Annotated in this window: 55 protein-coding genes and 2 pseudogenes; 24 read left to right on the top strand and 33 right to left on the bottom strand. The window is 41.3% G+C overall.

All coding sequences use genetic code 11. From position 1 onward, the window contains the following. Positions 1 to 697 precede the first annotated feature (697 nt). From AB6E85_RS23370 to AB6E85_RS23345, 6 genes and pseudogenes are all read right to left on the bottom strand, one after another. Positions 698 to 955: a NirD/YgiW/YdeI family stress tolerance protein gene (locus AB6E85_RS23370; RefSeq protein WP_372144413.1), complete on the bottom strand. Its 258-nt coding sequence runs from the start codon at positions 953 to 955 to the stop codon at positions 698 to 700. A 13-nt stretch (positions 956 to 968) separates the two neighbouring features. Further along, a complete protein-coding gene (locus AB6E85_RS23365; RefSeq protein WP_372144411.1) occupies positions 969 to 1,166 on the bottom strand; it encodes a hypothetical protein in 198 nt (65 codons plus the stop codon). Positions 1,167 to 1,258: 92 nt separating this feature from the next. After that, positions 1,259 to 2,062 (bottom strand): EAL domain-containing protein, encoded by an 804-nt coding sequence (locus AB6E85_RS23360; RefSeq protein WP_372144409.1) that lies wholly within the window; start codon positions 2,060 to 2,062, stop codon positions 1,259 to 1,261. Positions 2,063 to 2,582: 520 nt separating this feature from the next. Continuing rightward, positions 2,583 to 3,632 (bottom strand): helix-turn-helix domain-containing protein, encoded by a 1,050-nt coding sequence (locus AB6E85_RS23355; RefSeq protein WP_372144408.1) that lies wholly within the window; start codon positions 3,630 to 3,632, stop codon positions 2,583 to 2,585. A gap of 460 nt (positions 3,633 to 4,092) precedes the next feature. Continuing rightward, positions 4,093 to 5,019 (bottom strand): helix-turn-helix domain-containing protein, encoded by a 927-nt coding sequence (locus AB6E85_RS23350; protein WP_372144407.1) that lies wholly within the window; start codon positions 5,017 to 5,019, stop codon positions 4,093 to 4,095. Between the two features lie 315 nt (positions 5,020 to 5,334). Further along, a pseudogene (locus AB6E85_RS23345) lies at positions 5,335 to 6,499 on the bottom strand (IS3 family transposase). Positions 6,500 to 6,855: 356 nt separating this feature from the next. On the opposite strand from AB6E85_RS23345, the gene AB6E85_RS23340 reads away from it, so the two are divergent. The 3 genes from AB6E85_RS23340 (at position 6,856) to AB6E85_RS23330 (ending at position 8,795) form a co-directional block, all read left to right on the top strand. Then, positions 6,856 to 7,239, top strand: coding sequence for a YgiW/YdeI family stress tolerance OB fold protein (locus AB6E85_RS23340; protein ID WP_372144406.1), 384 nt, complete (start codon positions 6,856 to 6,858; stop codon positions 7,237 to 7,239). 220 nt (positions 7,240 to 7,459) lie between these two features. After that, entirely contained in the window at positions 7,460 to 8,083 is a 624-nt protein-coding gene (locus AB6E85_RS23335) for an AcfA family outer membrane beta-barrel protein (RefSeq protein WP_372144405.1), read from the top strand. A 73-nt stretch (positions 8,084 to 8,156) separates the two neighbouring features. Further along, a complete protein-coding gene (locus AB6E85_RS23330; protein WP_372144404.1) occupies positions 8,157 to 8,795 on the top strand; it encodes a hypothetical protein in 639 nt (212 codons plus the stop codon). Positions 8,796 to 9,028: 233 nt separating this feature from the next. Here AB6E85_RS23330 and AB6E85_RS23325 read toward each other — a convergent pair whose 3' ends face one another. Both AB6E85_RS23325 and AB6E85_RS23320 read right to left on the bottom strand, forming a co-directional pair. After that, a complete protein-coding gene (locus tag AB6E85_RS23325; RefSeq protein ID WP_372144403.1) occupies positions 9,029 to 9,340 on the bottom strand; it encodes a hypothetical protein in 312 nt (103 codons plus the stop codon). 29 nt (positions 9,341 to 9,369) lie between these two features. Further along, positions 9,370 to 9,717 (bottom strand): LPD25 domain-containing protein, encoded by a 348-nt coding sequence (locus tag AB6E85_RS23320; protein ID WP_372144402.1) that lies wholly within the window; start codon positions 9,715 to 9,717, stop codon positions 9,370 to 9,372. Between the two features lie 165 nt (positions 9,718 to 9,882). Here AB6E85_RS23320 and AB6E85_RS23315 point away from each other — a divergent pair, with 165 nt between their 5' ends. Together AB6E85_RS23315 and AB6E85_RS23310 are read left to right on the top strand one after the other, a co-directional pair. Further along, positions 9,883 to 10,380 (top strand): tyrosine-type recombinase/integrase, encoded by a 498-nt coding sequence (locus AB6E85_RS23315; protein WP_372144401.1) that lies wholly within the window; start codon positions 9,883 to 9,885, stop codon positions 10,378 to 10,380. Then, positions 10,377 to 10,580 (top strand): hypothetical protein, encoded by a 204-nt coding sequence (locus AB6E85_RS23310; protein WP_372144400.1) that lies wholly within the window; start codon positions 10,377 to 10,379, stop codon positions 10,578 to 10,580. Before AB6E85_RS23315 ends, AB6E85_RS23310 begins: the two co-directional genes overlap by 4 nt. Before the next feature lie 211 nt (positions 10,581 to 10,791). Here AB6E85_RS23310 and AB6E85_RS23305 read toward each other — a convergent pair whose 3' ends face one another. Further along, entirely contained in the window at positions 10,792 to 11,487 is a 696-nt protein-coding gene (locus tag AB6E85_RS23305; RefSeq protein WP_372144399.1) for a hypothetical protein, read from the bottom strand. Positions 11,488 to 11,628: 141 nt separating this feature from the next. Here AB6E85_RS23305 and AB6E85_RS23300 point away from each other — a divergent pair, with 141 nt between their 5' ends. Together AB6E85_RS23300 and AB6E85_RS23295 are read left to right on the top strand one after the other, a co-directional pair. Next, positions 11,629 to 13,005 (top strand): hypothetical protein, encoded by a 1,377-nt coding sequence (locus AB6E85_RS23300; protein WP_372144398.1) that lies wholly within the window; start codon positions 11,629 to 11,631, stop codon positions 13,003 to 13,005. 528 nt (positions 13,006 to 13,533) lie between these two features. Next, a complete protein-coding gene (locus AB6E85_RS23295; protein ID WP_372144397.1) occupies positions 13,534 to 13,794 on the top strand; it encodes a helix-turn-helix transcriptional regulator in 261 nt (86 codons plus the stop codon). A 44-nt stretch (positions 13,795 to 13,838) separates the two neighbouring features. On the opposite strand, the gene AB6E85_RS23290 is transcribed toward AB6E85_RS23295, so the two are convergent. From AB6E85_RS23290 to radC (AB6E85_RS23270), 5 genes are all read right to left on the bottom strand, one after another. After that, entirely contained in the window at positions 13,839 to 14,126 is a 288-nt protein-coding gene (locus AB6E85_RS23290) for a hypothetical protein (RefSeq protein ID WP_017089272.1), read from the bottom strand. A gap of 380 nt (positions 14,127 to 14,506) precedes the next feature. Beyond that, positions 14,507 to 15,280, bottom strand: a complete 774-nt coding sequence (locus AB6E85_RS23285) for a hypothetical protein (RefSeq protein ID WP_372144396.1) — start codon at positions 15,278 to 15,280, stop codon at positions 14,507 to 14,509. An 82-nt stretch (positions 15,281 to 15,362) separates the two neighbouring features. Then, positions 15,363 to 15,809 (bottom strand): DUF2787 domain-containing protein, encoded by a 447-nt coding sequence (locus AB6E85_RS23280; RefSeq protein ID WP_372144395.1) that lies wholly within the window; start codon positions 15,807 to 15,809, stop codon positions 15,363 to 15,365. 154 nt (positions 15,810 to 15,963) lie between these two features. Continuing rightward, positions 15,964 to 16,344, bottom strand: coding sequence for a DUF2787 family protein (locus AB6E85_RS23275; protein ID WP_372144394.1), 381 nt, complete (start codon positions 16,342 to 16,344; stop codon positions 15,964 to 15,966). Then, a complete protein-coding gene (gene radC, locus AB6E85_RS23270) occupies positions 16,341 to 16,805 on the bottom strand; it encodes a DNA repair protein RadC (protein ID WP_372144393.1) in 465 nt (154 codons plus the stop codon). Before radC (AB6E85_RS23270) ends, AB6E85_RS23275 begins: the two co-directional genes overlap by 4 nt. A 75-nt stretch (positions 16,806 to 16,880) precedes the next feature. Between radC (AB6E85_RS23270) and AB6E85_RS23265 the strand changes: the two genes are divergently transcribed. Together AB6E85_RS23265 and AB6E85_RS23260 are read left to right on the top strand one after the other, a co-directional pair. Then, positions 16,881 to 17,354, top strand: a complete 474-nt coding sequence (locus tag AB6E85_RS23265; protein ID WP_372144392.1) for a hypothetical protein — start codon at positions 16,881 to 16,883, stop codon at positions 17,352 to 17,354. A 45-nt stretch (positions 17,355 to 17,399) separates the two neighbouring features. After that, complete coding sequence (locus AB6E85_RS23260; protein ID WP_372144391.1) at positions 17,400 to 17,843, top strand: DNA N-6-adenine-methyltransferase; 444 nt, start codon at positions 17,400 to 17,402, stop codon at positions 17,841 to 17,843. 1,635 nt (positions 17,844 to 19,478) lie between these two features. Here the strand turns inward: AB6E85_RS23260 and AB6E85_RS23255 are convergent. Beyond that, complete coding sequence (locus AB6E85_RS23255) at positions 19,479 to 20,237, bottom strand: hypothetical protein (protein ID WP_146492527.1); 759 nt, start codon at positions 20,235 to 20,237, stop codon at positions 19,479 to 19,481. Between the two features lie 56 nt (positions 20,238 to 20,293). On the opposite strand from AB6E85_RS23255, the gene AB6E85_RS23250 reads away from it, so the two are divergent. Then, positions 20,294 to 20,431 (top strand): hypothetical protein, encoded by a 138-nt coding sequence (locus tag AB6E85_RS23250; protein ID WP_372144390.1) that lies wholly within the window; start codon positions 20,294 to 20,296, stop codon positions 20,429 to 20,431. A gap of 101 nt (positions 20,432 to 20,532) precedes the next feature. Here AB6E85_RS23250 and AB6E85_RS23245 read toward each other — a convergent pair whose 3' ends face one another. Continuing rightward, positions 20,533 to 21,255, bottom strand: a complete 723-nt coding sequence (locus AB6E85_RS23245) for a YafY family protein (protein ID WP_146492526.1) — start codon at positions 21,253 to 21,255, stop codon at positions 20,533 to 20,535. A gap of 427 nt (positions 21,256 to 21,682) precedes the next feature. Beyond that, positions 21,683 to 23,149, bottom strand: a complete 1,467-nt coding sequence (locus tag AB6E85_RS23240) for an ATP-dependent RecD-like DNA helicase (RefSeq protein ID WP_372144389.1) — start codon at positions 23,147 to 23,149, stop codon at positions 21,683 to 21,685. 127 nt (positions 23,150 to 23,276) lie between these two features. Between AB6E85_RS23240 and AB6E85_RS23235 the strand changes: the two genes are divergently transcribed. Continuing rightward, entirely contained in the window at positions 23,277 to 23,486 is a 210-nt protein-coding gene (locus tag AB6E85_RS23235) for an AlpA family phage regulatory protein (RefSeq protein WP_108193389.1), read from the top strand. Between the two features lie 8 nt (positions 23,487 to 23,494). Then, positions 23,495 to 23,692, top strand: coding sequence for a helix-turn-helix transcriptional regulator (locus tag AB6E85_RS23230; protein WP_372144388.1), 198 nt, complete (start codon positions 23,495 to 23,497; stop codon positions 23,690 to 23,692). 40 nt (positions 23,693 to 23,732) lie between these two features. Here AB6E85_RS23230 and AB6E85_RS23225 read toward each other — a convergent pair whose 3' ends face one another. From AB6E85_RS23225 to radC (AB6E85_RS23215), 3 genes are read right to left on the bottom strand one after another with little or no spacing between them, the layout of a single operon-like run. Next, entirely contained in the window at positions 23,733 to 24,179 is a 447-nt protein-coding gene (locus AB6E85_RS23225; RefSeq protein ID WP_372144387.1) for a DUF2787 domain-containing protein, read from the bottom strand. Between the two features lie 50 nt (positions 24,180 to 24,229). After that, positions 24,230 to 24,676, bottom strand: coding sequence for a DUF2787 family protein (locus tag AB6E85_RS23220; RefSeq protein ID WP_372144386.1), 447 nt, complete (start codon positions 24,674 to 24,676; stop codon positions 24,230 to 24,232). Next, positions 24,673 to 25,146: a DNA repair protein RadC gene (gene radC, locus AB6E85_RS23215; protein ID WP_372144385.1), complete on the bottom strand. Its 474-nt coding sequence runs from the start codon at positions 25,144 to 25,146 to the stop codon at positions 24,673 to 24,675. Before radC (AB6E85_RS23215) ends, AB6E85_RS23220 begins: the two co-directional genes overlap by 4 nt. Before the next feature lie 160 nt (positions 25,147 to 25,306). Here radC (AB6E85_RS23215) and AB6E85_RS23210 point away from each other — a divergent pair, with 160 nt between their 5' ends. Together AB6E85_RS23210 and AB6E85_RS23205 are read left to right on the top strand one after the other, a co-directional pair. After that, positions 25,307 to 25,501 (top strand): helix-turn-helix transcriptional regulator, encoded by a 195-nt coding sequence (locus tag AB6E85_RS23210; RefSeq protein WP_372144384.1) that lies wholly within the window; start codon positions 25,307 to 25,309, stop codon positions 25,499 to 25,501. Further along, a complete protein-coding gene (locus AB6E85_RS23205) occupies positions 25,494 to 26,741 on the top strand; it encodes a DNA N-6-adenine-methyltransferase (protein WP_372144383.1) in 1,248 nt (415 codons plus the stop codon). The genes AB6E85_RS23210 and AB6E85_RS23205 overlap by 8 nt, the downstream gene beginning before the upstream one ends. A gap of 146 nt (positions 26,742 to 26,887) precedes the next feature. Here the strand turns inward: AB6E85_RS23205 and tnpB are convergent, their stop codons facing one another. Next, entirely contained in the window at positions 26,888 to 27,037 is a 150-nt protein-coding gene (gene tnpB, locus AB6E85_RS23200) for an IS66 family insertion sequence element accessory protein TnpB (protein WP_146492519.1), read from the bottom strand. A gap of 558 nt (positions 27,038 to 27,595) precedes the next feature. Here tnpB and AB6E85_RS23195 point away from each other — a divergent pair. The 8 genes from AB6E85_RS23195 to AB6E85_RS23160 all read left to right on the top strand — a co-directional run bounded on the left by AB6E85_RS23195 (position 27,596) and on the right by AB6E85_RS23160 (position 38,594). Then, entirely contained in the window at positions 27,596 to 27,775 is a 180-nt protein-coding gene (locus tag AB6E85_RS23195; RefSeq protein ID WP_372144382.1) for a helix-turn-helix domain-containing protein, read from the top strand. Continuing rightward, complete coding sequence (locus tag AB6E85_RS23190; protein ID WP_170963068.1) at positions 27,776 to 28,681, top strand: restriction endonuclease; 906 nt, start codon at positions 27,776 to 27,778, stop codon at positions 28,679 to 28,681. Between the two features lie 99 nt (positions 28,682 to 28,780). Beyond that, a complete protein-coding gene (hsdR, locus tag AB6E85_RS23185; RefSeq protein ID WP_372144381.1) occupies positions 28,781 to 32,320 on the top strand; it encodes a type I restriction-modification system endonuclease in 3,540 nt (1,179 codons plus the stop codon). A gap of 468 nt (positions 32,321 to 32,788) precedes the next feature. Next, positions 32,789 to 34,387, top strand: a complete 1,599-nt coding sequence (locus AB6E85_RS23180; protein WP_372144380.1) for an N-6 DNA methylase — start codon at positions 32,789 to 32,791, stop codon at positions 34,385 to 34,387. Next, entirely contained in the window at positions 34,384 to 35,769 is a 1,386-nt protein-coding gene (locus tag AB6E85_RS23175; RefSeq protein WP_372144379.1) for a restriction endonuclease subunit S, read from the top strand. The genes AB6E85_RS23180 and AB6E85_RS23175 overlap by 4 nt, the downstream gene beginning before the upstream one ends. Next, a complete protein-coding gene (locus AB6E85_RS23170; protein ID WP_372144378.1) occupies positions 35,759 to 37,057 on the top strand; it encodes an AAA family ATPase in 1,299 nt (432 codons plus the stop codon). The genes AB6E85_RS23175 and AB6E85_RS23170 overlap by 11 nt, the downstream gene beginning before the upstream one ends. A gap of 1 nt (position 37,058) precedes the next feature. Next, on the top strand, positions 37,059 to 37,829 hold the full coding sequence (locus AB6E85_RS23165) for a retron system putative HNH endonuclease (protein WP_372144377.1): 771 nt from the start codon (positions 37,059 to 37,061) through the stop codon (positions 37,827 to 37,829). A 9-nt stretch (positions 37,830 to 37,838) separates the two neighbouring features. Beyond that, complete coding sequence (locus tag AB6E85_RS23160) at positions 37,839 to 38,594, top strand: HNH endonuclease (protein WP_372144376.1); 756 nt, start codon at positions 37,839 to 37,841, stop codon at positions 38,592 to 38,594. A gap of 439 nt (positions 38,595 to 39,033) precedes the next feature. On the opposite strand, the gene AB6E85_RS23155 is transcribed toward AB6E85_RS23160, so the two are convergent. From AB6E85_RS23155 to AB6E85_RS23100, 12 genes and pseudogenes are all read right to left on the bottom strand, one after another. Beyond that, positions 39,034 to 39,447, bottom strand: a complete 414-nt coding sequence (locus tag AB6E85_RS23155) for an LEM-3-like GIY-YIG domain-containing protein (protein ID WP_372144375.1) — start codon at positions 39,445 to 39,447, stop codon at positions 39,034 to 39,036. Between the two features lie 224 nt (positions 39,448 to 39,671). Further along, complete coding sequence (locus AB6E85_RS23150; RefSeq protein ID WP_372144374.1) at positions 39,672 to 40,946, bottom strand: tyrosine-type recombinase/integrase; 1,275 nt, start codon at positions 40,944 to 40,946, stop codon at positions 39,672 to 39,674. A gap of 186 nt (positions 40,947 to 41,132) precedes the next feature. Then, positions 41,133 to 41,249, bottom strand: a pseudogene (locus AB6E85_RS23145) (ribosome biogenesis GTPase YlqF); the annotation flags it as partial. Positions 41,250 to 41,420: 171 nt separating this feature from the next. Next, positions 41,421 to 42,110, bottom strand: coding sequence for a helix-turn-helix transcriptional regulator (locus AB6E85_RS23140; RefSeq protein WP_059018371.1), 690 nt, complete (start codon positions 42,108 to 42,110; stop codon positions 41,421 to 41,423). Between the two features lie 95 nt (positions 42,111 to 42,205). Further along, a complete protein-coding gene (locus tag AB6E85_RS23135) occupies positions 42,206 to 43,087 on the bottom strand; it encodes a hypothetical protein (protein ID WP_372144373.1) in 882 nt (293 codons plus the stop codon). Beyond that, positions 43,077 to 45,569, bottom strand: a complete 2,493-nt coding sequence (locus AB6E85_RS23130; RefSeq protein WP_372144372.1) for a fimbria/pilus outer membrane usher protein — start codon at positions 45,567 to 45,569, stop codon at positions 43,077 to 43,079. Before AB6E85_RS23130 ends, AB6E85_RS23135 begins: the two co-directional genes overlap by 11 nt. Continuing rightward, positions 45,553 to 46,239: a molecular chaperone gene (locus AB6E85_RS23125; protein ID WP_372144371.1), complete on the bottom strand. Its 687-nt coding sequence runs from the start codon at positions 46,237 to 46,239 to the stop codon at positions 45,553 to 45,555. The genes AB6E85_RS23130 and AB6E85_RS23125 overlap by 17 nt, the downstream gene beginning before the upstream one ends. A 2-nt stretch (positions 46,240 to 46,241) precedes the next feature. After that, on the bottom strand, positions 46,242 to 46,967 hold the full coding sequence (locus AB6E85_RS23120; RefSeq protein ID WP_050644155.1) for a molecular chaperone: 726 nt from the start codon (positions 46,965 to 46,967) through the stop codon (positions 46,242 to 46,244). Between the two features lie 107 nt (positions 46,968 to 47,074). Beyond that, complete coding sequence (locus AB6E85_RS23115; protein ID WP_017080976.1) at positions 47,075 to 47,572, bottom strand: hypothetical protein; 498 nt, start codon at positions 47,570 to 47,572, stop codon at positions 47,075 to 47,077. A 77-nt stretch (positions 47,573 to 47,649) separates the two neighbouring features. Next, on the bottom strand, positions 47,650 to 48,174 hold the full coding sequence (locus AB6E85_RS23110) for a hypothetical protein (RefSeq protein ID WP_372144370.1): 525 nt from the start codon (positions 48,172 to 48,174) through the stop codon (positions 47,650 to 47,652). Between the two features lie 789 nt (positions 48,175 to 48,963). After that, positions 48,964 to 49,968 carry a low-specificity L-threonine aldolase gene (ltaE, locus tag AB6E85_RS23105; protein WP_372144369.1) on the bottom strand — a complete coding sequence of 335 codons (1,005 nt, stop codon included), beginning with the start codon at positions 49,966 to 49,968 and terminating at the stop codon, positions 48,964 to 48,966. Between the two features lie 39 nt (positions 49,969 to 50,007). Beyond that, entirely contained in the window at positions 50,008 to 50,523 is a 516-nt protein-coding gene (locus AB6E85_RS23100) for an NUDIX hydrolase (RefSeq protein WP_372144368.1), read from the bottom strand. A gap of 288 nt (positions 50,524 to 50,811) precedes the next feature. Between AB6E85_RS23100 and AB6E85_RS23095 the strand changes: the two genes are divergently transcribed. After that, positions 50,812 to 52,467 (top strand): ATPase RavA domain-containing protein, encoded by a 1,656-nt coding sequence (locus AB6E85_RS23095; protein WP_048613478.1) that lies wholly within the window; start codon positions 50,812 to 50,814, stop codon positions 52,465 to 52,467. 11 nt (positions 52,468 to 52,478) lie between these two features. Continuing rightward, the gene (viaA, locus tag AB6E85_RS23090; RefSeq protein WP_017070584.1) at positions 52,479 to 53,924 is read left to right on the top strand and encodes an ATPase RavA stimulator ViaA; all 1,446 of its coding nucleotides are present in this window, start codon (positions 52,479 to 52,481) and stop codon (positions 53,922 to 53,924) included. Positions 53,925 to 54,176: the final 252 nt, after the last annotated feature.

Raw genomic sequence — 54,176 nt, 5'->3', positions numbered from 1 at the left:
TTATGGTGGAGACTTTACCACCTAATTTGGTGTCCGGGATCATTAGACCACTACATTATGTTTAAGGTTATGATTTTTAAGAGGGCTGACTATTAGTACAAAGTGTCTAAACTTACATACAACAGTGACGGCATAGGTAAATAGGCAAACTTTACCAAGTCTAATTAAGGCCGTTTGTTCATTAGCTAGGTGATATTTGATAGACAAATGGTAATTCTGACAGAGGTTTTCAGTATTCTGATGATTCGATTGAAACTGACTTAATGGTTTAAGGAATACTCTCATTACGTGTGTTAAAGTGTTTCATCGACTCTAATTTTTATTTAACGGATTTCCTTCAGTGGTCTCCTGACTATACTTTCTTAAGTAAGTATTCAAAGGCAGAATCAGTAAAGGTAATAATAAGTTAAAGCCAATGAAAAAATAAAGGATCAGTGTGATAAAGCTAACAGATAGTTGACGTAAGACAATTACCTGTTTTACTTGATATTGATTTTACAGACAAATCTTCTAATTTTTAAGGAGTTGTAACTATGTTGACCTCTCGTATCTACAAGGGGTAGCTATGATAAATACGTTTGTGGCGTGAAACTTTAGTAAGTAAGACGTGATTAATTTACCTCTCCGATACCTTTATTCAGGGTAGGGGATCTTCTTTATTTTATCTACATCTATTCTTAGGTCTAACCAGTCAAAGTTAACCTTTCCATATATTATGTTCTATTTTTATTTGAATTCTTCCTGTTTTGTCTTTGAAGCTATAGAGGTTATTATTTGGGGACTCAATTGAAGCAATTATGCTACCAGTTAGCTCAGCATTATGGTCATCTTTTACAGAACTAACATTATCTATACTCTTTATTGTATGGGGTTCATTGAAACTTGAGAACGCCCCTGTAGGTATGAGAGTTATAACCCTTACTAAAATCAATAGGTGACTTTTTAATTTGACCATCGAGTTGTTTTTGTCACTGAGCACGATTCTCTAACTCACAAATGAAATCAAATTTCATGACTTCAATATTTGTTTTGTTAGGTTTTTCATGGATTTCAATAGCTTTATCTTCACAATTTTCTATAGATGAAAAAGACTCATTTACATCGACTGATGCAATAAATGACTCTCCGTTAAGAACTATGCTTAAAATAATTGTTAAACTATACATATAAATCACTATTTGAAATTAATTCGAGCCAACACGTTTAATTTAAATCTGGTAATTCTACATGATGGCCATAAATAATTAACCATTTATGGCTAGCTTGCCATGTTGAAATCATATCCGTTGCAAATTTCTTTTACTGAAACTGGATGAGAAAAATAGTAGCCTTGAAAGTACTTACAACCTAGACTCTTAAAAGTATCTAGTTGAGCTTTATTTTCAATTCCCTCTATAATCAAGGCTTTGCCTTCGTTCTCACACATAGAAACTATTACCTCGACTATTGACCTTAAGTATAAATCATCTATTCCCTCTGAGAGGAATCTATCTAATTTTAACCCTGTAAGATTAAAGTTATGTAAACACTCTAGGTTAGAGTAACCCTTACCAAAGTCGTCCAAATAAACACCAAACCCAATATTTTGAATAAAATCGATGCTTTTAGATACCTCAACTATATCTGCCGGAATACTCTCTGTAATTTCAATTATAATAGCATTACTATTAATGTTTGAGGCGCGACATTTTTTATAGAATAATGAAAAAACATTCAGATCGAGTAGCATGCTCATTGGAACATTAATAGAGAAAAATAGCTCTTTTTTATAATGTGCGTCAATGATTGGCTTGGCCCTTATGATGTGGGACATTATCATAGAGTGAAGTCTACTTATTTGGTTGTTTTTATTTGCACAATCAATGATTAGCTCAGGGCTTACATGACCAAGAACATCACTCTCCCAGCGTAATAGTGATTCCATAGCTACAACACTTCTATCGTTACCATTAACAATAGGCTGGAACTTAATATTAAAGAAATTATTAGCCTGACAGGATTCAAACAAAAGAAGTTCGTCTAATATTTCGTTTATAAGTATGCGTTCAGTTAAAGTATCCATCAATTATCCTTCTTGAAAATTATTGATAACTAATTGTTGCACAGATTCTTATTTGACTTTTACCATATCACGCCAAAAAAATTTTTGGTTTCTGACCTAAACTATCTAGATTTTTAGCGTAGCGAATAGGAGAAACAATGTGAGTAGATACAGTCAAAGTCGACACTTACTTTGGAGGTTTAGGGGCTTGAAAAATAAGGAGATTGAAGTCGTTAAAACAAACGTCTAGATATACCATGTGTAGTTGTCACTAAAATCTCTGATAAGTTATTAAACAGTTACGCCATAATAATACCTCTGGAATGTAAAAAGTGAGCACTCTAGACTGAGTGCATTTTCATAATGAAACTCTAAGGAGGAGGGGTGAACAGACTAGGATGAGGTTTTGTATGATGACATGCTTAGCTGATGAATAATAAAGTTAACACTCTATTTTTATGGGGTGTTTAAGTTAAAACTATCTTTCTAAGATTTTAGTTTTAAATTTTATTAGTAGATTATATTTCTCAACAGGCCAAATCTAGGTATGGATATTAAAACTTAATAATCCCCCGAATTCATTTTCAATTGGATTTACCTTTGGTAAAGTAGATTGGTAATTTTTTGGACTGACACCACTGACTCTTTTAAATGCACGAGAAAAATGAGAGATGTTCGTGTAACCTAATTGGCTAGAAATATAAGTTATACTATGACCATCTTCAATTAACTCACATGCAATAGACACTATTAGTTTTTCTTTTATATTTCGGTAGGTCATATTCTCTTTGTGTAATTTCCTTTGAAAAGACCGGATAGATAAGTTGAACAACTTAGCTGCTTCTTCGAGTGACAGATCCTGTTCTTTAATATATGGTTTAATTAACTCGCGAACGTTGTCGCTGAAGTTAGTAGACCAATTTAATAAGTTAGGCTTAGGGGTTATATCTTTAAGTGAAAGGCGAATCGGTAGCTGTAATATATCATTGGGGATCAATACGGCGGTTGACTCTTGGTCGACAAAAATCTGGCATTGTTCTGAAACGACGGATTGAACTAAGTTACTGTCCTGTCCTTGTAAACGAACTTTGGTTGGCTTCCACGATGACTGTGATAAAATTCTGATTAGTTCAATAATATAAGTTATTACAAATATTTCTTCATATTGAAAGTTGAGGCTTTGACTCTCGGAGGTGCCTCTTGAAAACCAGCTCATCTCGTATTCTTGGACGAAGTTAACATTGCTACCAGGAGAGTCTAGTGAAAAAATAGTATTAACATGTTTTAGAGAGTCTCCAATGGTCTTAAACTCGAAAAACTCATGTAAAATGTTGGGGATTATCTTGTTTTTAAAAGCCAAACTTAGTACTTCATTGAATTGAGGAGTGGTCAGCTGTGATGATGCTTTAAAGATTAAAAGTTTAACAGTTTCTTGTGGGACATAATTGCTTTTAGATTCAATTAAGTTTGGAGGAAGGAAAGATTCTTCAATTAATTGGTGCGTGTCGAGACCATAATCACTAAAAAGTTGTATAAGTATTTTTGCATAATTAGTTTTAATTACAGGTGTTGGATAGGTAACTTTGGTCATATAGTAACCCTTGTTAAACGTGAATTATTTATGTTCATTCTTTTATAAGGTGTCCTTTTTTAATATCGGTGTACATTATCGAAATAAGCAGCTTCTCCTTATATTATCAACCTTATTAGTTGGGGTTATTTATCATTTTACGACACGTGTTACAAAAAATTGATTATGGAATATTTGAGGTAAATTAATTATGTGGGTAGGCTGATTGGGAGGAGAGTAAGATAGATATATTGTATGATTGGATTGATAACTGGTAATTGCCTGCCCAGGCAATTACCAGTTATGTAAATAATTATATCTATCTTGGTATGAGTGTTTGATAGCTATCTCTATATGAATCAAGGCTTTATATGTATATTTTTTACATGCGCTATACTTAATTAATACTATAAGTAGATAATCGTAGATTTTGGTAAACGAGTAACAAACCCAAGAAGAACAACGTAATACCTAACCGCTTTTAATCACTCGAATGCAGGTGTTGGTGATTGACGGTAAAAGGTGGAGTTTCAGTGGTTTGTTCTGAAGGCGAATGACCTGTTACGCGTTTGAAAGCTCGACTGAAATGTGACAAGTCGGAGTAGTCTAAAAGTGAAGCGATCTCAGTTGCTGAGTGAAGCCCTTCGGATAGAAGATGGTTAGCAAATTTTATGTGAAGATAATCTCTAATCTCTCTAAAACTTGTACCTTCTTGGGTTAATCGTCTTTGTAGTGTACGTGGTGCGATGCCTATAATTTCTGATATGTAGTTTATTTCAAGCTTTATTGTACCAACATATGCTTCCAAACCTAGGATTAAAGATGTGGAAAAGGGGCTTGCGGGATCTATACTTTGACATCTTACGATACTTAACCTGTTGGAGGAGAGGGAACAAAGGTTAATATTCCTTTTTGCATCAATATCTAAAATTCTTATCGAAGTGTTGTTATTGTTATAAACAGTATTACTGACAATATAACTTGTTACAATCTCAGAATATATACATTCAGGAAAGCTAAACGTTGTAGCTTGAGGCTTCCAGGGTTTACCCATTACGTATTCTACGAACGAAATGAAAGAGAAAATAGTTATGAGTTCAAAACTTATATCTAAATTATCATTAGCTTTCGGCGAACGATTGTTCTCTAAAACATAATCAAGTCGGTTAGAGTTATTTTTTATATAAAAGTTAGTTAAGTGAGGGTGATTTAGTAGTCCTAGCTTTAAAGATCGTAAAGCGTGCTCAAGTGTTATGTCTGTATCTGCTACGTATTGTAACCAATATCGACTGATTTCTTGCCCACAATCTTTAAGATATGATACGTAGTCACGTTTGTTAACTTCAAGAGATATTGATTTGAACAAGCTTAGAGTCGCGTTTTCGGGTATAAATTCTGCTTGGTACACTAGTTTTTTTTCTTTAGTGGGAGGTGCTTACTACCGTATTTTATCCAACTTGAACTATTGTTCAATTGAGTTGATGCAATAGATAAGAGTGTATCGATAGTTTCAATCCGTACTAAAGGGACTACTTTGTCGGAGGTTAATAAGGTAGTTTGAGCCATATTATTTCACTCTTTATCGTTTGGCGATTGTTGCAACCGTATGTATATTAGTTTTCTTGGTATTCGCCCTGTTCTGGCCAACCAAAGCTAGGTATGGAATAATCATACGCTGAATTGTAGTTCAGTTGTTATTTTGGTGTGATAATTTAGACGTGTTTCAATTGTGACCTGCTCCAGCCAGACAGGACAGCGCATTAAGCGACATATTTTTTTCAAAGTTAACTGGGCTTAGAGACCCAAGAACACTGGCCTTCTTGTTCGATTGTAATCAACTTCGATGTACTCAAAAAGTGCTTGGCGTATCTTTTCTCGCATCATTATCGGCTCGTATCGGACGGCTTCTATTTTCATTGAGTGGAAAAAGCTTTCAACACAAGCGTTATCCCAACAATTTCTTTTTCTGCTCATACTTTGTTTGAGATTTTGGGCGGCAATTAAGTCTCGGTAGTCTTTTGAAGAATACTGGCTACCTCTATCGCTATTGATAATCACTCCTTCTGACATACCTCTGCGAAATAATGCCATTGATAGCGCATCGTAGACCAGAGTCGCCGTCACTCTAGTGTTCATTGACTAACCAACGACTTGCCGCGAGTACAGGTCGATAATAACGGCAAATACATCCAACCTTAGCTTGTTGCTAGATAGGTAATATCTCCAGCCCATTTTTGATTCGGGGCTGTCGCATTAAAGTCTTGCTCAAGCAAGTTTGGGGCACAGAAAATTTATGCTTACTATCTGTCGTACGCTTAAAATTACGGGCGGCTTTCGCGACTAAACTCTGGTGCTTCATACTCGCAGCAATGGTTTTCGCATCGTGCTTATTCCCGTTCTCTTCAAGTTCTTTTTGAATACGCCTTGCACCATCGCGCTCCTTTTTATCAATAAAGATTTCTCGAACCTTGCTATCAAGCTGCTTTCGGTGCTCGTTGCGTTGAGTGACTTTATGGCGATGATAATCCAGTAATAAAACCCACTTCGAGAAACCCCAAACACCTTAGCTATACGGACAATACTATATTGCATCAGGCGTTCGAGCATAAACTCATAACAATCTACTTTAGACTTTTCGCGAAGTAGGTGGCGGCCTTTTTTACGAGATCTAGCTCTTCAGCTTGTTCAGCCAGTAATCGTTTGAGTTTGGCATTTTCTCTGGCGCTGATCTTCACGTCTTTCTTAACGGCTTTACGCCACCCATAGATTTGAGATTCATATAACGATAGTTGTCGTGAAGCACCAGCGACACCGACTTTCTCAGCCAATTTAAGTGCTTCGGCTTTAAATTCGGGAGCATGTTTGATTCGTGTTTTCTTAGTTGTCATTGTCCACCTCGTTAGTGATTGTACTCACTTAACTCAGTATCCAAAACTGATGTGCAGTGTCGGGAAAATAGACATTGAGCTACGTAGTTCGATACTTAAGATTGAGAATCGCCATGATGGTCACGATCTTGATAATGCTGGTTACGGTTGTGAGTTAGTAATTGTGGACAGAATTTGTAAGCGTATGGGATGGCACGGTAGTCATGATAATAATGACTATGTATTTACCGTTAGAGTGGTCTTTTGCTAACTCCGCTAAGCAAGTTATTAATATTAAGTTTCATTCTTTTCTTCATGATTACTTCACGGCTGTTTCGTTATCATGCAGTTGGCAGGAGAACTACTTTCAACTTTAGATGATGAATGACGGGGATTATTTTGAGAAAAATCATACTGCCGATGAGCTAGGTGGTTTTCAAGCATCTTTAACGACGGCTATCGTTAATAGTAAAGGGGGCTTTGAAGGACGAAGCTCAAAGCATGTCGCACGAGAGGTAATAAGTGCTCTCAATGCAAGTGATGAGGCTCAATTTAAATTGAGGGGGCATATAATATCCTCTGTTGGCCATGATGATTATATTTTTCGTGTTTCAACAGGGGATATCACAATGGAAATCGATGATGACTTATGGCGTGGTGAGGTTGTTACTCCAGAAACTAAAGTCCTAATTAGAGGAGAGGTCGACAAGAATTGGTCGGAAGTAACTATTGATGCAGATAGTTTTCAGGCTATGTATTAGTAAGGTGAATTTGTTATTGTAAGTAATTGGCTAGTTAAATGACTTTTTGTCTACCGTACTATTTGGAGTTATTGGTCAACGTAACTCTCTCTTTAATTACCTAATAAACCATTTTAGTTACCTATAAAATAAACTTCACGGGTAACTCTTCACACTTTCTTCACGATTAGCTTGTTAAGCTAAATAACTTAAATTTATTGAATAATAAGGAGTTAAATCGATGAGAAAAATGTTGGGACTTGTTGCACTTTTTACTGCTCCAGTTTTTTCTGGCCCTTACCTTGGCCTTGAGTATGGACTAACCTATTCTGACCATGATTTCGAACCGGTAATAAATGGTAAACAATTAAATCCAGAGTCTGACGGAGCGGTTTTAGGTGGTTTTATAGGTTACAAATTTGAAAATTCTTGGGCAGTGGAGTTGGGGTATTCCCAATTCGAACTCGATGATTCATATAGTATTGAAACTCAAGATGCTAGCTATGAATACGAAAAAGATTGGGATGCTGATATTGAAGCTAAACAGTTTACCTTAATACCAATGTATTTCCATGATTTGAATGAAAAATGGTCCATGAAAGGTGGTATTGGTCTGAGTTATACAAAATATGAATACGGTTCGTCATATAAAGCAGAGCAAGAAGAACACATTTCTGGTATTGAACAGGTGACGGATTATCAGAAAGGGCCGACAGGTTCAAGTCACGAACTCGGCGGTATTGCAAGTATTGGTATAGATTATACCCTTATGTCTAATTTAACCTTTGGCGCAAGCGCTAAGTACCAAATTGATAACTATGCAAACACTGCGACATTTAATCTAATGACTGCCTACTACTTCTAATTTCGAGTTTACTTTCGTTTATACAATATTATAAATGTATTTTATACTTAAATGCATTATGGATGGGTGAATAATGAAAAAATTAATTGGTACCGCTCTAATATCCTTAGCTCTACTTGGTTGTTCAGATGATTCAGATGATAATAGTTCTACTGAGTTGTCAGACCAATTTAAAGGTATCTATGTCAATGAATCTACTAATAGTGTTAGTTCAGCAGTTATAGCAAATGATGATCAGGGGGATTTTCTTTTAATCGATTTTGTATCTAACATTGTCTTTGTTCCTTTATCATTTTCACAAACCCCCAACTCGATTGATTATAGTCAATATAAAGAAGGTGCTCTTGGTAGTTGGATTATTCAAACCGGTAGTTACGGAGTTGATTTTTCTGGAAATACCGCCAACAGTGAACAGTTAGGTGTAATCCTAAGCAAATCTACCTCAGAGTCGTTAGTTAACATCGCTCCAGATTGGAATGTGGTGGGTAGTCGTTTTACTTTTACATCTTCTAATTCAATAACTTACAGTGGATATCTTGAGTTTGATTCTGGTGGCTATTGGGAGCTTAATGATGACTTACCATTTACGGATAGTTCAGGACAGATGGTTGCTTCAAATGCTGAAATCATTGTATTTATAAAATCAGGGAAAACATACTCTGTTATTTATGATAAGCAACTTAACTCAGTAATTGCTATAGATGTCATTTAACAAAAAAAGAAAGTAGCTGTCGGGCTACTTTCTATTATTCCTATTCCGTAATAGCCCATTCACCGAATGAAACATGATGAGCTTTCCGCTTACTTCCTAAGAAAACTTTCCTCACTTGCCAACCGTGGCGAATGTAATCAAGATCAGATAAGAAGTAACCATCTCCCGACCAATGGGCTGTCTATGTTCTAAGCTCTGATTTTTATCATGTAGAAATTGAGTATCTGAATGATTCAAACAAGCCTTCTCAGTTCAGGAAACTGATTGCGAGTATGCTTTGACCAAGCTAGGATAATAGCTCTCAAGGTTTTGGTCTGGTGATAACTAGCATAAGAGTCGCTGTTGTCAGAATCGTATTCAGTAAGGGGTGCAATAATCACTGCTTTCGTCCAATCAGGAACAACTAGGTCGTCTTGAAATTCCTGTTCTTTTTGACGGTGAAGCTCGAAGGCTTTTTGCTGCTCTATTCGTTTAAACTCCTCTTGCTTTTGTTCTTCAGCCTCAGCGTTTGCTGTGGTTTCTTTTGCTTTATGCCGTGCAATCAATATTTGTTGTTCGTCAAAGTGGTACTGCTTTAACTGTTCAACGATTTTCTGGTAGTGATTAGCTGGTGGTCGTTTTTCCAGTTGACTTTGTATTGCTCTCTTTCGTCATATTCGATTATAGATAGGCAATGCTCAGCAAAGCCTTGGTCGTTACCACCACAACCTAAATCCAGACGGCACTCATAGATATCTTGATTAGAGAAATGGACACGCACATAAGTCTTATCGTAACCACCTACTGGATTGGTCAATGTAATAGACAGGGCTAGAGTTTCAAACTCAGAAAATGGATATTGGTGCTCTTTTTGAAAGGAACGTGATTCAGAAGCAGTTACTTTTACAAATACAGGGATGATGTTCTTTACTAGAGATTCCATTTTATTCTCCTTAGAATAAATTAGATTGGATATTCCCTAGAGTGATATAGATGTGAAGTTGTGTTTAATCAATTGGTTGGGTTTGTTTGTTGAGTCCGCCTACCTGTAGCAGAAAGTGGTGAAATTGAAACGGTTAAGCGTTTATGCATTATTATTAATGAAGTTATGCGCCTTGGAGTAGCAGCTGGCATTATTGAGTTTAATCCTTTATCTGAGATCACTAAACTCTATCCAACCCAAAAAGTTCAACACAATCCAGCCTTACTACCTGAAGAGTTACCAGCTCTTGTGAAAACCATACGAGAAAGCAATTCAAAGATCATAACCAAAAATCTGATTTTATGGCAGCTCCATACAATGGTGCGGCCGGGAGAGGCTGCCAGAGCCCGTTGGTCAGAACTCGATAGGGACAACTTAGTGTGGATTGTGCCATCAGAAACAATGAAGATGGAACGAGAGCATGTAGTACCTTTCACATCTCAAATGCTGACAATTTTGGATCTTATGGAGCCGCTATCTGGTCATGTTGAGTTTTTGTTTCCAGTTGATAGAAACCCTAGACACCATAGCAATACGCAAACAGCTAATATGGCATTAAAGTGTATGGGATTTGAAGGTAAACAACCGCTCATGAACTTAGATCTCTTGCTAGTACAACCTTGAATGCTCAAGGTTTCGACTCTGATCTTATTGAAGCGGCTTTAGCTCACGAAGATGAAAATAAAATTCGAAAAGCCTATAACCGTACAGATTATCTTGATCGTCGCCCTATTATGCAATGGTGGAGCGAACGTATTGAACGAGCAGGTGAAGGAGAGTTACTTGAAGTCGGCTTTAAAAGCTTGCGGGTTGTCGCTGCTTGAATTCGTAGAGGCTTGCCTTGTCTTGTTGCTGTCAACTAAATACGAGGCGCATACAACCGTACAGCCAGCCTAGGGCGTAGGCGTAAAGTAATGTGCTGGTGGAGCGAACATATTGAACAAAGTAGCCAAAGGAGTTATAGCACCACTGGCACAGCTAATATTAAACTCGCGGTATTAGGCCACACAGTTTCTATAATTGCCTCTCCTATCCTTAAGAGTAATTAGTAACAGTGCGGAATGCTTGGGCTCCTCCTTCTTGAGTGGTATTGTTTTTTACTTCAACGGACTTTGCCTCTGACTCGTTTACTACATTCATATTCACTGAACTCTCACCTTTTTTTTGATCCCATTCTTGTGCGATTTTATTCGCATTTTCTGCGTGGAGATTCTTTTCTTTGAGTGCCTCTAGCTCATCGTTTTTCTGTACTAGCTCTTTTTCAAGAGTATCTATTCTTGCTTTCAATTCATGTTTTTCATCTTGTTTCTGGTTGCTGTTCGTGGTTGTTCTAATCTCTTTATCCTTTTGTTCAAATGACTTAACATAGTGACTGAGCAGCTCTTCTAGCAACTTTGCTTGGGTGCAGCCCTTAAGGTGAGGAAACTTTTTTAACCCTTCAAAGTCTTGTTTAGTGTCTGGTGAAACACTGATAGTAAGACTGACAGTTGCTACTTTTTTTCGACTATTTTTCTTATCCCAATTGTTTCTCATTCTGTCGATTTTAACTTTTCTCTCGTACTTATCCCCCCACAAGTCATCCACTCGTTTTTTGAAATTCTTGCAATATTCTTCCGTGTTAAAGGCTAGTCGAGAAAGCTCGATATCAATATCCGGATATCTCTTAGCAAGGTATGGCTTTAACCATTCAGCTTGTTCTTTTGTCGGTTTTAACCACTTTAATGAAGACACTTTATCACCTAAATTTCAATTTATAGTTAACGGAAGTTTCGTACTTATCTATCTAATTTACCTGACTTGGATTGCATGACAAGTTAAATATGACAGGTGCAATCTGACATGGTAATGTGAGTTTAAATACAGGGTGTTTTTGTGGGTGGGTTCGGTTTGATTTACGCTATGGTAATGGCGAGAGTCCCTTTTGTTGGGCTTAGTCCTGAAGCAAAGTTTGCTATTATAAAGTTGCTACATAAAGCAGGTGTTAGCGATGGTGACGTGACAGCTAAATCAGTGAGAGAGTTGTCGGGTGACATAAAGGTTTCGGTGAGTGCTATTCTCGAAGGTATTCGATACCTTGAAAGGAATAACTTTGTAACTAGAGAGGGCGATTGGACGAATAGTGGTGAAAGCAATAAGAAGAAAAGAGACATCAAGTGTCTTTTTCTGGGCGGTTTTTACGAGCATTTAGATAGTGGGAATTGTGACCTTCCAAAGCTCTCTGAGGTCGTTTACCAAAGAGCCAGAGGCCTACTTGATTCAGCAGCATTTAATCAGTTTTCAAATCGTGCAGCAATCAAATTGTTTTTACTAACACTCGTTGTGTTGTCTGATGATTATTGTGTTGTTAGAGGTAAATCCATTAAGGACTTTCGTGCGTTGTTAGGGCGATTCACTAAGGATAGTCATCGTTCTCAACTTGCTAAGCTAAAGGGGGCAAAGTGGATTGTCGAATATGACTCAGGTTTTTCTGGAAAGGTTTTAATCGGAAGATGTAAAAGTGAATACTTACTGAATACACGCCACCCTGCTTTAGCTGCTGCAAAGCATGAGGAAATCACTCAGACGATAATAAAGCTATATGGTACTCATCAACAAACTCTAGTTGGGCAACTGAATAAACTGATACAAACTACTCGCCCTAATGAGGAGGAGTCTTCAAGTGAAACGATGATTCAGGCTAAGTCGGATGATGTAGATTCAGAGCCAGAGCCAAACTTTTTTCTCTCTTCTTCATTCAGCGATAAAACAGACCAAAAGCTCACTTCGTCAAACCTTGTTGGTGAACTATTTTTTGATGAGGTTACTCAATTTCACATCCAAAGACTGTCATTGAAAGCCGCATTCAACCTCATACGCTCTAACCTCATTGATGATGCCATTTGGCACCAGAAGCTTGAGGCGTCACTTACGGTAGGTTCTCTGTTCTCTCAAAAATACAAAAACGAAATTGAAGAGCTTATAGAGTCAAAAAAGGATTTGGGGCTTGAAGGCTTCCTCCTTTCCCAAGTTATTAATTTGTTGGAGGGTCAAGGTTGCGGGAGAAACCCTAAGTCTCAACGTTATCTGAGCCAGCTAAAAGCTATCCACTTCCTTTTGTCGCTGATGATTAAAGAAAGCAGCGAAGCTCTCGAAGTGGTATTGAAAGACCAAGGTCTTGATTTGCGTAGTGATAGCCAGTTGGAGGTGTATCGTTCAGGCAATGAGACAATAACCTTGTATCTATTCAGTATGGTACATACGTCTTGCTAGTTCGATGAGTATTTGAGTTGCTTTCCATGTTGATGCAAAAGGCCACATCATCTTCTGAAAATAAAAAATACACATTTATCCCTATTGTATAGAGAGCTTCTGTTTCGACAAGGGGTTCTACCTAACAGGCATGACTGAAGAGATTCGGTTGTGTCTGTTAGATTAAGAGAGCAGAGAAGACTGGGTAGGATTTATAATGCATAGAGGAGCATGACCATGCGACATCATTATAAATCTTTTTCTTATCTCTTTTTTCTATCAAATTTATTCTAGTCAATTAAGAGTCCTAAAGACTCTTATGTTTATCAATATCAATCAATTACAAATCAAATCAATTTTTCATATTGAATGTAATGTTGAGTCGAAGTCTATCCAATCTGGAAATGAATTGCTGTCCTATCGATTATGAACAAGGTCGTTACGAACTCATTGTTACTTATTGTATGAGACTAGGTGATTCCCTGTGGCGCTAGATATCTTGGCGTCCAAGGGAGTCACGTTTTTACAACTGTAGATAGTGAGGTCACCATGAGATTGATTCGATTAAGAGAAGTGTTAAATAAAACAGGGTTGAGCAAGGCGACTCTCTACCGATTGATTGCTACTGGTGAGTTTCCTGCAAGCATTCAAATATCGGTTCGTACTGTCGGCTGGGAAGAGTCCTTGGTTGATGAGTTCTTAATGAGAAAGGTGAGTCAGAGCAACTTCAGGCGAGAGCAAGCTGAAATGAAAAACAGCCCACACTACGTAACCCCTGAAAAGCGAGTTAATCCTTTCGCTTCGTATTGAAGCAAAAAAAGGAGCATTGCGCTCCCTTCCTAATAATCGACAAGCTACAAGCCTAAGGCTTTCGCTGTCTGTTTGTATTCTTGCTCTATTTGAGATTCCACTAATTCTCGCCTTGCCTCAATAGGCGCTCTATCAGAGATGTTCTGAGCGCGTGATTCAACTTGTTTTAGTTGGTTCTCTTTCCACTGGTTGAGGGATTGTTGAATCTGCTCTGGCGTAAGAGTGGCTTTAATTGATTCGATACTGAGCACATCAATAGCGCTGGCAGCACTCACGTTCATTGAGATGGTTAAAGTAGCTAGTGTGATGATTTTAGTAATGATTGATTTCATGATAATTCTCCAATTGAGATGTATGTGTTAGTTAGGTAAAACTCAACGAAGTGACGACAGGTGAGGTAAGCGCAAGTACCCGAAAATAAGGGTTTTTCTTAGATAATATGCGTTTCAGATAAGGTGGTTTCGACATGACCACACTAAGGGGGCGGCCGTCCCCCTTAACATTGTTCGTCTTAGCTAGAGACGTTTAATGGCACAATCAATCGTAAAGTACAGTTCTGCCTTGCACACTAACCTAATGGAGTTGAAGTAAGGTTAGTGCCCCATGCTTTACACTGATTGCGCTATGGCACAATGGAACATGAAGGGGAGTAAGTACCCTGTAGGTTCCATTGAATTTTTGAAACAGAGGTAAGGTATCACTGCGTGCGTCACTATCTGTCCGATGCAATCAATTGAGTGACATTGTCTAGTTGTTGTATTGAGCGCTTAGGCTCTGATTTGAGTTGATAATGCTGTAATTCAAAGTCTGACGGGTAATCAAAATAGAAGGTCAGCACTTTCAGCTTAGCAATACAGGTTACAGGAAGGTCGTCGTAATCGTTGAGGGTGTTTTGGTATACGAGATAAAGTTCACTTGAGGTGGTCGTGAGACCGATAGGTGAAACTTGCTCTATCTGCTTACCGGATTTAAGGGTAAGCGTGATTTGTTTTTGATGAACCAGCGCAACCGAAATGGGCTCGAAGAACTCTCCTAGCGCCTTTGGTGCATTTAGTTCATCAATCGCTGCATGTGCTTTGTTTGTGTCTCCTCGTGGTGGTTTCATTCCTGCATAGGAGCGAGGTTGGGCTCGTAAGAGGCTGAATGCAAAATCAATGGCGTACTCTAAGGATGGAGGGAGTTGCTGGCTAATGGTTGCTTTGGCGAGCTGTAGTAGGACAAGCTCTCTCGCGCCTAAGGTTGGTTGACTGTACATTCCGCGACTGTAACCAAAAGGTTTACTTCGAGTGTCTTTATCGACATCAAAATAATCAACGATAACATCGAGATTACGTTGTACGCTTCTGATGCCACGATACATCCCTGCATCCACTAACTCAGCCTGAAGCTGCTTAGCCGTCACCTTTCGACCTTGCGGTATGCGTCGATACAACTCAAACACCAGTGATAATTGCTCTGTGGTATTGGCTTTATCCCTTGTTGTCATGGTTAGGTCGCTATTGGTGGTTACTTGATAGAGTGGCAATCATCCTAACGATGGGTGCGTCACTATCTGACCGATGGCGTCTTTAGCTTAACGATATTTTAATCTCGTCATAGGCTCCCATTTGTAAGTAAGCGAGAAAGTTACTTTCCCAGAGAGAGTAGAACTCCACAATGGATTTATCGTGGCAGCTTTGCCATCCCATAGGGGCAATGAACGTTTGTCCGTTAGCAATATCAAAATCCACATTACGCTCTAGCTCTGGGTAAACGTTGCCCATGTAAGCAAAGTCAGTAAGGTATTGGATTTGATACTGGCTTTCCTGTTCTTTCAGCAACATGATTTCTACTGGGTGGTAGCCACCAGCGTCAGCACTGTAAGTTGTATCTCGAAAGTTAATGGTGAGGCTTTCACACTCCCTCTTGGTTGGGTTCTGTTTCCAGAAGGTCTCTATCTTGTTTATCAACAAACTTTTGAGTTTTTGAGATACGGGGGAGTATGGCGCTGTGATGGCCAGTACTTGTGGTTTCATGGTTTTTTCCTTTCAATAGTTATCTATTCGGTTGAATGATATGTATCTGAGATTGGCTTGAATCGAATGTTATCGGGATGGTTGAAGTTAGGAAGGAGCAGCTACTTGAATCGACTGACGATAGTGAGTGTCTGTGTATCGAACTGTGATGCCTTTAGGTGATTGGTGAACATCTTGAGCCAGCTAATAAGAGCGACTGCACCTCTGGCCTGTTGAGCTCGCATCGTTGGATGTCTGGTTGATAGAACCATTGGTGTTTGAAGTTAAAATATAGAGATACTTCAACGCTCTCAGCTTCTGGTGTTGGGTAATCAAAAGAAGCGATGAATCGCACCTCCCAAGGTTCATTAGGATTAGCTCGTTCAAGCTGTACCTCTATGGGTTGTATCCCGCTTCGGTTGCTGTAGAAGCTCGCGACCTTAAGGTTAAGCGCAAGGCGTTTTGTTTCTGTGGGAATGTCATATTGCTCAATCAATAGCTCAACCAACTGGTGGAATAGGTCGAGCTTGAAAGTACGCTTGATAACACGATTCATAGCCAACCTCTCTCAGCAAAAGACACACAATCACTGCCCACCACAATGTGGTCGAGTACTCGCACATCAATCAGTGCTAAAGCATCACTCAGCCGTGAAGTGATGCGTCTATCTGCTTGTGATGGGGTGGAATCACCCGATGGATGGTTATGAGCAAAAATCACCGCTGAGGCGTTTCTCTCAAGCACCAGTTTCACCACTTCTCGTGGATACACGGAGGCGCTGTCAATCGTGCCAAAGAACAACTCATTAAATTCAATCAATTGATGTTGGTTATTAAGCAACATCACCCCAAAGACTTCTCTCTCATATTCTCCTAGCTTGCAGCGTAGAAAGGCTTTCGTGTCATTCGGACGAGTAAAAGCATCCCCACTCACTAAGCGGCTCTCTAGTATCTCGACGGCTTTCTCTAATATCTGGTGCTCTGTGACGGGAGCGCTGAAGGTATATAGCGTTTCCATATTTTCTCCTTGTATCAATAAACGGAATACTCAAAGGGATGATATGGATGTGAAAAATTTTCCAATCGAATTTGAATGAGACCAGTTGAGATTAAAAATACGCAACAACGTCTTTGTTTGAGTGAAACTAACAAAGGCAATGATCATGAATTCAAACCATTCGAACACCGAACATCCCAATCGCTTGATGAGACTAAAAGAAGTGATTCATACCAGTGGCTGGAGCTCTCAAGGCATCCAAAACTGTATACAAGAGCGAGACGAAAGGCTGACAATACAAGCAGTGGAAAAAGCAAAACAGGAATCCACAAGCATGACATCGATAAGCTTTGTCTCTTCTTAAATCACCCACTTGTTGAGTTGAACAAAGAGCACGATGATTACCGTTACCAGCGTGGTTTACTTTTCTATGTATTGAGTCGACAGGCCAGAGTTAACACAACGGGTCATGATGTGAAAAACACATTAGGTTCGTTCAGCAGTAAATCCCAAAAGGTCCAAAAGAAAACCGGCAACACCAAAACTAAGGAGAGTTGTGATGGACAATAAGCTCTTTTTCTCCAGCGCTCGAACGGGAAATCCCAAGCGTGATAAATGGCAAACGCCACCCGCTGTGTAGAGAAACTCAACGAAGAGTTTCATTTTACGCTTGATGCAACGGCTGAGCCTGAAACGGCACTGTGTGACCATTACTTTACGATGGATGATGATGCGCTCACTCAAGACTGGAGTAATCAAACGGTCTACTGCAATCCACCTTATTCCCAACTCAAAGACTTTGCCAAGAAAGCACAAGAGGAAGCGGATAAAGGGGCAATCGTCGTCATGTTGGTTCCTGCTAGAACGGACACAAAAGCCTTCCATGACCATTTAAGCCATGGAGAGGTGCGTTTGATTAAGGGGCGACTCAAGTTCTTACAGGATGGGGAGGAGCAGGATGCAGCGCCGTTCCCAAGTATGGTGTGTGTCATGGGGAAAGGGGTAGAACACAAAATAGGAATCACCACTCAAGACAAGCTTAAGCTAGACCCCGAGTAAGTCATTTTTCACATAGCGCTTTTATTTCATGAGATTAATCTGCTTAAAAGAAATAATAGAGCGGGTTCAGCTGAGCAAATCGACCATCTAATAAGTGATGGCTAATGGGGGCACACAACGTGTCACTCGGTGAACGAGCATCCGGATGGGTGGAGCTCGAACTGGATGAATAGATTGATAGTCGAGCGTAACAATGATGCGAGCCAGTAGCGAAAGCTGCTGGCGTTATGCTCATATCGCTCCAAACCATCATGTTTTAACACAGAAACTCAGTTAGAACGTCAACAGAGTGGTTGCACATTATTCAATGTGGAATGTGCACCTTGCTAGCTCGTCGAGTATTAGAGTTGTTTTCCATATTGATGCAAAAGGCTGTATCACTTTCTGAAAATAAAAAATACACATTTGTCCCTATTGTATAGAGAGCTTCTGTTTCGACAAGGGGTTTTACCTAACGGGCATGACTGAAGCGATTCGGTTGTGTCTGTTAGATTAAGAGAGCAGGGAAGACTGGGTAGGATTTATAATGGATAGTGGAGCATGTAATGCGACATCATTATAAATCTTTTTCTTTCCCAACTTTTCCTCAGATTTCATTTCAATAGAAATTTAATTCAGAAAAAAACACATCATCTACTCATCTATTGAAGGAAGACATCCATTTAAATTTTAAGAGGAAAGACAACATGATTTTTCCAACTGAGTTCAACGATAATGAACCAACACACAACAGTGCAACAGAATGCAAAGGATTACCAATTGACACAGCGTCAGTGCCACATTTTTCTCGTTCGCTCTCATTGATTCATAACCTCTACTCCAAATGGTTTGTCAATGATGTGCCGTTTTCAACAGTTAGCTTTTACTTAATGGTAAGCCTCAGTTTGCTAAACAAGCATTAGAATGCCTATTTATAAAGGTACAAGATGTGTATGCACAACATTGCCATCAGAAAGACAAAGCAATAGCGATGATATGCAGTAGTGATGATATGCAGTAGTGATGATGAGCATAAGGGGTACTTTTTGGTTAAAAGTGATGTCTTTGAGTATCATAAAACCCTGAGAGCGGTGATATGTTTACTCGTGGAACGTTGGTCGAGTTACTGGATGAATGTATGACTCAAGTAACAAGGTGATTCCAAGGCTACATTGGGGGGATGTTTGGTGACTTGGCTCGAGATGAATATGACATTGAATATAATGAAACACTGTCAGAAAAGTTCCATGATGATAGAGCAATGCTATTTCAAAACCTAAGCTACCTTGCACCTGTTAGAGATGTTGAGTTTCCTGAGACTTACTTATTTCATGTGCGTTATGGGTATAATCCAGTATCAAGTGGTAAATGACCGAACCCGGCTCATAAGTGCGTTGTCAGCGACCAAGAACAAATATACGGCGCCGTTATTTCGAGTTCGTTACAGATTTACGCTAATAGTTCGCAGGAAGGCGTTTGATTAACGACGCTCACTGGTCGGTAAAGAGATGGGCCCAAAATTAAGAATTACAGTACCCTTCGTATTGCAAGGCCTAGTCTGGATATCCAGACTAGGCTCTATTTATGCAATTTAAGGGTTTTTCTTAATAATATATCTTTCAAAGCGCGAGGAAACGAATTTCTCCATACTTGCTGTTATAGCTCTGACCACCATAGATGCTCTTGTGGATCAAAGACATCAGGCCAACCTACAACCGAGGTGATGTTTTGGTCTGAGTCAATCTCAACTTCAAATATCATGTGTGGCTCTATTCCCGTAACCGAGGATTGAAGTATGAAATCACAAATGAATGCATTCGGTTTGCCGCTTTGTGAATCTGCGATGATTGGCTGTTGACTCATCTGAGCGATAGCACCTGCCTTAGGTATGTGGGTATCAAATTGATTCTTGGTAAATTCCGCATTCGTTTCGAATACGGTCTCGCAAATCTGGTTCTTGGCTAAGTCGCGAAGCTTGGAAATGCGTTGTGAGTCAATGCTGGTGGTTTTCTTTGGTTGGGATTGCAGGCCATTAATCATGTTTTCTGTTCCAATAATATCACCCTCAGGATTAAGCTTTACAATGGTCAATACATTGATGCCTTTTGTATCAAAGTTGGCGTCGAGTTTGTATGGGCAGGCGATAGCAGCGCCGTTGTAGCCGCGCTCTGCTGTGACTCCTTCTTCATTGATGCCATCGACTTGAATCTTTCCTGGTTTACCTGATTCGAACAACCTTAGCTGTAACTGGTTGTTGATATCATCTTCAGCCTCATCCAGAACATCCTCACAGATGCCGACAAATTGATTCTTAAGCATTGCTTCTTCGGACGTATTTCCCGTAACAAGAGCCCATCCACCGATAACGACAGAAAGAGCCAGCCAGCCTAATATTAACTTTTTGATTAAACTCATGTGATTTCCTTACTTACTAGTTTGATTTTTTGCCGCCAAATAAAATGAAGGCTACGATGACAAGCCAAAATGGGAGGCTTTTTGAACCGAGTAAAACAGACAGTCCGATGCCGATTGCGATGAGTGCTTTCATGGTGTTGCCTTTGAAGTCGGACAATTCAGTGAGCCACTGTTTAGTTGGCTGGAAGGCGTGATAATGCTAGTCAGTAACGGTTCGGTTAATGCCATTTAGATATCCTTTTCTTGTTTTTAGTTTGAAACCCTACAGCGTTGTAGGGCGGTTGTTATGTTCAATTCAGCTCTGTGGCTCAGTTGGTACCTGTTTGATGTAAGCCTTTATTGAAAATTCCTTAGGTCTTTTGAAATCGAACGTTGATAGGTGAGCGCTCGTGATGTTTGATACATCGGCATGTTTGACTTGATGATTTTTGGGCTCGTAATAGATAACAGACAGTCCTTGCTCAATTATCACCAAGCCAAGAGGTCCGATGGTGTGCTGGCCATCAGGAAGTTCAATCTTGAGTTGATTAGTGTCAACCATCGCCTTGCATATCAATTCAAAGACTGAGTTGAAGATTGGGGTGTAGCTGATGCTTGGAATCAAAGACTCGTTTACGTAGACCAGATCTTGTAATGAAACGGTATTATGCTTTTGGGATTTCTGCTGTAGGACGTCACTGAAGAGAGAGTGAATGATTGCCCGATATTCGACTGGAAAAGTGTTAGTTAACCACTGCTCCGCAAATGCAAGAAGGATGGTTTCTCTAGCGCCGAAACTATTTAGTATTGAAGCTTCACGGCGATACCCATAAGGGCGGTCGCGAGTGTCTTTGGCTACGTTGAGGTGTTGTACAAGAATGTCGAGATTTCTTTGGATAGTTCTAATGTCTCGTTCTACGCCGATAGAGGAAAGCTGTTGTTGTAACTCCTGTGCGGTTATTGAGTGAGTTTGTGGTATGCGGTTGTATAGCTCAAAAAGAAGCGATACGTGGTCTCTTAAGTTGGGTTTAGTCGCCATAACTAACTGCTGTAGGTTAAGGCAAAGCAATGCTATTCAGGTGGAGTGATTGAACTAACTTGCCGTGCTCTCAGAAAATAATTTCTGATGCTACGGATTGAGCGGGCATTACTTGCCGGATGGGTTTTATGGCTTGCTTTATTTGCTATCAGTCACAGTTGGCGTAATTGAAAGGTAAGGTTCAAAGTGCAAGATACTGAGCTGGTTGGTAGTAAATGATTTCAGCCTATTCACCTTGGTAATGTATGTTTGTCTTTTTTTTGGATTGACTTAATTGGCGATTTAAAGACCTAACCTACACACTAGAGGACAACGGCGAACAAATATGTTCGATTCATCCTTATGTTATGAGTAAGAGCATTGAGTTCTGATTATTGGACAGGCAAACAAAAATAGCCCTAAGCGAGCAATGCTTAGGGCTTGTTCTTTACTGCTTGATGTAGAGGGTTTGTTTGGCGCGAGTCACTGCGGTATACATCCACCTTAAGGTCTGTTCGCTTTGGATATTGGCTCGGTTGTTATCGACAAACACATGGGGCCACTCACTTCCTTGTGCTTTGTGACAAGTTATCGCATAACCGTATTTGAGTTTAAGGCAGTTGTAATATTCATCTGTGGCCTTTGCTTCTAGAAATTCAAGCTCCTTAGGTTCAGGGGTTGCTTTGTATCGCTGTTTGAAATCGAGAAGCAGAGCCTTACGCTCTTTCGTTGTGAGCGTGCCGCTAGGGCTTTCCAGTAAGTTTTTTAGCACTTTCTTTTTAACGTCAAACGGCTCGTTATTGTCTTTCAGGAATCTAACGGTGACTTCAATGAATTCCAAAGTGACAACTCCGGGTTCAAAGTCATCACACTCGCGCGGTGGAATGTCGATGATGTGCTTTTCAATCTCCGAATCAATCTGGGTAACCCAGCCTATTTCGCCATTGGAGATGAAGTGGTCATCGCTATCGAGATTCTCTACGCACATAACTTGCTCGCCAATGTGTAGCGCTCGGTGTGATTTAAACATCCTCTCTCGTATCTTACGGTTGTAGTCTCTGACTTGTCGGTTGGTGTAGGTAATGATGACACTGTCTTTACAGCCTTCAAGTTTATGGTCACAAGAGACGAAATACTGTTCGAGGAAGGCTTCTTTTTTAAGTTTATGGACATCTTTTTCATTGGCCGACAATTGAACTGGGGGGAGTTTGTCTCTTTCCAGTGCTTTGCGTATCTCCATCGCATTGTTCACAATGCCGCTGTCGGCTTTCTGCCTGACAATATCGGTGAGTTCGATTTCTGTGCAGCTTAAGTCGTAGAAACTTTCTAGACCGTCTAAGTTTAGGGCGGGGGAGCCGACGCATCGCACCGGAGGTAACTGAGCGTTATCCCCGATGAAAATGATTTTACGTTGTGGCCAGTCGTCTAAATTGATGTATTTCAGTAAATCCTGGAGAAGATACCCCGAACCAAACTTCCCAATTTCAGATTGACTGAATTGGTCTGACAGCATGGAAGCTTCGTCAATTATATAGACCGCATTATGAGCATCTGGGTTGTCTGAAAGGCATGACTTAAGCGTTGCGATATCAATAGGGTCTGAATCTGACTTTAACTCTTTATCGATATCGAAGTATTTGTAGACCACTCGATGAACGGTCATGGCTTCTATTTGGGTTTTGTTCGAAATGACTTTGGCAGCTTTGCCTGTCGGGGCCATTAAAGTAAATTTGCGCTCATTCGCTGTAAGGTATTGCGTTAAACCTTGCGTAATGAAGGTTTTCCCTGTCCCAGCAAAGCCTTTGAGTAAAAATGTCGAATGGCAATCATCGTTTAAAAATAAGTCGAGTTCTAAAACGAGCTCTTCTTGGCTTGGTGTCAGCGTTGTGTTTTCAAAATAAGGTAAAAGACTCATGGTTCGTTTCCTGAAAGGTTCGTATCAGAAAATGAGATGGGTGTGTAAAAAATCTCTTGGGCACTGCTGGTACATTTACCGCTATGGCTTGACGCCTAAAGCTCGTTGAATTTAATAAGGAAGCAATATGCGTTTTATTCGAATGAAGCAAGTGATGGAGATGACGAGCCTGAGTCGCTCTTCTATCAATCGATATATCAAGGAAGAACGTTTCCCAAGGTGTGTTCCGTTGGGCTGTCGAGCTGCGGTTTGGCTTGAAAACGAAGTCCAAGATTGGATGCGCGATGTACTAGGGAGGCGTGATGAAAATGCTCTCTATGGTTACGATATTGATTGAGGTGGTTCATGGGAGAAAACAAAGATGAGTGGCTCAATGTTCGTGAGGTGATGGGGCTTGTGGGTTTAGGGCGAACCAGTATCTACGTCCTTATGGAGCAAGGTGAATTTCCAGGTTCAATTCGAGTCGGAGCCAAATCGGTAGTATGGCGTTTGTATGAGATTGAACTCTGGATGAACCAAAAAATTTGTGAACGAACACGTTAAAAAACTAAGGCTTGGAAAACCCAAGCCTTAGTTTTGCCGATTAGAAGCATTCAACCTTTATCTCATCAAAGCTCCCCATTTCTAGATAAGCAAGGAAGTTTCCTTCCCAGAGCTTATACATCGCACGGACATCGCGACTATCAAGGCATTGCCAACCTGAGTAACGCGCAAAGAACGCATTGTTACCGATATCAAAATCTAAGTCGCGAGCAAGCTCGGGGTAGTGACCGCCGGAGAAACTGAAATCTGTCATGTAAAGAAGTTGGCAATGATTACCTTCTTCTTTGGTAAAGCAAATTTCAACAGGACGAAATCCGCCGGGATCAGCGCAGTAACTGCTGTCCCTAAAGTTGATAGTGACCGTTCTCGCCTGAGATATATCCTTGTTTGAGACTGCTGTGTTGAGCGCCGCGAGAAACTTATCTGAGACTCTTAGGGTAGTACTAGCAAAGGTCAGCTGGGTTTGTGTGGTTGTTTTTACAGGCATAAGGGCTCCTTACCGCCGTTTGGAAGCGGTAATTTGTTAGGAAGGGATGGTTAAGGTAAAAGCGTTTTAAGAACGGTGAGAGTGAGTTGGTTGAAGCCTTTGTTATTCAGTAGTTTCACAAAGGCTTTGTCCCAAGACTGAAAGAGCTCAATGACTTGTGGTTGGTCGAGGTCGCAGCGTTCAATGTCTGGTTGATAAAACCAGCCATGACGAAAATTGAAGTAGAGCTGAACCTCCATTTGTGTGCTCTGTTTATCTGGGTAGGCAAAGCTGGCCATGACCGCGATGTGCCAAGGGCTCTCACTGGTCTCTCTAGCGAGATGAACCTCGATAGGGTGAGGCCCATTACCGGTTTGATAGTATTGAGTATCGCGAAAGTTGAGGGCAACACGCTTTGCTTCTTTGGGAATTGCACACAATTCAAGTGAAGCGCAAAGTCGTACTTCCAGCTCACTCGACATAGGCAATATGTCGTTATGCAGAATTGGTAAGCTCATATTAGCCCCCTTTCTGCAAATGAAACGGGCGTTTCGCCAATCACAAAGTGGTCAAGCACGCGAATATCGATTAAAGCTAAAGCATCACTCAGCCGTGAAGTGATGCGTCTATCTGCTTGTGATGGGTTGGAATCACCCGATGGATGGTTATGAGCAAAAATCACCGCTGAGGCGTTTCTCTCAAGCACCAGTTTCACCACTTCTCGTGGATAAACCGTAGCCGCATCAATCGTTCCATAGAACAACTCGTTGTATTCAATCAATCGATGTTGGTTGTCCAGTAAAAGCACCGCGAAAACTTCACGTTCGTGTTGCCCCAGTTTGTAAGTTAAAAACTCTTTAGTGGCGTTAGGGCTTGTAAATACATCTCCTCTTAAGTTTCGGTTAGCTATTATCTGCGCCGCCTGTTCTAACACTTGGTGCTCCGGCAACGATTTGGTTTTTGGGTAGCTGGTGGATTGGTCATTCATTTCAATTCTCCTATCGAATCAATGCACTCGTTCACCTAGGTAATATGTGTTTGAGATTATTTTGAATCGAATAGAGCTGAACCTCTTGGGATGGTTTCAGCCATCCTGAGAAAAAATACATGGCTCACTTCTTTTATGAATGAAACAAGAGGTGAATACCATGAACACAAAAAGATTGATTCGATTGAACGAAGTTATCAACGTAACTTCATTATCACGCTCTGCGATTTATAGAATGATGGAGGCTGGTGAGTTTCCTAAAAGCGTCAGTATTGGAAAGCGAGCTGTGGCTTGGGAAGAAAATGCTGTCTGCCAATGGATTGATACGGTTTTAGCAGGAGGTTCTCATGATTAATCAAGAACGAGTGGATTTCATCCTAGGGGAAACGGCGTTGCACCATCACAATGAGTTTGAAAAAGTGCAGGTGAACCAGGACTGGGGGCCGTTAATCCAAGACTCGCTTACAGCATTAAAACGCCATTATGAGCAATTGGTCGCATCGCCAGATGCTGTAGTCGTTGGTTATCGGTTTACCATCCGCTTCAATGACCCGAGCTACGAGTTTACCAAAGCGCATTTAGCAAAGATTTGGTTCTCACAAGTAATGCATAGGTTAGGTGGGGTTGCCGATAATCAGACAGCATCGGGAGCCTTTTTTCGAGAGGTCATAAAAAATGATGATATTCGCTGTTTTTGGGGCAGCTCTAGTCACGCAGATGGCTCTGGTGTTGCAAAGGTATATGTTGTCGCTAAAGGCAGTCAAATTCATGGGCAAGACGATATTGAAACATTTCACAAGGATGTCGCGATTGATTTATGGCGTTCATGCTCTTTGACTGAAGATGACTTTTCAGGACTACATGAAGATTGCTCATTTTTTCCTTCGTTTGCTACAAAATCCTCGGTGACCTTGATTGCACCACAAGATGAAAACTACGAAATGTTGAAAGGGCTGCTGTTTTATAAACTGAGTGCTTTAACCGCGATACCGGTTGTTTTCAAAGTTGATGATTTAATCTCTTTCTCAGTGTTAACAAAATTGACTGAAAGGCCAGAAGATAAGGTAGATAAAAAGGGTAAAGCAGACAAGGTAAATAATAACCTTAAAGCCACGCATTCAAGTACGAGGAGTAGCAAAACCAACAAAGACAAATGGCAGACGCCACCAGAGGTTTTTGCGCAGCTGGATAAACGGTATGGATTTACTTTAGACGCTGCAGCAGAGCCTGAAACGGCACTTTGTTTGAGTTATTTTACAGAAGAAGATGACGCATTGGTGCAAGATTGGAGTGGTCATGTTGTGTTCTGTCACCCACCATACTCTAAGCTGAAAGCATTTGCCAAGAAGGCCTATGAAGAGTCACTTAAGGGTACCAAAGTGGTTATGTTAGTACCAGCAAGGACGGGCAGTGATGAATTCCATGATTACTTCTCAAAAGGAGCGGTTCGCTTTATTGGGGGGCGCTTGAAGTTTCTTCAAAATGGGCAAGAACAAGGTTCAGCTAATTTCCCTAGTATGGTGTGCATTTTAGGGCCAGGCATTGAAAGTAAGTGGGAGTATGTTGACAAAGATGATTTGTTACAAGAACGGTAAAGTAGTGATTGCCCCAAGACGGGCAATTGACATCTCCATATTCAACTGGTGATTCAAGGTTAGGTTTTTCTTTAGTTAAGGCTGTGGTAGTTCAGGACTCGATGGGGTGTCATTTTTTCGATGTCGAGTCCATCGAATAACCAACGCTAATGCTCTTCAGTTAATGCGAGTGTTTGCCCAAGCATTTTTCTTGGCCAAGTGAATTTGCCTTTTTCGAGTCGCTTTTGCCAGAGACAAAAACCATTACGCTGCCAGTAGAGAACTTTGAGCTTATCCCGGGTTCGATTTCTGTTCAACGATAAAGCTCAAGCCGTTAATGCCCTTTCTAAAATCGACGGGTGCCTTGGGGAGATAGGTAACAGGGATATCAGGGAACATTTTCATACAACAGCAAGCTCCTTCAATAGAAGGCCGAGCCACTGAGGTGCTACATCACGAGGCACATGAAGAGAGCACGCCCCCCGCTTCAAGGCGTAATTCCGTAGGTAACGTAGAGGGAGGCAGTTGCTCGGTTTTGGTGTTTGGCTTGGTTATTTTTTCAACAACAACGAATTCAGAAAGTGAATCTTCTCGTTTTTTAGGTATGTTGACTAAGCGGTGTAGTTTGCGACGTTTATTGAAAGGATTAAATGAGTCGCTTTAAAGACGCTTACGAAGAAACAAGGTATAGCTTTGGAACAAGAGGCAACCTGGTTGAGTTATTCGTGAATAAGGTAAATAAGAATAGGTGATTTGGGTATAGATTAAGCGCTCAATCTCATAGTGAAGCATCAAACATTGTCCATTCCCCAATTTTCTCATATTCTCTCACTATCAATTCTGGTGAATTAAACCAATACGAGATAACACTCTGAATGGTAGACCAAATTTCAATTTTGAAAGAGGTGGCTGCTTATCTAAAGTTATCCGAAAAAACAGCATATAGATTAGCAAGCGAAGGAAAGCTTCCTGGTTTCAAAGTCAGCGGTTCTTGGTGCTTTAAGCGTGAAGATCTCGAAGCACGGATTGAACAACAAAAAAACGCAGGTGCTTAAATGCTTCCAAGTTATCAAGAGTTAATGAAGCCAGTGTTAGAGGCTGCCAAAAATGAAGAAGTTAAGCTTAGCAACGTCATAGACTTGCTAGCTGAGCAATTCAATCTGTCTGAAGACGAGAGAACAGAGCTTCTTCCTAGTGGGCGACAAGCTGCATTTACCAACCGAGTTGGATGGGCCAAAACTTATTTAGCCAAAGCTGGGCTTTTGGATTCCGTAAGGCGTGGTCACTTCGTGATAACAGACTTGGGGAAAGAAGCCCTAAATAGTGGCGAAGAGATTGATAACCAATACCTAAAGCGTTTTGATGACTTCAATGCGTTCACCAAGCAAAAGAACGGTGATTCAGATAAAACTGAAGACACGAATGTGCCTGATAATGATGCGACGCCAGATGAAGTGCTAAGGGCTGCTTACAAACAAATCAACGACGCTCTAGCCTCCGATATCTTATCCCGAACTCGTAAAATATCCCCAGCTTTCTTTGAGCAATTACTTATCGATCTGCTACTAGCAATGGGCTATGGGGGCAGCGATGAGGGAATGGCCCATACGCTTGGGAAGAGCGGTGATAACGGAGTTGATGGCGTGATTAATCAAGACCCACTTGGCGTTGATCAGGTTTACATTCAAGCCAAGCGTTATGCCGATGGAAACAACGTTGGCGCTGGTGAAATCAGAGACTTTTTTGGAGCACTTAATCTGAAGAAAGCACAGAAAGGCATCTTCATCACTACATCAGAGTTTACCTCATCAGCAACTCAGACAGCGAAAGACTTAGGCATGCGCATCGTACTTATCAATGGTAAAGAGTTGGCTAAGCTGATGCTGCGTTACAACATTGGTAGCCGAGATGAGCAAGTGCTGTATATAAAACGAATTGACGAAGAATTTTTTGAAGGTTAAATAACGACTGACTTGATGTTAGTTTCAAATTAGTATGTATCATTCAAAGATTTGTTTGTAGTTAATTGATATTTATCAACAAATGTACGTGGAGTAGTGATGGCTAAATCTGAAATTGGTGAGAATGGAATTCAAAGTAATTTTTGTTTTTTAGAGTCACATGATCCTATCTTTCTGCAACTTGCACAAAGCGCAGAACGTGCTTTCTCTAGCGACCCTAATACAACATTGGTTAAGTTGCGCCAGTTTGCCGAAGCAATCGCACAAGACTTAGCGATGCGCTGTAGCATTGAATTTGACGATAAAACGAATCAAGCCGATCTCCTATTTCGAATTAACCGTGAACTACGCCTAGAGTCTCAGATCATCAGCCTGTTCCATGGGCTGCGTAAAGCGGGCAACCAAGCGGTACATCAATTCAAAACCGAACATAAACCGGCATTAGCTGGCCTTCGTGTCGCCCGTGATATTGCTATCTGGTATCACCGAGCTTTTGGCAAGCAAGGAGTAGCTTTCAAAGCCGGTGAGTTTGTTATCCCTCAAGATCCGAGTAAGCAATTAACTGAGCTACAGACTCAAATACAACAGCTTAAAAACCAATTGCTCGAAAATAACGAACAACTAGAATCTAATCAGCAGTTAACTTCTCTGCTTGAACAAGAAAAAGAGGAGTTCGCGGTACTTGCTGAGCAGATGGATGTAGAAGCGAGAGAACTGGCCGTTCAGGCAAAATCGCATGAAGAGGCCCTTGCGAAACAAAAAGCTGAATTTGAGAACAAGCTTACAAAGCTTCAAAAGCAGTTAGCCGATCAAACAGAGGAAACACTCAAAGCGATTAAAGCGCAGCGTAAAGATGTCAATAAGCGCACCTATACTGCCAGTAGCCGCTTTACTCTTAATGAAGAGTTAACTCGCATCCTCATCGATCAACAGCTTATCGATGCTGGCTGGGAAGCTGATTCAGAAGTTTTAGATTATCGAAAAGGAGTAAGACCCGAAAAAGGTAAAAACCTCGCAATTGCTGAATGGCCTACTAAGTATCAAGGAAAAAGCGGCCGCGCTGATTATGTGCTGTTTTGTGGTTTAACACCTATCGCTGTGGTTGAAGCTAAGCAAGAAAACACCAATGTTGCAGGCAAAGTCTCTCAAGCAGAGCGTTACTCCAAAGGTTATAAGCTCAACTCACCTCAAAAAGGTGCATGGGAATTGGAGAACCGAACTATAGCTTGGGCTGATGAAGAAGAGGGGCATTACCACATTCCATTTGTCTACTCTTGCAATGGACGACCGTTTAATAAACAGCTAGCTGAGCTTTCAGGCACTTGGTTCCGTGATACCCGTAAAGCAAGTAACGCCAAGAGACCGTTACAGCAATTTCACTCCCCTGATGGTCTTATCGATAAATTAAAGCGCAGTAGAGATGAAGCAGAAAAGTTGCTTCAGCAAGAGGGTTTTGATTACTTAGGCTTGCGTGATTATCAGCAAAAAGCGATTGTGGCGGTAGAATCTGCCCTCGAGGAAGATAAAACTCAATGCCTATTGGCGATGGCAACAGGTACCGGTAAAACCCGAACCATTATCGGCTTAATGTACCGCTTTCTTAAGGCCGAACGCTTTAAACGTATTTTGTTTTTAGTCGATAGAACCGCGTTAGGCAATCAAGCCTGCGACTCCTTCGATGAGGCAAAGCTAGAACAGAACAAAACGTTATCCTCTATCTACAATATTGCCGAATTAGGCGATATGAGCAGCGAAGCAGAAACCCGCATTCAAGTTGCCACCGTACAAGCGATGGTGAAGCGTATATTTATGTCTGATACGCCACCCGCACTTGATGAGTTTGACTGCATTATTGTCGATGAGGCGCATAGGGGTTATGCACTCGATCAGCAGATGACAGAAGGAGAGCTTGCTCACCGTGATGCGAGCCAGTACCTCTCAAGCTATCGCCGTGTACTTGATTACTTTGATGCGGTTCGTATAGGCCTTACGGCTACTCCTGCCAAACACACCAGTGAGATTTTCAGTAAGCCGGTCTATACCTATACTTACCGTGAAGCGGTAGCGGAAGATTGGCTCATCGATCATGAACCGCCTATTCGCTATGAAACTCTACTGAGCAAAAATGGCATTAAGTTTGAGAAAGGCGCAACCGTCTCCGCGATTAATACTCAAACAGGAGAGGTTGAATCTGCCGACTTAGCCGATGAGCTTAAATTTGATGTTGAATCTTTTAATCGCCGCGTTATAACCAAAGGGTTTAATGACGTTATCTGCGGCCAGCTTGTTAATGAACTTGACCCGTTTGGCGATGAAAAAACGCTAATATTCTGCACCACAGATCTGCATGCGGATATGGTTAAAACCGCGCTAGATAGTGCTTTTAACAAGATGTATGGTGACGATTATAATCAGGCTGCCGTTGCAAAAATTACCGGAAAAAGCGATAAGGTCGATCAGCTGATTCGCCAATATAAAAATGAGCGCTACCCCAATATTGCCGTGACAGTCGATCTACTTACCACTGGTATCGATGTTCCTAAAATCTGCCACCTAGTGTTTTTACGTCGTGTAAAGTCGCGCATTCTGTACGGGCAGATGATGGGCCGTGCGACACGTCGCTGTGACGAAATAGGTAAGACGGTCTTCAAAATCTATGATCCGGTTGATCTCTACAGTGCACTTGAAGCTGTTAATACTATGAAACCGATTGTCAAAGATCCGAATATCACCTTAGAGCAGCTGGTGGATGAGATCAGCGATGATGCCTACTTAGAGCAAGCTTTAGATACTCCCGGTGAGCAAGCTGGTACAAGCCACGCTAATGATGTGTTGAATCAGTTGACGCAAAAAGTCATGCGAGTCATGCGCAAAGCCGTTAAAAAAGCGGAGAACAAACCAGCGTTAAGAACCAAGTTAGATCAACTTGAGGGAATATGGGGCGTTGCACCTGACAAACTCCATCAGCATCTTCATCAAATTGGGCCAAAACAAGCAGCGCAATTTTGCAAGCAACATCAAGGCCTAATTAATCAGCTGGCGGAAGTACGTTTTCTCGCAGGAAGCGACAAAATGCCGGTGATTTATGAAGGTAAAGATGAGTTCCTCGGTCGTGAGCAAACCTATGGTGTACACGAAAAACCAGCGGATTACTTAGATAGCTTCAATCAGTTTATTAGACAAAATATCAACCAATCGGCGGCATTGTCGGTTGTCGTCAATCGCCCTAAGGATCTCACTCGCGAGCAACTCAAAGAAGTGAAGCTATTGCTCGATGAAGCCGGTTACAACGAAGCCCATCTGAAAAGCGCATGGCGCAAGAATACCAACCAAGATATCGCCGCCAGTATTATCGGTTATATCAGACAAGCCGCTATCAATGAGGCATTAGTACCATTTGAGCAACGTGTAACTAATGCCATGCAGCGTATTTACAGTGAGCATAATTGGAACCCTAATCAGCGCAAGTGGTTAGAACGTCTGGCTAAGCAGTTGGTCCATGAGGCGGTGATCGATAAGTCTTTCGTTAACCAACGCTTTGCCTATCAGGGTGGCGCGAAACGCTTTAATAATGTGCTTGATGACCAGCTCGATACAATACTTGATGAGCTGAATGAGTACCTTTGGCAAGCGGGTTAGTGAGTAATTATAGGGCTTTTTATCGCAGTTCTACTGCTATGCAGAGTGGTTGATGGTTTTCTAAGCAAAAATACCGTAATACGTTTAGAAAACCAAATTACAACACATCGGGCAATGCGTATAATCGAGCATCTGCCTGAGCTAGAACGACGTTGAGATTCGAGCTGTTCAGCGGCATCTTTAGTTACCTATACGGCAAACATTAATTTGGTTGCGCACGATTTCGGCATCAGCCGCATTACGATAATCCATCAAGCAACTAAGTAGCCAAGCCAGAAGCTAGATCTATGGTTACATACGGCTTTCTCACGAAAGTAAAAATAGACCGCATATTGACGACATTAACTTGTCACGGTTTGCATTATTTGCAGTAAATGAACGTTTACCCGCTTCGTTGTGAATGAATACAGATAAGCATTAAAACGACGAGCGGTTATTTAAACATAATTAAGAAATTGAGAATATAAAATGAGCACTTCAAGCAAATCAAACAATAGCGACATCGTCCAAAAGCTGTGGAACCTTTGTGATGTACTGCGTGACGATGGCATTAACTATTCTGATTACGTTACCGAGCTCGTCTTGCTGCTGTTCATTAAGATGGTGCATGAGAACACCGAGGCAGGGCTACTTAACAAACATACTTTGCCTGAAGGTTGCCGCTGGAGCGACTTAAGTGACAAAGACGGCTTAAACTTGCTTGATGATTACAAACGCATGCTACTTACCTTATCGACAGGTAAAGACAGCGAGGGTAATACCTTACACACCGATCCACTTATTTTGGCGATCTATGCTGATGCCCAAACGCGCTTGCGTGAGCCTCGTCACTTAAAGCAGCTGATAAAATCACTCGATTCGATTGACTGGTTCAGTGCGCAAAAAGATGGCTTAGGTGACTTGTACGAAGGCTTGCTAGAGAAGAATGCGAACGAGACCAAATCAGGCGCAGGCCAGTACTTTACTCCGCGTGCGCTGATCGACTCTATGGTGCGAGTGATCAACCCAAAGGCTGGCGAAGTGATCCAAGACCCCGCCGCAGGTACCGCAGGCTTCCTGATTGCTGCTGATAGCTACATTAAAGCTCAAACAGATGACCATTTTGATCTTGATGCTAAGCAAGTGACATTCCAGAAGAACCATGCTTTCGTTGGTGTTGAGCTGGTGCCATCCACCCGTCGTTTAGCACTAATGAACTGCTTGCTACATGGCATGGAAGGGGACGACGAAGGCGTTGTGCACCTAGGTAACTCTCTTGGTCAAGTAGGTGCGACATTACCAAAAGCCGATATTATCCTAGCTAACCCCCCATTTGGCACGAGCAAAGGCGGCGATGCGTCGATTACTCGTGATGATTTGACGTACCCAACTAGCAACAAGCAGCTGGCATTTTTGCAGCATATCTACCGTAACTTAAAAGCCGGTGGTCGTGCAGCTGTGGTACTGCCTGATAACGTCTTGTTTGAAGCGGGCGTAGGTACCAGCATCCGCACGGATCTCATGAACAAGTGCAACCTACATACTATTTTGCGCTTACCCACTGGTATCTTCTACGCCGCAGGCGTGAAGACCAACGTACTGTTCTTCACTAAAGGCAGTGAAACAAACAAGTTACAGGAAGAGAACTGCACTAAGAATACTTGGGTCTACGACCTACGTACCAACATGCCTAACTTTGGTAAACGCACTCCCTTTGGTGAGCAACACCTAAAGCCGTTTGAAACTGTATATAACATCGCATTAGCCGACCGAAAGGAAGGTGAGTGGAGCTTTAATGCTGAAGAGGCAGAGGTTGAAGATTCAGCTGTTAATCAAAGTTTAGATGGCAGCGAGAAAGCGCAGCAAAGAGTAGCACACAGTCGTTGGCGTGTATTTAGTCGTGAATTCATCCGCGACAACAAATCAGATTCGCTAGATATCTCATGGCTTAAAGATGCTAACAGTGTCGATGCTGCAGACTTAGGTACGCCAGAAGAACTCGCAGACGAAGCCATAGCTGAACTGAAGGGTGCTTTAGCCGATCTTGAAGCTTTGGTTGCGTCGCTAGCGGGTGGGGTGAAAGGATGAGTCAAGTGATTCCTGAAGGTTGGGTGAGCTCAAAGCTTGAATGTGTAGTCGACACTATTATGGGGGGGGGCACACCTAGTAAAGCCATTAGTTCGTACTTTCAAGGCGATATCCCTTGGATGTCAGTAAAAGATATGAACAAGAATGAACTTGTAGATACTGTTGATCATATTTCTCAAGAAGCAGTTGAAAACAGTAGTACCAATGTCATTCCTGCGGGCACCCCAATTGTCGCGACACGTATGAGTTTAGGTAAGATTGTTACTGCCAATTTTGATTCTGCAATCAATCAAGATCTTAAAGCGTTATTTGTAAACTTGAATATTGAAAAGCCATATTTTGTTTATTGGTATCGTTCTATTGCTAATTTAATTGAATCACTAGGTACAGGCACAACAGTTAAAGGAATTCGATTAGAGGTTTTAAGAGGACTTGATTTCCCTCTCCCCTCAATAGCTGAACAAAAAGTCATTGCCGACAAGCTGGATGAGTTGTTGGCGCAGGTGGAAAGCACCAAAGCTCGACTCGATGCAATCCCCGCCATCTTAAAATCATTCCGCCAATCCGTCCTCGCTGTCGCAGTGAGTGGTAAGTTGACAGAAGAGTGGCGTGAGATTGATGATACTTCTCAACTAATGAGTATTGATACTGTTTGTCACACTGGATTTGATGGACCATTCGGATCAAAATTAAAAACAGCCGATTATACTGACAGTGGAGTTAGGGTTGCTCGATTAGAGAATGTGGGGCATCTAAATTTCATAGAAGAAAAACAAACGTTTATCAGTGAGAAAAAGCATCAAGAACTGATTCGTAATACGCTTGAAGAGAACGATATTTTATTCTCTTCATTCGTTGAACAGGAGGTTCGAGTTTGTCTGTTCCCCAAGCATAATTCAACTTTTATAAATAAGGCTGATTGTTTTTGTTTAAGAGTTAATGACGAGATTGCTCTACCTAAATTTGTTGTATATGTTCTAGCGAGCAGTTCTTCTTACGAACAAATAAAGAGCAACGTTCAAGGAGTCACAAGACCTCGAATCAACTTGAAAATCCTTAAGTCATTAACTTTTCGATTTCCTACATTAAAAGAACAAGTCGAGATCGTCCGCCGTGTCGAAGAGCTGTTCGTTTTTGCCCATAAAGTCGAAGCGCAGGTCAATGCCGCGCAAGAGCGTGTTAATAACCTCACCCAGTCGATACTTGCCAAAGCGTTTAGAGGTGATCTCACCGCTGACTGGCGAGCCGCGAATCCTGATTTGATTAGCGGTGATAACAGCGCAAAAGCGTTGCTTGAACGTATTAAAGCTGAACGTGTTAAGCTATCAACAAAAAGCAAACCCAGAAAATCAAAAACGAAGGTGATAACCAATGAAGGTTAAGAAACTCATTTTAAAGAATTTTCGCCGATTCAGTGATTTTGATATCACCTTCGATGAACAACTTACCGTGTTAGTAGCTCGCAATGGTGCGGGTAAATCTAGCGTGCTGGATGGTGTAGCGATTTCACTGGGCGCATTTTTAACACGGCTGCCAAAAGTGACAGGCATTACATTTAAAAACTCAGATTTGCAGGTGTTTCCTAACGGCACCCAACCACCTTATGTGCGTATTACGTGTGAAAGCTTTGACGGTCAAACCTGGGACCGCAGTAAAAAACGTGATGAAGCAAAGAAAACTGAAAAGCAAATTCCGAAAGCATTAGGCCTTCAGCAGCTCAACGACTTTGCAGACCAGTTTATTGATGCGCAAAACGAAGAGCGAGAGTTTGAACTACCGATTTTCATACATTACGGAACCGGACGTGGTGTTTTTGATGTGCCGCAGCGAACCAAAGGTTTTGGCAATGATTTTACGCGTTTTGGTGCCCTTAGTGGCGCGTTAGAAAGCAGAACGAACTTCAGACGTTTTGTTGAATATTTTTATACACTTGAAGACAAAGAAGCTCAATTATACAAGAAACATCGTTCATTTGATATTGATTTACCCGAGCTTAAAGCGATTCGCATGGCAATTCACCGGCTAATGCCCGAGTTTTCAAATCCCAGAGCCATATCGCCAGCCGGTATTATGATCGACTGGAAGAACAGTGAAAGCAGTGACACGAAACAACTCCGCATAGAACAGTTGAGTGATGGGTACCGTACAACATTAGCCATGGTAATGGATATCGCTGCCCGTATGGCAGAGGCAAATCCTGATATGCCTGACCCTCTGCAAACCGAAGGGGTGGTGATGATTGATGAGGTCGATCTTCACCTGCATCCCGGTTGGCAGCAAACTATATTGAGTGACTTGGTGAGAACCTTTCCGCAGGTGCAATTTATTGTGTCAACTCATAGCCCTCAAATCGTTAGTACAGTAAAGCCAACTCAAATACGAGTTATTGATTGGCAAGACGAAGAGCCATCATTAATGCCGATTTATTTCTCTGAAGGGGCGGAGTTCCAACAAGTCTTAATGGATGTTTTAGGCGTTAAATCACCGCGAGCCGAACACCTAGAAATCGTTAAGTCATTACGGAAATATCAGCAATATGTTGAAAATAACCAGTGGGATTGTGAAGACGCAATAAATCTACGAAAAGAATTAGATGGTTGGGCTGGCGAGCATGAATCAGAGCTTAGTAATCTCGATATGGACATTAGTATCAGGGAGTTAGATCGCTAAGATGAAAAAGGTAATAAAAGGTGATGAACCGCCGCTATTGATTGCTTTTCGAACGGGAAAACCTAATTTCTCATGGCAAAAATGCAAGTCAAACACTGCCCGAAGAGATGAAATTCAAAATTACCTGCGACGTGATCAAGGGGGAATTTGCGCCTATTGTGAAATTGATCTGTTAAAGCGAGACGTTGAGGACGAAGAGTCAGATTTTCAAGTTGAACATTTTCATCCTAAATCAGATAAAAGCACTGCACATAACTGGGCATTAGATTGGGACAACATGCTTGCTTGCTGTTTAGGCGGTAAAAGTAAAAAGGTAGTTGATGCGGATAATCGACATACCAATCCCAATTTACGTTGCGGCGCATTAAAAGATAATAATGATTGGGATGATGTCATCTTAAATCCTCTTCATCTTCAGCATAGTACGCTTATTTATAACTTTCACCGTACCACGGGTGAGATCTCCGTGAATGAAGAGAGCTGTCGTTTAGCTGGTGTTGAGATTGAGAAAGCCCAAGCCACTATCGATAATTTGAACTTAAAAAGTGAACGGTTAAACCGATTGCGAAAAGAGCGATTGGCACATGCCAATAAACGTTTGCAGGCATTAGTTGCAACAGGAATGACAGTGACTGACGCGCGACAAAAGCTTGCTCTCGCGACGATGAAAAAAGATGGCAATGATTGCTGGCCGAAGTTCTTTTCTGCACTGAGGTGTTATTTGGGAAAGGCGGCAGAAGAACAATTAATCGCGATAGAGTATGCGGGTTAACACAGCATCATGAGCAAACAGATCACATCAGATCAATTACAGCTGGTTTATGATTGTGGCTACATGTTCGCGTTGCAAGAGATTACACTGGACCAAGTATTAGAACAGCTAGTTGGCTCATTGGATATGAATCAGACATCAGTCACTAATTACATGCGCAACTTCGTAGCTTTTAGTGAAGGTAAAGTATACAAGCGTGCAATGAGCGCCTTGTCCTACGAAATCTTTTTATCTCGCTTCTATAAAGACCTTTCCACCTCTGAATTTGAACAGGTAATAAAGTCCGTTGAACTGCACCTTGAATACCAACTAACTGAATCAAATGTTAAGCATCATGATGTTAGAATACTGGTTGACTCATATAGAGCCAACCTGGCTCAACAAGCCGTAAGTCCAATTTACCCTGATGAGGTCTCTAGCCAACCTTCAGAGTTCATCGAAGGAGCGGTTAAACAAGTTACCATCAATGCCTATGAGCGCAACCCTAAAGCCAGAGCGGCTTGTATAGAAAAGTATGGTGCCACCTGCCAAGTCTGTGACCTTAACTTTGAAAATAAGTACGGTAAGATAGGCAAAGGCTTTATTCATGTTCATCATAAAGTTGAACTAGCGACGATTGGTGAAAATTACCAAGTCGATCCTGTTAATGACTTAATCCCAGTTTGTCCTAATTGTCATGCGATGCTTCATACAGAAAAGCCAGTGATGGACATTGAAAAGTTAAAACAAATTTTAGCCACAACTAACGTCATTTGGAAAAATTAAGGTAAGCAGGTTAGTAACCGTATTGTATGTAGATACGGGACTGGTTTTATCCTGTTTGTTACGCTTTTATGCCATGTGAGTGATGGTTACTTAAAAGTAATCTCAGCGTACTAATGCGTTAAGTCTGCTATTCACTAGATCAGTTTTTACTGAAGTAATACCATAATACCATGCGCTCGATATCATCGGCTAGGTTACTGCCAGGTTTGATGTTCTCTTGAGGAAGTTCGAAATAACAGGTGAACAGTTCTTTTAAAAACGTCGTGATTTGTTCATACTCAGCAATGGTAACGGCTAGGGCCGATTGAGTTTTTGTTTCAGTATGCCGTTGAGGCACTGACTCGTGGGTATCGAAGCAACAAATTTGAAGTGGAAGCCTTTGGGCTTGAAGAGCGGTTTAAACGCAATGAGCTTTTAAGGTTTCTGTCAAACGGATACGCTAGAGGGATAAGTATGACTTTAGGGTAGCTTTGAGATCGGTTTTTACCTGGATTTGTTTCAGGTCATTCATAACACCCAACTCATAAATCTCTGAGAGATACCGGTTTACTTTTTTGGTGTTGATTTCGTTGGCATAACGATCCCACTTAATTTCTGATAAACCGCTAATTTTATTAGTTAAGTTATCAAGGCCGACATCATTAATCACAATAGACTCAATAATAAGTGCTTCACCTTCGGTTAAATCCTCTGCTAATGTGATGACCATTTCCTCTATATCGTCATCACTAGCATTGCGAATAATATTTACAATCTGCTGTTGTTTTTTATCTCGGCTCCAGCGTGATGTGCGAAATGCAAGATTAATATGATCAAAAGCACGATCGTTTTGACCTTTTCCAACGTAAAACACGAAGTCGCTTTGACGCCAATCAACTAGTGCGTAGACGTAGTAATGAGGGCTTATTTCATTTGACTTAAATAACTTTGAAAACATGTAGCATTGTGCCGAGAATAAGAATAGTTGTAGCTTACTGTAACAGGTGTTATCGAGAAGCACTATACTGTAAAGTTTTTGAGATGATTATCACAAAAACAACATGTGCAACAAGGTGTGTATTCGTAAAATCCGAACAACTATAATTCAAATAATTTCAATGAGATAGACTGAACCCCCGACCTCCTCACCTGCTGTAACTGGTTGTTAGTCGCTTTTATTATAAACTCACTCCACCAGCTCATAATTTCTTTCCTTTGTTCAAAAAAGTCGGAGCGGTTATAGCTCGCTCTTGTCGTATTTTTGTCCATATGCGATAGGCAAGCTTCAATATGCAGTGTGTCAAAGCCTTGCTCGTGTAGGGCGGTTGATGCAATAGCTCTTAAACCATGTGCAACGAGTTCATCTTTAAACCCTAAGCTGCGTTTTAAAGCTGCATTGGCTGTGTAGATGCTTATATGACTCTGTGGGTTTCGTTCACCAGGGAAGACGAATTCTTTACCGCCACTTTGAATTCTGATTCGTTCAAGAACGGTAATAGCCTGCTCGGTTAGAGGAACTCTGTGTTCACGTCTACGCTTCATTTCTTCAGCAGGTATGGTCCAGCATCGGTTTTTTGAATCTATGTCTTTCCAGCGTGTTCTTGCCGCTTCTTTTGGACGTGCGATTGTGTGCAACTGCCAAAGTAGCAGTAGTTTGGTTTTATCTTGGATGTTTTCATTTTGTTCCAATCGAGACAAAAAGTCGCCTAATAGTTCAGGACGAATGGTAGGCATGTTTTCAACTTGGTGTTTCTCAAATGAGTGGAGCATCTTTGTTAGAGGATTAGCGGCGATGACATCGCTTGCTACAGCGTACTCCATTATTTGATTTAGACTTTGGCAAATTCTTTTAATGGTTGATAGTTTACCGTCGGTTTCCAATGGTCTCAGTGTTTCAATAGCATCACGTCGACTGATCTCACTTATGGGAAGTGCGCCTAAATGGTCGAATACGTATTTTTCCAATGTTCTCCAGGTTCGTTCTGCATGAAAGGGACTAACAGATTTACGTTTTCTTTCAAACCACATCGTTGCAACAGCAAGAAAGTTATCGTTTTGCTTACGCAGTTCTTCAATTCTCTTATCTTCTTTAAGGCGCTTAGGGTCTATACCTTCCGCAATTTGTTTCCGATATTCTGCTGCTTCTAATTTGGCGGCTGCCAGTCGTAAAGAAGGATAGGTTCCCATCGAAATTTTGGTTACTTTACGCGTTACAGGGTGACGGTACTTAAACTGCCAGGCTTTCGTTCCAGTTCCTGCACTGGAGCGTTTAGGTCGAATACGGAGCTGTAAGCCCTCTTCAACAGTGTAGGTATATTCCTTGTCTTTGATAACTAGCGCTTTGATTGATGTATCTGTAATCCGTTTAGCCATAATCATAATTACATAGATGAGAGAATAGAGACCATTGTATAGCAAACTAGTCTGGTGGGGTACCAGGTGGGGTACCAAAATGTTGAATTGGAGTGGAATTTACTGGAATATTTTGGGATGGTGATTATTTATAAGTTTCTGATTTTGTTGTGATTGTGGTATTTCCTGATTGTTCTTGGAATTTTAATGCATGTGACCCGGAAACCATTGAATAGACATAGAGATAAACCTTGATAAATATATTTGCTGCACATTGTAAGGGTTGGATGATACGTGTAAAGGTATATCTATCCCGACCTTCAATGAGCTCAGTGAGTTTGCTTGAAGTATAGGCGACTTGGTGATGCGCAGTTGTTGGATCTCAGAGCAGAAATTTGTTCACGGGAAACTTGCACCAAGCTTTGAAAGGGGACTTTCCTCAACTGCCATAGTGCTTGTTGGTAACTCTAATTTACTACTATCTTTGTATTGTGGTTATACCTTGAGCTTCATATCAGGTTGTATAATAGTCTCTAAACTATTGATAAAATATGCTTTTCTTATCGCTTCTTTGCGGTTTGTGACATTTATTTTTTTATATATATTGTATACGTGCGTCTTTACCGTACTTTCTGAAATAAATAGTTCGTTTGAAATTTCTGAATTTGAATCTCCTCTAATCACGCGCTTAAATATTTGAACTTCTCTTTTCGTAAGGCTAGATAGTATTACTTTTGACTTGAAAGTGTAATCGTGTCTATTAGATAGAATATGTGACATTAACTTTCTCGGTAGCCACAAATCGTCGTCACACACTGTTTTTAGACAACGGGTAAGGTGATCAACAGGAGCGTCCTGATAGATGATTCCTTTTATATTAAACAAGTTGAATAACTGCATTACGGTAATACTCTGTCCGGTAATGTCAGCAGGAACATCGTAGACTACCCATTTATTTGATTCTACTTTTGATAAAATGATATTGATATCTTCGATATTTGCTAATAGTAAGTAGCTAATAAGGATGACATCGAAAGTCTTACGGTTACTCGAGCGGCCAATGCTTGTCATACATTCTCTGCTAAAAGAAAAATCACTGTATTTTTCTATTTCGCGCTGAATAAACTGGTTGTTAATACCGTTGTCACCAATTAGGAGCATGTGCTTTAAATTATTTCTATGCATAACTTATCCCGAGCCTGGTAAATCAAGTTTTGATTCTATGACGTTGTGTTTTATAAAATTGAGCTCTGCGGCTTAATTTTTACATAATTGCATAATTATGGTTGCTGTGAAAGTCGAGGTTCAATAGAAATTTGTAATGTATCGTCATATTTCCCTCCTGGTTTGTTCTCTGTTTCACCAATGACAAAATTCAAAGGAATAGGTTGACCAATCGTTGCGGAAAGACGTTGAATTCTCGCATCCAGTTGCTCAAGGTTTATTCTGTCGCTATCGAGGGAAAGTTGGTATGGAATATCCCACTTAGTCTCATTAGATTCATGACGTAGCATTCCTTGATGGGATGATTCGAATACGATGGTATAAGCTGTATTGCTTTGAACCCATAGGTTAGGTGCAGAGCGAATAATCTTGTTTGAATATAATGTCCCTAGATCAAGGTCATAATGTTGTTGGGTCAATCCATAAAAATGAATTTTCGCAGCAGGCGGAACGTTAACCGATACCGGAATGGAACTAGGGCTAATTTCCACTTGTTTACTATCAGAGGTATAAGAAGGCGAAACTTTTAAAAGCCCTCGATAGGTTCCTGACGCTAACCATTGCTTGCTCGGAAATCGCATTTGTATCGTTGCCGAAGGGTGGCTATCGGTTATTGATAAGTGCCATTGATTAGCAACCGGCATGCCAATCTGCCCTGACCACTCAAAGTTGAGTTTGTCTTGGTTCGACCCTTTTAACGAGCGACTGGTATCGTTAAGCTGCAAAATTAAGCTTAACTCGCATGGTTCGCCAATTATGTTTGCATCTATTCGGTAAGTGTTAATTGTCGCGAATGTGCCTGCACTGAAAACATCATATTGTGATTTAGATGAGACGGGTTGAATAGTCAACGCATTAGCTTCACACGCAAATGCATAAGGCAGATGGTTTGTGGCGATGAGGAAAAAGGATCCCCAAAGTACGTGTTTATTCAACATATACATCTCCTAGTCTTATCAAGTTGTCACTGCGTTCACTGAGGGAAATGATGACTGACTCTTGTTCTTTAGTGTCTAGTACCAATTGATATTTACCTGGCTTTAATCCAGAGATTGCAAATATGCCGTTACGATTGGTAAAGAAGTCAATGGGCAACTGTTTTACCTCACCAAGGTAATGTGCTACACCAGCGACAAGTGAAATAGGGTTGTTACTTTGACGATCGAATAGCTTGCCAATAACGGTTAATACAGCATCAGATCCAATCTGGAGTTGGAAGCCCCGTTTATAACCCGGCTTAATCCAAAAAGCGCCATCACCTAAGTCATACCCGGGCGGCAAGTTATCGACCTCGTAACTGATTACTTGGCCATTGTAAGCAACAAGGTCTGGGACCATAGCACTTGCATCTCCTTTAAGATAAACGCGTGCGTACTCACCGTCTCTTGCGGGATCGATAGCCACGTCATTCTCTTTCAGACTCTTATGTTTAGTGACAATCGCAAACGCTTCGCGTACTGGTCTGCCGACTGCCACAGATGAACCTGCAAAAGCAAGTGAACTACTAATAGTTACGTCGGTACTGTGGTTTCGTGTTTCACCACTAATTTCTTCAAGCCGCGAAGCGTGGGTCGCATTCAATTCATAACGGTTGGCCGTGTAGTTAATCCCAGCATCCATATCGGCATCCGTCTCTTCGTTAGTAATAACACTCGCAAACGCCGACACCCCTCCTGTGTTACCAATATTATTCTGATAGCTGTAATCTAAGGCGGCTTCATTGAGCTTTGTGGTGTAACGACCGACAACACGAGTTTGTCGACTAAGAGGCCAACTTATGGTGACAGTGGTGCTGATGTCATCGTCTTCGCTTGCGTTATGTCGATAGTTAACGCGTGCACTCCAGGTAGCGGGAGTATCAAACAGTCCGTCCGATAAACTCGGGCTAATCAGCCAATAATCGTTCTCTTTGTCTATTCCTGATCGGTAATTGAGGGTCATGGCGGCACGTAAAGACTGACCAAGGTAAATGGAGCTGAATGCAGACACATAATGAGTGGTTAAGTTGATATCGATATCGGAAGTATCAAACCCTGAGACCCCAGTAAAATTGTTGGCCAGATATTCATAACTAAAACTCAGTTGTGGGGACAGCGTGTTGGTATTGGAAAACTCCGCATCGAATGCAAATTTGTAAGCGTCGCCAATTCCAAATGTAGGGTGTTCGCTACGAGAGGCAGTGAGTTCAGTGACGCCCCATATAGAAGCGAGTAACGCGGTGGCACCATATTGATGAAGATCTTCACGGGTTTGAAAGTTCGTACCCAACGTTAACCAAGGGCTAATACCCACATCAATATAACCATGGAAAATACGCTCGTCGGTTAGGTACTCTAGTTGTCCATTTTGTAATTCAGAAGGCGCTCCATACATGATGCTATATTCAAACTCACCGCTATTGAGCAAGTCGTTACCGGTTGCAATAGAAAACTCGATACGTTCTTCATTCCCGGAGCGGTCGGTGATGACGAGTACAATATCATTGCTACCTTGCGCCAGGGGGATATCACTAAGGTTATAGCTACCAGCGCCGAGGGTTAATCGTTGGACTGCGATCCCATCTATATAGACATCGACATTTGAAGCCCTTTGAAGGGTGAATGATTGATTGGCTCGTGGTCGCGCATTTCTGGTTGGAATGAGTGTGAAATCTCGCGTTAACCCAATACCAAGTATGTCGGTACTGTCCTGAAAAGATTGACCACTGTTGTACATATCGCCGAGGACAAGTCGTGTGCCTTGTTCTGCAAAGTCAATATTAAGACGAGATCCTTCTCTTACGTATCGAGAATCTTGTGATGAGCTGTTTTCTAAATAGGATTCGTACTCAAAGTTTAGAAAACCAATGTTAAGTGCTGAATCGAATTGACCGCGATAGAGATCTTGCCTTGACGAATTCTGATCCACAAATTGGGTCTCATTGGCGGAAAGCGCAAAGTTAACGTATCCACTTAATAAACTTGGTTCGGCATAGTTATAAAAATCATCTGCGCCGTTCATAGACAGTTGTTGGGTTAAGCTAAATTCAGGTGGTACCGTCACGATGCATTCTAATGACGAGAAATCGAAACTCAGATTTAATCCTACGCTCTCAAAATGATGCTGAGACAGCATCTCATCGTCTGTCGTGTCATTGAGTTTCCCAATACCTTCATGAGTTACGACGGAAGAAAGGAGAGAAAGCGTACTTTCCTTCGGTAACAAGATCTCGTTGTTTGCGGTAATGATAATGTCCGCTTCCCCCAGTATGGTGTCACTTATCCTTAGCAAAGATGTAAGTTGAATATCTCGCCCTGTTGGATTCAAAACCATTTCCTGGCCCCAAGCTGCAGGGCTTAAGGCGGCACAATAAAAAAGTACTAATCCCAAGACATACAAAACTTGCCACATCTTGTGATGGGTTTCAGTTTTCATGCCCATGGTAAGTGCCCATTGGTAAGTAATTTAAAGAAGAAGGAAAAGTAATAGTGGAGTGTGGTGGAATAAATTGCTCACCTAAAGCCGCATGTACTTTTTGGCTCTGAGATTCGAGCCCCGTAAAATGAAGTAACGATGTATAGGTAAATCGTGACCCTGAATTAGTAAGTGTTAGCTTGCCTTGTTTATCTACGTGCAATTTCACGTCAGGTTCTAACGAGGATGAGTGAATGTGCAACAACGCATTGTAGTGAACTTGCAAATTGATACCGGTGGTTAAACCGATGGGCTTATCTATTCTCGCGTTGTTCTGTCCAATATTCACGGTACTGAAACGAATGAAATAACTTTGAGAGGTTTTGAGTGTTCTGTTTCCCAACCATTGTATACGGAATACTTGACGTTCTCCGGGGGCTAACATCGCCGCTGGTGGAAACACAAACATCTCTTCACTCGCTAGATCAGATGTCTTGAACGTGCCATCTGATAAGAAGTTCAAACGACGAACGTTAGCTTCAAGTGGGAGAGCTTGTGTTGAGTTGTTAGTCACAACCAGTTGAGATGCTGCCCGATGATCGGTGTTGAGTTCGATGACGGTTGGAAACAGTGTTATGCCAAACGCTTGTGCACACAGAAAGCAAGAAATGAGCGCTCCCCAAATATAACGTCTCATTACTATTGATCCTGCTCTATTTCAATCGATAGGGTGTTTACGTCATAATTTTTAAGAGGCTGCATTTCAAAAAAACGCGTGGAGTAGGGAAGGACTAAAGTTCCCGGAATTCGTTTTGCGATTTCTACGCCTTTTAAATAGGTTGAATTTTTACCATCAGATATTTTCCATGTTGTATTGGTTAATCGACCATAACTATTGCCACTGTTAAGTACTTCAAGAACCCATTTATTCCTTTTGCCATTTTGTTCGATACTTTTGACTTCTAGCTGAGAAGCCGTGTTCTGAGGTCGGACGTTGATAAGTGTATTAAACTGAAGCAAAAGGCTTACTTGCCCCTGATTGCTGCTAGCCCTTTGAACTTTCACTTGCTTAACAGCAATGCGATACGCCTTAGATTCTGTGATAGAAGGATCGCCTAAATACCGGACCATAATCGATTGTGATCGTCCAGGCTCAATAATTGCGGTCACTGGAATCACTAGTAACTCGTCATCCGCAGGAGTGGTGGTCTCTTTGCCATATTTGTCCATTGTCATGTAGACCGGAGAAAGCTCAACCGTGAGTGGTTCTTGAGATGAGTTCTCAACCCTCATGGTCATTTGAGCTCTTTTGCCAAGCGGTGTCATTTCCATAGACATCGGCTCTACTTTGAACGCATGAGCAGACAAACAAGTGAATGACAATAGGAAAAGAACGATCCATTTATGCATGATCCATTTATACATAGCGAAGATCTCCAAATTAAACTTATGTCGTTGAGACTGAGACTGAGGCTGAGGCTGAGACTAAGATTAAGTCGGAGGCTGAACAAAAGCCCCCGACTTGTTAGCCTCTAATTCGAGGTGATATTTACGGTCAATGTATCTGAGTAACCACCTGCCCACGGCGAGGTTTCTGTTGTAACAATATCAATGCTTGCGGCAACACCAGTAGCTAATGCCCCAGAACCACCATAAGAGTTACTGACTGAAACGTCATTTAGACCTGGGCCCCCTGGTGCATTAAGCGTGAAAGGAGCTAAGCCTGACGGGTTGAATGTTGCATCATATGTAAGAGCGTAGTCTTCGCTATCGTCTGACTCTAGACCACCTTCAGCACTTGTCAGTGTTACCGTTGCACCATCGACGTCATTACACTTCATGTTAAGGCCACTAACAGAAAGATTTTGAATTTGAGATACGTTACCAAAGTCCATCAGTTGCGTTGAAAGACCAGTAACCTCACATACAGGTGAAACAAATCCAACTAACTGGACATCACCAGGAGCGGCTTGGACTTGAGCACCAAAAATAGCTGTGACTGTTGCTGCGTAGAGTGTTAGCTTTTTCATTAGAAATTCCTTTATCTTAAATGATTGGCTCGAATACTGCTGAGCGTATGTTGTTCTGCAGATACATTGCAGAGTTTTCACTTTGTCACGCTATGAATCGAAGGGTAAACTTCGATCTCAATAACGTCTTGATAATAACCTGCGAAACGCAAGCTATTTTCGAGTGCTACCCTAAGACTCCCATGTTGAGAGAATGGAATAACACCAGAACTGTCTATCATTACTGGTGAAGTAAGTTGGCTGCTGTGCCTACTTTCATAAAGACGAATTTCGTCTATTTGTAATGACAAATTGTAACTTTCAATAATATCAACCCCTTGATGTTGATATTTCAAACCTCCATGTTTTGAGTTGATCGTTATACCCAACGGACGGTTACAATAGATATTAAAAGGCAACGATTGCACATCACGGTGTTCCGTAAAGTTCATAATGTTGCCAGAAAAAAAGTTTATTTCGCATCGATCTTTGATCTGACCGCTAATTCCTAACGTTAAGCTATTAGCACTGACATAGAATGAAAGCGATAGGCTAAAGATTAATACGGAGACGGTGAAGTTATGAAAGCTCCTAAATACTCTAACCATAATTTCACCTCTCAACGGTTGAATGTAACTTGTTGCTTAACTGTGAAAACTATATGTGCTTTAAATAATGGTGAAGTAGTAAAAAAAGTTTATTATTTAAGAGAAGTATGAGTTTTAGTATGATTTTAACTTAAGGAGTAGAGGCTGAAGAATTCGATAATAATATTACATTCAATTAGATAGGTGTTTTTGATTGAAGATTCTGGTTGACGAGGGATTTTTATTTAATTGATAAATTTAGGGTTATGGTCTACCGATGATGATTTGCATTTGATTATTCGCTGGGACACTGTTTTTGGTATCATAAAATTTCCGCGTTATTAAAGAAATTCGAATTTGATAATTTAATTTTCAAGATTAATGTAGTAATTAGTATTTTTATTAACGGAGAGTAAATACCTAGGCTGGTGGAAATTTATCAATTAAAATTAGATGTTTACAGAAAAATATTCAGGAATGATGTGATCTGTTTTTAATTACCGCATATGTGTTGAGTAAAAAATAAACTTTTGGCACTGAATTATTTACCTTTAGCGACCATTCAATGTTCTACGTCACTAATGCAAGTCAAACTTAAGCGATAACAGAATGCTGAAATATGGGGGATGATTCTTAGAAGGTATTCACATAGGCCAAAACGAGATCGCGTTCTGTTCCAGTCAATTTAGTGTGCTTAGTAGAAAACTAGTCTGTATCGAGAAGATGATTTGCTGTGGAATTGTTGAATGAATTTTTTGAAAGACTAAAGCTTCTCACAGGAAGCTTTAGTCTTAATTACGGTAGAGGCTAATCTCATTAAAAGAGTTAAAGCGCATTTTCCAACTTAGTTAGGAAAGTAGCGATGTCTTCTGAACTGATATCTCTATGTGTAACAAACCGAACAGGATTCCCTGGTGACATCGTAATGCCTTGTTCGCCAAGTTCGAGAGCGATTCGGTTGATATCCACTGACTCATCTAACTTAGCAAATACAATGTTAGTTTGAATAAAATCAGGATTAACAGAAAAACCTTCTAGCTTGCTCAAACCAATCGCTAGATTTTTTGCGTTCTCGTGATCAGCTTTAAGTTGAGTGACGTTCTCTGTTAGAGCCATTTTCCCCGCAGCGGCAAGAATACCTGCTTGGCGCATACCACCGCCGACCATTTTACGCAGTCGACGTGCTTTGGCGATGTATTCTTTGCTGCCAAGAAGTAGTGAACCGATCGGAGCGCCTAAACCTTTTGATAAGCAAACCGTCATAGAGTCGAAATGTTGTGCGATCTCTTTGATGTGCACGTCTAATGCGACTGCGGCGTTATAGACGCGTGCGCCATCTAAGTGCATTTGCAAACCATGTTGGTTTACGAACTCACGCGCTTCCGCTAGGTAAGACATTGGCAGCACTTTACCATTAATCGTATTTTCTAAACTAAGAAGCTTAGTACGAGCAAAGTGGCTGTCATCGGGCTTAATCGCAGCGGCAAGCTTTTTAAAGTCTAAAGTCCCGTCTGGGTTGTTCTCGATTGGTTGAGGTTGGATAGAACCAAGGACCGCAGCGCCGCCAGCTTCGTATTTGTAGTTGTGCGCCTGCTGGCCACACAGGTATTCATCACCACGCTCACAATGCGCCATTAAGCCAAGAAGGTTGGCTTGTGTGCCTGAAGAGGTAAACATTGCCGCTTCAAAGCCCGTCTCATTTGCTGTCCACTGTTCTAGCTCATTGACGGTTGGGTCATCGCCGTAAACATCATCGCCCACTTCTGCGTTTGCCATTGCGTCACGCATAGCTTGCGAAGGTTTAGTTACGGTATCAGAACGAAAGTCCATGTTTCTCTCCTAGGGTACTTTAGGTAGCCATATAATTGTCTATAGATGGCCACATAGTTGGGCTTTGCTTAAACAAGCGATAGTTTTGGTATCAGTGATTTGATCGTGTCGTATTTTATCTTGCAGTTCTTCTAAACTCAGTTCGATCACTTCTATTACTTCATCTTCATCGCATTCAAAGCGGGTAGTGAGGCTTAAGTCTTTTGCGACAAACAGATGTTGTATCTCATCACAGAATCCAGCCAAAGGGGTGACTTGTCCCAAGCTTTGAAAAGAAGTTGCACTGTAACCTGTTTCTTCTTCCAGTTCGCGCTGAGCACATTGAAGAGGTGTCTCACCTATTTCCATCGTGCCTGCGGGTAATTCCAAAAGCCATTTCTTAAGAGAAGGGCGAAACTGGTTTATGAGGATGATTTTTCCATACGAAGTGATAGGAAGAATAACTGCCGCGCCAGGGTGATTGATTGTTGTATGTTTTACCACGACGTTCGTAGGGAGCGTCACGTTCTCTTCTATGAGAGAAATACTTTTCCATTTATGGATAACTTTACTCATGCAGTCTGGCCACATTCCTTGCCAATTTTTCGTATAACGGAAGACGTGCACCACCATAACGTCTATGGTGTCGAAAATAAAAGAAAAATTAGGTTTCGCAATAGATTTAGTTTCACGCCGTTCGTGATGTTACTCTCATAATTGAAATCTATGATTGCGCCAAAATTACCGACGTAACCATCTGATATAAATGCAACTCAATAATAAAATACACTTGTAACAAAGTGCTAACAAATGTATAAAAACAATTCTACACTCTCAACTGTTCAAAGATTTTCGGAGTAACGCATGAACCCTTCTATTTCTTCACATGCTGACAAGGCGCTACTCTCTGAAAGAATTAATAAATTAGCGCACGCTCTCTCCGATGGTGTCTATGAAAGAGAAGACACAATTAAGCTTTGTTTACTTGCCGCTTTGGCTGGTGAAAGTGTGTTTCTATTAGGCCCTCCGGGCATCGCAAAAAGCCTTATCGCTAAACGTCTCATTCAGGCTTTTGACAACAGTAGTTACTTCGAATATTTGATGACTCGTTTCTCTACTCCCGAGGAAGTGTTCGGCCCACTAAGCATCCAAGAATTAAAAGACAACGGTCGTTATGTAAGATTGACCGAAGGCTACCTACCAACTGCACAAGTCGTATTCCTCGATGAGATCTGGAAAGCAGGCCCTGCAATCCTAAACACTCTACTTACTGTCGTTAACGAAAAGACTTTCAAAAACGGCAGTGATATTGAACGTGTACCGATGCGTCTACTCGTGTCGGCATCCAACGAACTTCCAGATGAAGACAGCGGCTTGGAAGCACTTTACGACCGTATGTTGGTACGCGTGTTCGTAAACCGTATTCAAAACAAACAAAACTTCAAATCGATGCTGACGACGGGTACTTCTCAAGAAGCGGTAATTCCACAAGGTTTGGCGATTACGGATATTGAATATCATCAATGGCAGAAAGAGCTTGATAAGCTAGAACTGACAGACAATTCGTTTGATAAGTTGTTTGAACTGAAAACCATGCTTGAAGAGACGGTTAAGAAGCAAGGCTCTGCGTCAGAGTCAGAATTGTATGTATCAGACAGACGATGGAAGAAGGCCGTTAAACTATTGAAAGCGAGTGCGTTCTTTAGTGGTCGCGATAGCGTGAACCCGCTGGATATTATGCTTCTGCAAGATTGTTTGTGGCATAGCCCAGAATCACGTGATGTGGTTCGTAGCGTGGTGAAAGACTTTGCATTGAACCGAGCGTTTGATCAACAAGAGTCGAAAGCTCAAATTGAAATGTCTCGTGAAGAGTTAGAAGAGATCCAAGACGATGTTGAATCAACGTTGTCTGTGTCGCTTTCTATGGAGTCAACCAGTGGCTTGCTACGTAAAGACGTTTACCAGAATGACATCAAGAACGCGAAAATGTACAGCGTGGGCAGTGCTTACAATCTAGTGAAACTGGTTATGCTGCAAAGCAACATGTCGGTTTCTGAATCTGAGAAAGGCGATAGCCGTTGGGTATACGTAGCCAAAGATGATTTTGATCGTGTTCTTAAAGAAGGTCACGGTGATATTTACGGTTACGTAAACGAAAATAAAAACCTATGCCGTTTAAAACTCGACTTGGATGCATCAAACCAATTAGTGATTAAAGACATAGCCAATCGCTCTGTATTGGTGAGTGTGGTTACTACTGACGGTTTAGACCAAGAACTGTACAACAAGTGGTTGAGTGGCGCTGAGAAAGCTTTAGAACAGTTAACTGAAGCAGAATTTAAATTAAAACGCGTTCGTACTGAATTCCATGATGCACTGCCTCATAACTATATTGATCCTGATTTACCGAAGGCGATGGAAGCAAGTTTGCAGGCGGTAACGCAAGATCTTGAAACCACGAAAGTGAAGAGTGCCAAGATCGCTCAGCGTATTAAGTTTATGAGCCAGTACTTCGAGTAAGAGGAGAGCATATGTTAGGAGCAGACGGCTTAAACCTCGCTTTGATGGTAGCTGACTCAGGAATCATTGATACCGCGATGAATGATCTCATCGCTCGTTCTCAAGTCATGATGGCTGCTGAGAACAAAGGTGTGAAAACCTCAGTGAAAAACCACTTAGTTAAATGGCGCGGTAAAGTTAAAAAACGCGTTACTAAGGTGTGTGAAACTGATCGATTCCAAGAGGAAATCGCACTTTACCAAGAAGTGATTTACTGGGATGAACCTCAGTTCTTTGATGAGATTGACAGCGTTATCAAAAAGCTGGAGTGGCATTCCGCGTTTTATCTACAAGCTCGACGCCTTATGGAGAACAACAAGGGCGTTTATAACGCGATGTTTCCACACTACTTTTGTGACCAATGGTACCAATCACTTTCTGATGCGATTAAGCAAGCTCAAGTAACCGAACTTGAAACAAGCAAAGAAAAAGTCTTAGCCGATCTTTATCAGCGCATGGAAACCATGAAAAACATGGACAAAGTGACTGAGTCGGGTGATGAAGGCAGTGTAGGGCGCTTGTGGGACATGGCTTCTGCCAAATTAAGCAAAACAGACCTTACCATCATGAAACGTCATGCGGAGTTCTTGAACAAGCACAAGGGCTTGCAAGAGATCGCTGAAAAGCTAGGTCGTATGGCTGGTGAGGAAGATGACCCTTCGCTACACAAAGCCCCTGTAGAAGAATTGCAGATGGTTGAAGAGAAAAGTGATGAAGCCGTCGATGATATTGTAGGGATTCATGAAAGTGATGACCTGAACAAAATGCTGCCAAACGAAACCATGTTCCTAGCTTATCCTGAACTTGAGGTTATCTTTTACAAGCACTTGGCCGACAAGCGCTTACTGAGCTATCGCTCGCAAGGTAAATCACGCACGTTACGCAAAGTGAAAGCGCAAAAACCAGATAGCAAGAACATCGATATTGAAAAGGGTCCGTTTATCGTTTGTGTGGACGCTTCGGGCTCTATGAGTGGCTTCCCCGAGCAGTCAGCTAAAGCTATGGCTTATGCCTTAATGCAAATTGCTCTTGCGGAAGAGAGAGACTGTTACGTGATTCTGTTCTCTTCTGAGCAGATTACCTATGAGTTAACAAGGCAGGATGGCCTACGTGAAGCGAGCGACTTCTTAAGTTACTCATTTCACGGCGGTACGGATTTAGAGCCTGTTCTTATGAAGTCGATTGACTTGATGACGGGTGATAAATACAAGAATGCCGATTTAATCGTACTTTCTGACTTTATTGCACCTAAACAATCTGACGAAATGATTGCTCAGGTTGAAAAGCTGAAAGAACACAAAAACCGTTTTCATGCGGTTAGTCTTTCTAAGTATGGTAACCCTCAACTTATGACGATGTTTGACCACTGCTGGGCGTATCATCCGAGTCTTGTCGGTCGTTTCATGAAGAAGTGGTAGCGCTAGAACATCTAATTTAAATCCATTTTGCTGTGTGTTTTTTGATAGAAGAGATCGAACATGCAGCAATTTGATTTAAATGTCAGCAAACGGAATTTAAATTCACTTTTTTGTTTGACTATCTCCCCTCAATCCGTAAAGTAGGCACCCGAACACAGCGGTGCGGCTTACTTAAGTCCCTAACGTGTTGAATTAAAAAGGCGCCTTGGCAGAGTGGCTATGCAGCGGATTGCAAATCCGTGGACCTCGGTT

Origin of the sequence: Vibrio sp. 10N.247.311.51 (assembly GCF_041467855.1) — a bacterium.
Classification (GTDB): domain Bacteria; phylum Pseudomonadota; class Gammaproteobacteria; order Enterobacterales; family Vibrionaceae; genus Vibrio; species Vibrio coralliirubri.
Note: the sequence above shows the minus strand (reverse complement) of the source record. Positions and strands in the feature narration are given on the sequence as shown.

Coding starts and splice junctions, on each gene's coding strand:
- AB6E85_RS23205 (WP_372144383.1), top strand. CDS start 25,494: ATGATTAATCAAGAACGAGTGGATTTCATCCTAGGGGAAACGGCGTTG.
- AB6E85_RS23280 (WP_372144395.1), bottom strand. CDS start 15,809: ATGAAACCACAAGTACTGGCCATCACAGCGCCATACTCCCCCGTATCT.
- AB6E85_RS23370 (WP_372144413.1), bottom strand. CDS start 955: ATGGTCAAATTAAAAAGTCACCTATTGATTTTAGTAAGGGTTATAACT.
- AB6E85_RS23315 (WP_372144401.1), top strand. CDS start 9,883: ATGCGCCTTGGAGTAGCAGCTGGCATTATTGAGTTTAATCCTTTATCT.
- ltaE (WP_372144369.1), bottom strand. CDS start 49,968: ATGGACTTTCGTTCTGATACCGTAACTAAACCTTCGCAAGCTATGCGT.
- AB6E85_RS23160 (WP_372144376.1), top strand. CDS start 37,839: ATGAGCAAACAGATCACATCAGATCAATTACAGCTGGTTTATGATTGT.
- AB6E85_RS23120 (WP_050644155.1), bottom strand. CDS start 46,967: ATGTATAAATGGATCATGCATAAATGGATCGTTCTTTTCCTATTGTCA.
- AB6E85_RS23180 (WP_372144380.1), top strand. CDS start 32,789: ATGAGCACTTCAAGCAAATCAAACAATAGCGACATCGTCCAAAAGCTG.
- AB6E85_RS23225 (WP_372144387.1), bottom strand. CDS start 24,179: ATGCCTGTAAAAACAACCACACAAACCCAGCTGACCTTTGCTAGTACT.
- AB6E85_RS23165 (WP_372144377.1), top strand. CDS start 37,059: ATGAAAAAGGTAATAAAAGGTGATGAACCGCCGCTATTGATTGCTTTT.
- AB6E85_RS23170 (WP_372144378.1), top strand. CDS start 35,759: ATGAAGGTTAAGAAACTCATTTTAAAGAATTTTCGCCGATTCAGTGAT.
- AB6E85_RS23265 (WP_372144392.1), top strand. CDS start 16,881: ATGAGACCAGTTGAGATTAAAAATACGCAACAACGTCTTTGTTTGAGT.
- AB6E85_RS23150 (WP_372144374.1), bottom strand. CDS start 40,946: ATGGCTAAACGGATTACAGATACATCAATCAAAGCGCTAGTTATCAAA.
- AB6E85_RS23135 (WP_372144373.1), bottom strand. CDS start 43,087: ATGTTGAATAAACACGTACTTTGGGGATCCTTTTTCCTCATCGCCACA.
- AB6E85_RS23340 (WP_372144406.1), top strand. CDS start 6,856: ATGATGAATGACGGGGATTATTTTGAGAAAAATCATACTGCCGATGAG.
- AB6E85_RS23210 (WP_372144384.1), top strand. CDS start 25,307: ATGAACACAAAAAGATTGATTCGATTGAACGAAGTTATCAACGTAACT.
- AB6E85_RS23230 (WP_372144388.1), top strand. CDS start 23,495: ATGGGAGAAAACAAAGATGAGTGGCTCAATGTTCGTGAGGTGATGGGG.
- AB6E85_RS23240 (WP_372144389.1), bottom strand. CDS start 23,149: ATGAGTCTTTTACCTTATTTTGAAAACACAACGCTGACACCAAGCCAA.
- AB6E85_RS23245 (WP_146492526.1), bottom strand. CDS start 21,255: ATGGCGACTAAACCCAACTTAAGAGACCACGTATCGCTTCTTTTTGAG.
- AB6E85_RS23335 (WP_372144405.1), top strand. CDS start 7,460: ATGAGAAAAATGTTGGGACTTGTTGCACTTTTTACTGCTCCAGTTTTT.
- AB6E85_RS23115 (WP_017080976.1), bottom strand. CDS start 47,572: ATGAAAAAGCTAACACTCTACGCAGCAACAGTCACAGCTATTTTTGGT.
- AB6E85_RS23255 (WP_146492527.1), bottom strand. CDS start 20,237: ATGAGTTTAATCAAAAAGTTAATATTAGGCTGGCTGGCTCTTTCTGTC.
- AB6E85_RS23125 (WP_372144371.1), bottom strand. CDS start 46,239: ATGAGACGTTATATTTGGGGAGCGCTCATTTCTTGCTTTCTGTGTGCA.
- AB6E85_RS23285 (WP_372144396.1), bottom strand. CDS start 15,280: ATGACAACAAGGGATAAAGCCAATACCACAGAGCAATTATCACTGGTG.
- AB6E85_RS23330 (WP_372144404.1), top strand. CDS start 8,157: ATGAAAAAATTAATTGGTACCGCTCTAATATCCTTAGCTCTACTTGGT.
- AB6E85_RS23235 (WP_108193389.1), top strand. CDS start 23,277: ATGCGTTTTATTCGAATGAAGCAAGTGATGGAGATGACGAGCCTGAGT.
- AB6E85_RS23130 (WP_372144372.1), bottom strand. CDS start 45,569: ATGGGCATGAAAACTGAAACCCATCACAAGATGTGGCAAGTTTTGTAT.
- AB6E85_RS23295 (WP_372144397.1), top strand. CDS start 13,534: ATGAGATTGATTCGATTAAGAGAAGTGTTAAATAAAACAGGGTTGAGC.
- AB6E85_RS23260 (WP_372144391.1), top strand. CDS start 17,400: ATGGCAAACGCCACCCGCTGTGTAGAGAAACTCAACGAAGAGTTTCAT.
- hsdR (WP_372144381.1), top strand. CDS start 28,781: ATGGCTAAATCTGAAATTGGTGAGAATGGAATTCAAAGTAATTTTTGT.
- AB6E85_RS23100 (WP_372144368.1), bottom strand. CDS start 50,523: ATGAGTAAAGTTATCCATAAATGGAAAAGTATTTCTCTCATAGAAGAG.
- radC (WP_372144393.1), bottom strand. CDS start 16,805: ATGGAAACGCTATATACCTTCAGCGCTCCCGTCACAGAGCACCAGATA.
- AB6E85_RS23175 (WP_372144379.1), top strand. CDS start 34,384: ATGAGTCAAGTGATTCCTGAAGGTTGGGTGAGCTCAAAGCTTGAATGT.
- AB6E85_RS23360 (WP_372144409.1), bottom strand. CDS start 2,062: ATGGATACTTTAACTGAACGCATACTTATAAACGAAATATTAGACGAA.
- AB6E85_RS23190 (WP_170963068.1), top strand. CDS start 27,776: ATGCTTCCAAGTTATCAAGAGTTAATGAAGCCAGTGTTAGAGGCTGCC.
- AB6E85_RS23095 (WP_048613478.1), top strand. CDS start 50,812: ATGAACCCTTCTATTTCTTCACATGCTGACAAGGCGCTACTCTCTGAA.
- AB6E85_RS23250 (WP_372144390.1), top strand. CDS start 20,294: ATGACAAGCCAAAATGGGAGGCTTTTTGAACCGAGTAAAACAGACAGT.
- AB6E85_RS23140 (WP_059018371.1), bottom strand. CDS start 42,110: ATGCATAGAAATAATTTAAAGCACATGCTCCTAATTGGTGACAACGGT.
- AB6E85_RS23320 (WP_372144402.1), bottom strand. CDS start 9,717: ATGGAATCTCTAGTAAAGAACATCATCCCTGTATTTGTAAAAGTAACT.
- AB6E85_RS23290 (WP_017089272.1), bottom strand. CDS start 14,126: ATGAAATCAATCATTACTAAAATCATCACACTAGCTACTTTAACCATC.
- AB6E85_RS23220 (WP_372144386.1), bottom strand. CDS start 24,676: ATGAGCTTACCAATTCTGCATAACGACATATTGCCTATGTCGAGTGAG.
- AB6E85_RS23355 (WP_372144408.1), bottom strand. CDS start 3,632: ATGACCAAAGTTACCTATCCAACACCTGTAATTAAAACTAATTATGCA.
- AB6E85_RS23365 (WP_372144411.1), bottom strand. CDS start 1,166: ATGTATAGTTTAACAATTATTTTAAGCATAGTTCTTAACGGAGAGTCA.
- radC (WP_372144385.1), bottom strand. CDS start 25,146: ATGAATGACCAATCCACCAGCTACCCAAAAACCAAATCGTTGCCGGAG.
- AB6E85_RS23195 (WP_372144382.1), top strand. CDS start 27,596: ATGGTAGACCAAATTTCAATTTTGAAAGAGGTGGCTGCTTATCTAAAG.
- AB6E85_RS23275 (WP_372144394.1), bottom strand. CDS start 16,344: ATGAATCGTGTTATCAAGCGTACTTTCAAGCTCGACCTATTCCACCAG.
- viaA (WP_017070584.1), top strand. CDS start 52,479: ATGTTAGGAGCAGACGGCTTAAACCTCGCTTTGATGGTAGCTGACTCA.